The sequence below is a fragment of the Paenibacillus sp. 1182 genome, from assembly GCF_017833915.1.
GTDB lineage: Bacteria > Bacillota > Bacilli > Paenibacillales > Paenibacillaceae > Paenibacillus > Paenibacillus polymyxa_D.
Map to the genome: position 1 here is coordinate 115,343 of NZ_JAFICR010000005.1, position 57,671 is coordinate 173,013.

Consider the following 57,671-nt stretch of genomic DNA (forward strand, 5'->3'; position numbering starts at 1 on the left):
TTCCTTGATCACTGGCACAAGCCTAACCCCTCAAAAAGCCAAAAATTGTTCAAAAAACAGGACACCCCATAATCTCTTTCTTTGTTGTTGGGATGTCCTGTGATGGTATGTGATTTGCAGGGTGGATACGGGAATAGAATCCTGTGCCATTGGTGTTTAGGACCGGATATGTTCTTCTGCCAAAGAAGAGTCAGCCGTTTTATCTTTATCTGCTGCGTGTAAATCCTGATGTTGAGAAGCATCTGCCTTGATCAAGCCGGGATGACCAACATAAGGACGATCACTGCGCGAGCGGCCTCGGGTAAGTCGGAAGCCAATCAAGAACAGCACAAGCTGAACAGCCAGTATGTAGGGAGACGCTTCCGGTCCGATCCATTGAAACAGGGCGACAGCGGCGATTACCAAGCACAACAGGCTTGTTGGAAAATGGGATGCCGTCACGTCCAGATCATTTTGCCTGCGAAGGGTCATCAGTCGATATACATACAGTAGGGCGATCAGGCCTGAAACGAATCTCATCCATGCATACCCTTTGAGCCATGAGGCAGATTGTGCAATATCGGGCAGACTAACATCGACATGGCTGGAGGCTATCAGTTCCATAACCAGCCTTGTAAACAACCAGACGATTCCTGCCAGCGCCAACGGACCAGCTGCTGGGCGTAATAGCTTCCACAATGCTGTTCCCCAGCCCGGAGCATGAGATTCCAGCAGAACAAGACGCCGTTCCTCAATGAGTTTGTTCATTTCACGCTCCAGTGATTTGAGAAGCAATTCTCTGCGGAACGTATCACATTCCCGAAGGGATGCTTGAACCTGCTCTTGAAGGTGAGGGGTCAAATAGGGAGTAGCTTTGGCTTCCTGAAGAGCGTGGATGAGTCCGTTCTGGTACTGCCTTTCGCTGTTATTGAACCCGTTCTGGGTAGCGGTTTGGAGACAACCAGCTAATCGTCCATAGATACGCAGCGATTCCTGTAATTCTTCCAGCCGCTGCTGACGCGAATTTCGAAGCTGGGCTGCACTGTGAACATACAGCCATACCAGCAAAGACAACGCCAGCAGGAAGGCAATCAGACCGGGTGAGATATATGCGGCTAACGCCGCGAAGTCCGTCGGGGACACCCGCAATCCCTCCTTCCATTGTTCTTTCTACACTATTGCACAGACCACACAGGCATTTCAAGGGCTTGTATATCTCTGACCAGGATATATGAAGTATTTTCTGGTAAAATAGACAAGATTACAAGCAGGAAGAGGAGATTCGGCATGAATAAAAATATAGAAAATGCAACAGAACATCATGAGACATCGAATCACCTGTATGAGCTTCTTCGTGTAGATTACGCCATTCCATCCGTCGAGGAATATCGGGCTTTGCGCAAGGAAGCTGGTTTGTCGCAAATTACAGAAGAAGCGGCAGCCAAGGGCCTGCCGAATAGTTTATTTGCTGTGACATTGCGGCTAGGACAGGAATTGATCGGGATGGGCCGGGTGAGCGGTGATGGCGGTGTCTTTTTTCTGGTTACGGATATTGCAGTCAAGCCTTCCCATCAGGGGAAGGGTTATGGGCGTAAGCTTATGGAAGAGATTATGGAGTATTTAAGACGGGAGGTTCCGGCGGGCAGCTTTGCAACGCTGATTGCGGATAAACCAGCCGATCAATTGTATGCACAGTTCGGCTTCCAGTTGGTTAGCCCGAGGTCAGAAGGGATGTACTGGCGACAGCCGGGAGGACTGTAAACTGAAATCCTGTACGAGTTTGAGTTGAACATAAAACGGATAAATAACAGTAAGAAAATTATAGACAGGAAGAAGGCAGTGAATATGAAGGTTATTATTTTCGGGGCAACAGGGACAATCGGCAAAGCGTTAGTAAAGGAAGCTATTAAGCGTAAGTATCAGGTGACGGCGGCGGTGCGCGATCCGCAACGTATGACGGAGCAAAGTGAATATTTGACGGTAGTTCAAGCAGATATTCTAAATCCGAATTCCGTTACGGATGTTGCTAAAGGGCACGATGCTATCATTAGCGCGTACGGTCCCAAGTTTGGAGAAGAGGAAGAACTGCTCGAAGCGACTCGTTCTTTGCTGGAAGGAACCCGGCGTTCCGGCGTGCAGCGCATACTTGTTGTGGGCGGAGCGGGAAGCTTGAAAACAGAAAACGGTGAACGACTCATGGATACCGCCGAGTTTCCAGAGGAAGTGAAGCCACTGGCGGCTGCCCATGCAGATGCACTAGAGCTGTACCGCGTTGCGGATGTAGACTGGACCTATTGTAGTCCTGCCGGAATAATTGAATCGGGAAAACGTACAGGACAGTTCCGTATTGGTTTGGATCATTTGGTGGTTGACGAATTAGGCCATAGCCGTATCTCAGTCGAAGATTATGCGGTAGCCCTGATTGATGAGTTAGTAGAAGGGGAATTTGTCAATTCCCGTTTTACGGTTGGATATTAATAAGCAGGGATAGCCATACGGGAGGCGAAAAGCATGTATATGGTGACCGCCGAAGAAATGCGAGAATTGGATCGCTATACAATTGACAAGCTGGGTATTCCGGCCCTTACCTTGATGGAAAATGCCGGGCGCGCGGTAGCTGACGAGGTGTTGAAGCTATGTGCCGAAAGAAGTGGGAAAAGCCATGGCGACGGCTTCTCAGTAGGCACTGCTGATCTAACACGTGAAAATGATCGTGCTGAAGTGTTGGGGTCGCAGTGGATAGAAGAGATTACACAGACAGGTCCGGGGGATATACCGGGACATGGCGGTGTTATACGGACAGAGACGTGGAATCAAGGACGACATGACTTACGGGAACGAGAACACTGGTATATCCTCATAGGCAAAGGCAACAACGGTGGTGACGGACTGGTGGCAGCCCGTCATCTGACCGATGCAGGGCTGCGCGTCACCGTTGTGTACGTCGAGCCGCCAGACACGCTACGCGGTGAAGCGGCTGCGCAACGCGATATCATCGCGGCTCTGGGTATCCCGGTGATCCTCTATGGCCGGGATACCCTCGACCTGCGCGGTGCCTCCGGCATCGTCGATGCCCTGCTAGGTACGGGCACGCAAGGCCCGCCGCGCGAACCCTACGCCTCGCTGATCCGCGAGGCCAATGCCAGCGGCGTGCCGCTCGTGTCGGTAGACGTGCCTAGCGGCCTCGACGCCGACACAGGTGCGCTGCACGAGCCATGCATTCGTGCGCGCGTCACCGTATGCCTCGCCTACTTGAAGCGTGGGCTCGTCCAATATCCGGGCGCCGGGACCACAGGCGATGTGGTGGTACGCTACATCGGTATTCCACCCGGCCTTGCCCGTGAGTGCGGCGTGCAGCTGCGGCTCTTGACCCGTGACACGCTGCGCGCTGCACTGGACGTGGATGTAAGCCGCAGCCGCGTGCCGGACGGGCACAAGGGCACCTACGGCCATGTTCTCGTCGCGGCCGGAAGCCTGCGCATGAGCGGGGCGGGCTTGCTGGCCGCACGTGCCGCCCTGCGCATCGGCAGCGGCCTTGTCACGTGGGCAGTGCCCGAGGCGTTGTTGCCGCGCGTCATTGGAGCCGCGCCGGAACTGATGCTCGCTGCCGCAGCAGCAGGCGGAGACGGCGAATGGAATGCCGACTCCGCAGACGAGTTGCTACAGCTCGCGCAGGCACGTGATGTGCTGGCCGTCGGCCCCGGCCTCGGTCGCTTTGCAGGGGACACTGGCTGGCTGCGCCGCCTGTGGGAGGAATACGGCGGTCCGCTTGTGCTTGATGCGGACGCCTTGAACATCCTCGCCTCGGCGGGGCCTGAGCTGGAGGCTTGGAAGCCGAGAAGTGCGGCGGTCGTACTAACGCCGCACCCCGGTGAAATGGCTCGTCTGCTGGGCATACCGACAGCAGAGGTGCAGCGTGACCGCATCACCCATGCCCGGGAGTACTCCCGAACACGTGGGGTCACGCTGGTGCTCAAAGGAGCGCGCACTGTCATCGCTTGTCCTGACGGAACAGCCTACGTCAATACCACAGGCCATGCTGGGATGGCGACAGGCGGTGCGGGCGATGTGCTGACAGGCATCATCGCAGGTTTGCTGGCCCAGGGCTTGAATGCTTCGCAGGCAGCAGCCTTTGGCGTGTATTTGCATGGTGCGGCTGGAGAAACAGCCGCACGTCATCGCCAGCATCCTGCCTCTGTGATAGCTGGTGACATTATTGAAGCCCTATAGGCCATAGCAGCAGTGGCAGGAGGAAGGCCAGCATGATCTGTAATCCATATTCACGGTTCAGCCAGTACCTTCCTCCATAATACAGCAGTGTAATCCCTGCACCTGCTATGCCGTTGCTCCATGCAATGCCCGTTCCGGCAGGCGACATCAAAGAACCTAGCAGGAGAAAGACGCTGAATCCTGCAGCGAGGTATAGGGTGAGCTGCTCGGGCTTGCGAAGCCAGGGTAAAAGATCGCGTAGCGCATCAGCGGCAAGAGCGGCAGGAAGGGCAAAACCATAGGCCCACAGCTGCGCGGTCAGTTCACCACTATTGCCTGCTATAGTCAGAGGAATCCCTGTTATTTCCTCTGTCAGATAGCAGTAGATCCATAAGAGACCAAAAACTAATCCTCCACAGGCCAGTTTATTCAGCGCATAACAACCAAGCTCCATCCGCCAAGGCATTTTGGAATTAAATTCATTCCAAGGCTGTCTCATGTTGCGACTCCTCCTCTTATCACACTCGGTATTCACAACCAATCAAGGAATTTATTTTCAATTACAATCCGCTTACCGTTTACGACATTTCAGTTTACGTTAGCTGTGTATCATGTTCCTAAGCAAAATAAAGATTGCGGATAGCCGCGGTACGGAAAGGCGGGGATTGCATGATACAGGCGGTTATTTTTAATCTCGAAAGTACATTGTTAGACCCCGGAGGACGAGGCTTAACCCAGGGAATGCGTGACATTTTCAGATGGAAAGGTATACAGGTAACTGAAGAACAGGTATCTCATGGGCGAGGAATGCCGATCCGGGATCATATTGCGAATGTGCTGGGACTTTCAGAGGTTCGGAAAAAATGGCTGGAGTGCTTTGGTGCGCATCCTGGCAGAGCGGATATTGAGCATATTTATCTTGAGCTTGTCCCTGTTCTCCGCTCCTTGATCCAAGGGGCTGAGCCTGCTATCGGTATAGACAGGGCGCTGCAGGAGTTGCAGGATCGTCGCATTCAGTCAGGCGCCACTGCATCCTGTCCGATGGAAATGCTCAGTCACAAGTTTACGCCTGCACAGTCACCCTATACGTTGGATTGTATGGTAGCCCCTTGTGAAGTTTCGCAGGGGAGGCCTTATCCGTGGATGATCTATGAAATTGCACATCGCTTGCAGGTATTCCCACTTAGCGATATTGTGAAAGTAGGAGATACAGTAGCCGATATGCAAGAGGGACGGAACGCCGGTGTATGGACGATTGGTGTGTTGAACCATAACGAAAGCGTGACGACCGCAGCTCAAACGACCAGCCATGAAGCGGATGACAGAGTGGCTGAGGAACGGCGCAGACAGAGTGTATATGGTTTGAAAAGGGCAGGAGCCCACATCGTGATGAACTCGGTCGCTGACTTGCCGCGTATTTTGCGTGAAATCGAAATGCTCCAGCATACGGGAGGCTATCCTTCTTATACGAAACAGGTGAAAACAGCCGCGCTACCTCCATCATAAGAACAGGTATGAGTCTGGAGTGCTTGAATACACACTTCTAGGTTATATGTATGCACCTACTCGGATAAAGGTGAACTCTGCTTGGCTTTCAAAACATAAAAATGGAGCACTCGCTACGTTTGCGAATGCTCCATTTTAGTTTACTCCTTTTTGTCTGTTGAACTGAAGAATTTATGCGATCTGAATAACTTGAACACCCCAGGCTAATCCTGCGCCGAAGCCAGCCAGGACGACAATATCACCAGCTTGAATTCGCTGCTGTTCCATAGCTTCCGCGAGCGCAATGGGAATAGAAGCAGCTGACGTATTTCCGTATTTTTCGATATTTATAAAGAACTTATCCAGTGGAATTTTCAACTTAACTGCCGCATGTTCAATGATTCGGATATTGGCCTGATGCGGAATGATCAAAGCAATATCATCTATGCTTAATCTTAATTCCTCCATAACTTTAGTCAGCATAGATTCCAGAATGCGCACCCCAAACTTGAAAACCTCTCGTCCATGCATTGTAATAGGCCCTGTGACGGGGGAGATCAGCATGTCTGCTCCACGTTCTTCCGAGCCAAGCAAGGAAAAAGACGAGAAAGCACCGGGATGAGATTGAAGGACAACAGCACCTGCTCCATCTCCAAATAAAACGGCGGTATTACGGTCCTGCCAATCTACGATTTTGGAGAACTTGTCTGCTCCAATCACCAGGACGTTGTGGTATGCACCCGCCTTCATCATGTCACTGCTGATCGAGAGGGCATATACAAAACCGGAGCAGGCTGCCGATAAGTCGAATGCAGGTGCGCGGCTTCCTAGCTTTTGCTTGACCAACATGGCCGTGGAAGGGAAAGCATAGTCAGGGGTGGACGTTGCCACTACAATAAGATCCACATCTTCCGATGATAATTGAGCACGGTGTAAAGCATGAGTTGCAGCCAGGACGGCAAGATCAGAGGTTTCTGCGGATGCTTCTGCGATATATCGCTGACGGATACCTGTTCGCTGAGTGATCCATTCATCGGATGTATCCAGAGATGCGGCTAATTCCAAATTGGTGAATAGTGATGCCGGTACATAGAATCCTGCACCCGTAATAGTAATGCCGTTGGGCTTGAGAGCTGATTGCATGAACGTTTCCCTCCAATAAAATAATCACACAAAAGACCGTAAAGACCAAAAAAACCAAAAAACGATATGGATAAAAATATAACACAAGCCAATTAAAAAGGAAATATGTAAAAGAGCAGCCCGCTGTGTGAGAATCAATAATCATTATGAGGCTTGCTTATATGGGTATTCAGTGCTAATATTTAGACACAAAAAACCCAAAAACGAATTCATAGAGAATTACACAGGGAGGTTACAACGCTATCGTGTCACTTACTAAACGCCGACTGCAATTTTTGCATACATTAGTGGAACTGTACCAAAAAACAAAACTACCTATTCATTATGAGGCCTTGGCTAAATCATTAGGGGTTAGTAAGTGGACGGCCTATGACATGCTGAAAGAAATTGAAAAGCTCGGGTTTATTACGCGCAGCTATGAGGTGAATACCAAGGTAACCGGACGTTCACAGGTTGTATTTGTACCTACAGATAAAGCTTCGGATTTGTTCAACCAGTCCCGGAATGAATTAGTGGATCTGGTGGATTGGAAAAATACCGTCGAGAATATCTCGGGACTGCTCAAGGATTTGAACAATACAGGTCCCAATGAGGCGGTCCGAAAAATTTGGGCTGAAATTCCTGAAGCCAGTGTCAGAATCAATTTTTGCGCCTATATTATAGGGCTGCTTTTGATGTACTTGAAGAAGCTGGGAGGTAAAAGAGGTCCCTGGATTCAGCGGATTGTCCTTACAGCGCCAAGCAAGGAAATGGGCATGACCATGTTTGTTGGCACTGTGTTGGGTATGGCCTTACAAACGATGAACGATGAACTAGGCCTTGAAATTACGGAGCTGGTTTCCCGTTTTCTGCAATCCATTTCGGATCTTTCTGACGAGGAAAAAGGGTTGCTTTCCGATTTTCTAAGCGAGGCTTTTCATTTTTGAATATGACAGGAATGAGTCATTTGTGAGGAGAGGAAGCTGGCCTCCTTACGTTTAGTTTTTGGGTCTTTTGTGTGTTTGGACGCATGCAGTAAATACATGTAAAGGGGTTGCGTATATGCCGAAGGTAGGATTGGTTTTGGGTGGGGGAGCAGTCAGAGGACTTGCTCATTTGGGGGTACTGAGAGCGTTCGAAAGACACGGGATTCAGGTCGATTGTATCGTCGGTACGAGTATGGGCGGCATTGTTGGCGGACTTTATGCGGCGGGTGTTCCTACGGATGCTCTATTGGATTGTATTAAAAAGACACCTAAATACCGCCTGTTGGATATCGGCATACGCCATCGTGGTTTAATTGGCGGTAACAGCATGAATACGGTGGTGAATGAGCTACTGCAGCAGTATGGACAGCATACGCAGAAGATTGAGGATCTTCTTATCCGTTTTGAAGCTGTTTCTGTCGATTTACTGGAAGGCAAGCAATTCATTTTTGAACAAGGTGATTTGGTGACAGCACTACGGGCTACGATGGCGTTTCCTGGCTTATTCGCTCCTGTGATGCATGAAGGCAAGATGCTGGTCGACGGAGGGGTATTAAACAATTTGCCTGTAGAAGAGATGAGTCGGGAAGCAGATTGTTTAGTAATTGCTGTTGATGTGGCACGGGGACATGAAAAGAAGCCGCCGCGAAATATGGTGGAAGTTGTATACCGCTCTTACAGCTTGATGACCGCCGAACGAAAGCATAATAGTCTCCGGCTAGCAGACGTTGTTATTCGCCCTGAAGTCGGACATATTGCGGCGTTTGATTTTACAAAATGGCCTGAATGCGTCGAGGCTGGCGAGGAAGCGGCTGAATGCATCATGGATGAACTGAAGCCGCAAATAGCCAATCATGGGCAATCAGCACAGATGCATGTTTAGTATGTAAAGAAAAGAAGTGCCTCTTAGTCGACACGCACGCATAGATCATCTGCCACTGATCCGCTCCAGACACATCTTGTATTCATCTGTTGAAAATGCAAATGACCCGTAAAAGAAACGCTTTTTCAAAGGTTCATCTTACGAGTCACAATTCATCATGCATGGGTAATCCCTTTTTTACTATTCAGCGTTTTTCACCCGGAACTGGTCAGCATGTCGCTGCAGATTGTTTGATAGTGTGGTCAGATTGCGGGCTACTTCGGATAGTTCTTTTACCGCTAGGGCCTGCTTCTGAGCGCTTGCTGATACATCTTCTGTCATTCCGGCAGTCTGCTGTGCCGCGCTGGCTGTGTGATTTAAATGTTGATCTACGCTGTGACGTACCTCTTGCATCTCTGCCGTCAACTGAGCCAGATGTGCAGCTAACTCCTCAACTTCCCGTGAAACCTGGGTGACTTTGTCAACAGACTGTAGACATGCTGAAATTTGGGTTTCTTGTTCATTGACGGTCTTTATGTTTTCATCAAATTGATCACCCATTTGCTCAATTTGCTCAACAAAGCTGCTTAAGATTTCATCGATTTCACGAATCGATATGGCGGATTGTTGGGCAAGTTGTCCCATTTCATGAGCGACTACAGAAAAACCCTTGCCAGCTTCGCCTGCACGTGAGGCTTCAATAGATGCATTAAAGGACAAAATCTGCGTCTGCTTTACGATGCCCTGTACCTGCTGACCGATGTTAGCCGCCTCGCGGGATTTTTCGGTTAACGCGTGGGACATGCGTTGCATCTGCTTGATACGCAGGGCGCTTTCTCGTCCTTTTTCTAATAACAGTTCATGCTCACTGGCTACCTGATTGCGAACCTCATTGAGATGATGGGCTGTATCCGTGAATTGCTGCACATGGCTTCCGACTTCATCCAGCGTTTGTCCTAATCGGTCAGATTGTTGAACTGATTCCACCGCTTGTTCTGCTTGGTTAATAGAGACATCGGCAATTTGCTGGAGCGTACGGGACAGTTCCTCAGTCTGATGGAGTGTCCCCTCCGTTGTCACGACGATATTCTTCGAAGCATGCTGGAGTGTACTTGAACTGCTTTGAATATCCACAATCATATTCGACATGGCTTCCACCATTTTGTTCGTCAATCCGCTGATTTCGCCTAACTGATCATATGTTACTTGCGACGATGTAACCGTAAGGTTGCCGTCGGCTACTTGCTCCAGTGTATTTTTAATAAATCTCACCTGACGCAGTATCCGCCGGGTTACCAGCATCATAGCCGTAATGGAGATGATCAGAATGATGGAGACAACAGGAATAACTAATCGGTAGGCCTCGGGCAAGGTATGTTCGTATACTTCAGTCACAGAGGACAGGGATCTATCGATTCCCAAATAACTAATGATGGTTCCATCTGTATCCTTAATGGGAGTAAAGGAGGAAAACATCGTCCCCCACTCAGGGTCCGTTGTAATATCTGTAGTCACTATTTCCCCTTGTTTCAATTTCTCTTCCGTTTCTTTAAGGGTAAAACTTACAGGAGTTCCGAATGGACTGTAGTCTTTGTCGTCCCATGCGGCTCCATCTACCGTAATTTTCCACTCATTGCCCACACGGTTGTACATATAGATGTACAGGATTCCAGTTTGCAGCCTGAGCGTATTTAACTCGTTACGAAGTTGTTTATACTCGCTACTTTGCTCCGATGAATCCGTATTTAAGCTCTTGACTGCGGATTTGTCCAATAACTGGGCCGTGTTCTTTGCCAGCGTTTCATTATTTAGCTGCATGGTTGATAGAGAAGCATTCTGGATAGATTGATTGGTCGTCCACAGAACAATGACGCCAATCACTATTAAAGGAATGAGCAAGATGAAGTAGAGTTTGGATTGTAATCCCATTCTTTTTTTAACGCTTCTTTTCATAATATGCTCCTTACTATGTTTTTTTTACCTTCATATATATCGTGTACAAATAGGAAAATATGAATAGTTATTCAGATGTTTCATGATTTTTTTTGCGTATTTGCGTAAATTCTCATGAAAAAAGCCTTAGCCCGGTAAGTACCGAGCTAAGGCTGTATCTTATGACTTACAAATCGTCAAATCCGTTGTCATCTCCGACCTTGCCATAATTGCGTGATTTTGCTTCAAAGAAGTCCGTTTTTGTCGCATTCAGCGCTTCATCTGAGAATGGTTTAATCCAAGGCATACAGTTTACATCTACGCCTTCGTACGCTTTGTCCATACCAAGCAATCTCAGGCGCATATTTGCCATGTATTTGATGTAATCGCTCAGCTCGTTCAGGTCGATGCCGCGAACCTCTTTGAGCGTATAATGCGCCCAATTCGTTTCCAGCTCCACAGCGCGGTCAATCATACGATAGACATAGTCCGTATTTTCCTTGGTATTCAGCTCAGGGAAATCAGACAACAGCTGCTTAAACACTTCGGCAAAGAAGTAGCAATGCTGATTTTCATCACGCTGAATATACGAGATCATTTGGCTGGTTGCCATCATTTTCTGATCACGGGCCAAATTGTAGAAGAAAGCAAACGTACTATAAAAGAAAATGCCTTCCAGAATCAAATCGGCTACCATCGCTTGGAAAAAGGTTTGCGGGTTCTGCTCATCGCGGAACTCCTGGTAAATGTCCGAGATGAATGTGTTACGCTCCAGCAGGACAGGATCGTTTTTCCAGTATTCAAAAATTTCCTTCTGTTCCTGATCTGACACCAAAGAAGACAGAACGTAGGAGTAGGACTGGTTATGCACCACTTCCTGCTGCCCGATAATCGCTGAAATAGCTTCCAGTGACGAGTCGGTAAAATAGCGTTTTACATCCCCGACAAACATCGTTTGCATCGAATCCAGTACAGCCAGCAGGCCGATGTTAATTTTAAAGGTGCGCTGTTCTTCGGCATCCAGCACAGGGAACTGGGACGCATCCTTGGACATCGGGATTTCATCTGGAATCCAGTGATTCAGCAGTAGCACTTTATACAATTTGTACATATGTGGCATCCGAATATCGTTCCAATTCAAAATACCGGAGCTTTCGCCTTCAATAATACGGGTAGAGCGATTTGGCGCTTCCGTGTTAAAAATCTTCTGTAACTGCATGAGAGCTTCTCTCCTTTAGTTTAGGATGCGCAGCTATCACATTCTTCAATCGTCAGTGCGCGGCTGCGTACATAATAGGTCGATTTCATACCTGATTTCCAGGCATGGATGTGCAGCTCTAAAAATTCAGTTGCTTTAATATCAGGCCGTACATACAGGTTAAAGCTTTGGCCCTGGTCAATATGACGCTGACGTGCAGAAGCCATGTTGATCGAAGCGTGTTGATCCAGCAAGAAAGCCGTCTTGTAGTACCAGATAGTTTTTTCGTTCAAGTCAGGTGCAGGGTTAGCAATCTTGTAAGTTGTTTTCTCTTCATAGGAAAGCAGCTCATACAATGGATCAATGCTGGCGGTAGAGCCTGCAATAATAGACGTGGAACCGTTAGGCGCGATGGCGAACAGCCATGCGTTGCGGACACCGTTTTGTTGGACTTCTTCTGCAAGCTCACTCCACTCGGAGGTAGTGACAAATTTGCCTTCGCGTGTACCATCTGTATAGCCACGGGAAGTGAAATAGTGCCCGGTAGACCAGTCAGAGCCCTCGAATTTGGCATAACGGCCTTTTTCTTTCGCTAGCTCCATGCTGGATTTGACGGCCAGGTAGTTAATTTTTTCATACAAATGATCGTTATAGGTTACCGCTTCATCGGATTCCCAACGGATACCTTCCAGTGCGAGTAGATGATGCAGTCCGAATGTACCCAGACCGACAGCGCGATATTGGCTGTTCGTATATTGTGCTTGCAGTACTTCAATGTTGTTGATATCAATAACATTATCCAGCATACGTACCTGAATCGGCACGAGGCGATCCAGCACACCTACCGGAACCGCACGAGCCAGATGGATGGAGTTCAGGTTGCACACCACAAAGTCGCCAGGAATTTTGGAAATAACGATGCGTGTTTGTCCGTCCTTGGTGACCAATTCTTCTTTTTCCACTACAGTTGCAGATTGGTTTTGCATAATTTCCGTACACAGGTTGGAGGAATACACCATACCATGGGCGCGGTTCGGGTTGGCCCGGTTTACCGTATCACGGTAGAACATGTAAGGCGTACCTGTTTCTAGTTGTGACTTCATCAGGCGCTTCATGATGTCGATAGCAGGCACCGTAATACGAGAGAGAATCGGATGCTGCGACGCCTCTTCGTATTTCTCGCGGAAGGTACCTGAACCGAAGGTTTCATCATAAAAATCTTCCAGTCCCAGTGGACGACCGTTGTCATCTTTCCAGCCCATTACTTTCTTCACTTCATGCGGACAGAACAGATTCCATTCGCCCCGTGCTTCGACCCGCTCCATGAACAGATCGGGCAGACATACGCCATGGAACACGTCATGTGCACGCATCCGCTCGTCACCGTTGTTCAGCTTCAGGTCAAGGAATGCGAGGATGTCCTTATGGAATACGTCCAGATATACGGCAATTGCACCTTTGCGAGTACCCAATTGGTCTACGCTAACAGCTGTATTGTTCAACTGGCGAATCCACGGAATGACGCCGGAACTTGTATTTTTATGTCCACGGATATCGGAGCCACGCGCCCGTACTTTACCAAGGTATACGCCGATGCCGCCGCCCATTTTGCTAAGACGGGCTACATCCGTATTGGAGTCGAAAATACCTTCCAATGAGTCGTCTACGGTGTCGATAAAGCAGCTGGAGAGCTGTCCGGCCACCTTTTTTCCGGCATTGGACATAGTTGGTGTAGCTGCTGTCATGTACATGTTGCTCATCGCCCAGTACGCTTCTTTGACCAGCTCCATCCGCTTGTCGGCAGGCTCTTGGTGCATCAGGTACATCGCGATGATCATGTAGCGTTCTTGAGGCAGTTCCATTACGCGTCCGTCAAAATCGTTGGCCAAATAGCGCTCAGACAGTGTTAACAGCCCGATATAATCGAACAACAGGTCATTTTTCGGCAAAATGGAATCGCCCAACTCATCAATCTGCTCCTTGGTATAGTAGTCGAGCAGTTCTTGACGGTAAATTCCTTTTTGGACCAAATCAGTGATCAGTGGATAAAAAGCGCCGTAAGGCTCGTCCGCATAGGATTTGTAACGGCGGTGAGTAGCCGCTTTTTTATACAAGGAAGTGAGCAAAGCACGTGCAGCGGCAAATTTCCAGTCCGGTTCTTCCTTACTAACCAATTCAAGGGCAGCCATTGCAAACGCGTTGCTAATGTCATCCCCCGTGACTTCGTCCCGGCGCAGCTTGCTAGTTACACCGCGAATGAGTCGATCCTTATCCAGCTTGTCCAGTCCGCTGAGTACACGGTCGGCATATACGGAGATGCGTATTTCGTCAAAAGCCAACTGGCGATTGTTTGGTTTGGTTACGAGTTGTGGCATAGGATTAATTCCTCGCTTTCCTGATTTGGAATCATACTTGGGAATAGGCATGAAAATGATCATGATGAGAAGATAATGGCGAAAAAAGCGATGGTCAGACAGCATTTGGGGGCTGTATGTAATCCAATAACATAGAAATAGCGATGTACCTGCCAATGAAGGGGGAAAAGATGGTTCCCGTACGATTTATCGGCTACATCACTATATTTAGACGTGTTATGAATATTTAACCCAACATATTGTGTGTAAAAACTTAAAATTTCAAATAAGTGCAAGGAGTATTATAGCAACATTCGAAGCCATACGTAAAGGAAAAGGAATGGAAAATCAAAATATACAGAGAAGTCGCGGGCTGTATTTGAATTGAGACAGTTTGAACGGTACAATGAATGATAAAGATGTTTCCTACAGAAACAAGCAGCATACATATGAACTTTTTTTGTGAAATAAGGCTGCTCGCTCTATCGGACTGAAATTTTAGATTTTTAAAGAAGCGACGATTTTAATTTTAGGGAGGAACCTGGCGATGGCTATTGCAGAAGTGACAGTGATCCCGATTGGAACGGGGAGTACAAGCCTGAGCGACTACGTTGCTCAGATGCAAAAAGTGTTGAAGACGCAAAAAGGAATTACCTATGAGCTTACCTCCATGAGTACGATTATTGAAGGTTCGTTGGACGATGTATTCACCGCCATTGCTGCGCTGCACGAAGCACCATTCCTGTCAGGAGCGAAGCGTGTTTCCACCTCGGTCAAAATTGATGATCGCCGTGACAAACCTTCCTCCAGTCACCAAAAGCTCCGTTCCGTCGCAGAGAAACTATCTGGCACCGCGACAGGAAATGTTACCGAACTAAATCCAAATCCTAGTTGAAAAAGTTGATGTAAGTGATTGATTTTTATGTAACTAAGAGTATAATAGTTTTTGTTGTCAGTTACACTGACCTGCTGGTGTAGCTCAGGGGTAGAGCAACGCACTCGTAATGCGTAGGCCGGGGGTTCAATTCCCTTCACCAGCATTCTATAAAACTCAAGCACAGCGCGGCTTCCAAGCTTTTTGGAGGTCGCGCTTTTTTATTGAACTGAGGATTCTTCTACCATTTTTCTACCCTTTAGTCTAATAAAGTGGGTTCTTCGGTGCTAATGCTCTCTCCTGTGATTGAATCGCCAATGTTTTTTAACACCGCTTCTTGGAGATTCGGAAGAACATGTGAATAGGTATCCAGAGTTACATTGATAGACGAATGTCCAAGTCGCTCTTGAACGATCTTCGGATGATTACCAGCTTTGAGAAGTAAGGTTGGTTATTTTTACACTTTCAGGATTATGCGGTTTCAGAAATTAAAGCAGCATTTTTAAATCTTATTGTTAATGTGCCGGATAAGCTTTTAACCACCATCATAGCATTCACCCTCAAGTTACCATTGGAGGATTTTAAAGCACAAGCTCTGCTAACCTTATGGTTGGCAGAGCTTGTTCGTTATCGGAACTCCGTATTTGTTTTCGCAGCTCCTATCGTTAGATACGCTTAATTTATTTCATTATATCGTTCGACTGCCTTGCTTAGCTTATAATTGAAATTCTCAGGTGTGCCATCCGTAGTGTTCAGGAACTGGCCGTTCAGGTCAGAATCAGATACAGGTTCCTTCTTATTGATGCGTTCAATAATTTTTGAAGCAGCCGCTTTTGCCTCAGTGGCTGAGTCAACATAGTTCCTGATACTGAAGCTGTTAATCCCTTCTTTTTGAACTCGATTCTTGTCTTTTGAGATTGTCATGAGCGCACTTAGATCTGCGGTCATAATGTCGTATTTGGCTTTAAACTTCGTCATATCAAGCTGCAGCACATTGTCGGCGGTGATACCCTGCTCATCCATTTCAATGGCCGTAGCCTCGGCATCTATCATGAACTTCAAGGCATTATACCTGATCTGCTGGTCTGAATCCTTGAGTTTTTGCAGTTCAGCCAGACGCTGCTCGTTACCCAATTTTTGCATAGCCGTGAAGTATTGTTTGGAGACAGTCTCGTAAGCGAGATTGGCACTTACCAGCTTGGTATGCAGCTGTTTTCCTTTTGCGAAGTCATCATCCACGTAGCCTTTTGTATCATAGTAGGCTTTCATCTCGTCCAGGACGGACAACAGATCATTGATGACCGGTGTCAGTTTGATCACTACGGGATCTGCGTTCGCAAAAGCAGGTTGGCTTGCGGTATAGCCGTTCGCTTTATCAATAACTTCCCGCTCAGTTTCAGCAACGCCGAGCATGATGAAGCTGAAGTTCTTCTCGATTACAGGCTGTGTATCCACTCCGAACTTCTCGAAATAATGAACCAGAACCTCATTGATTCTGCCTGTCATCAAGTTATTCAGCCTCACATACGCATTGTATTTTTCGATTTCTTTGCTCTCGCCGGACGTAACGCCTGCAGTCGCTTGATCCACGGTGGATGTAATGGCAGAACAAGCGGACAACATTGCACCCAACATAATAATGGAAATAAAGAATGATAGCTTTCTCAAAATAGTGATTCCCCCGACTGAGTAATTTAACGTGCTCTTCTTTTGTAAGATGTCTGAATAGGAGAGAGAACAACTGACCTTTTCCGGGCGATTAAATTCCCTCTTCGCCGCATACCAATGTTAATTGTAAAACAATCTATTCAATTTTAAATTTATTTGGTGAATAGGTCTTGAGACTTGAGTAGCATAATTTTATAAATTTCTTTGTTGTTGACGATTGCTCTGCCAACTTTCTAAATGCTTATATTCCTCTGGTCTCAGTTATAAACTGTTGTCAGGAGATATAAGTGTGCTTCAAGATTATGTTGAATATATTGCAGCAACATCCGCCACTAACGAGAATGAGAAAATCTCAAAACTGTTGAATGTTATAATTTCAGCAAACCAATATAGTATAGATGTAGAAGGTATACTTCAGCAATTTGAAGCCGAAATAAATGCTTTTGCACAACAGCAACTATCATCAGATGATATGTATACCCAACAAGTGATACCGGATTATATCGCGTGGTTTGGTTACGAGTTATCTTATTATTATTTACATCGAGGTTCTTACATTGATGGTTTTAAACATTTGATGTATTCATTAGTAAGTTATCATACACTAAATAATGAGACTTGTTTTATAAACTGTTTGGGTTTGTTTTTACATTTTCGGGATTATGCGGCTCCTGAAACCAAAGCAGCATTTTTTAATTTTATGGAAAAGGTGTGGATGTAGCTTTTTGTTTATTGTTACTGTGCCGGATCAAGCCCTTAACCAACACAATAGTATTCAGCCTTACGTTACCATCGGAGGTGCTTAAACGTAACAAAACCAATCCCCGCTAACCTTAACTGGTCGGCGGGGATTTTTGTTGAACAATCTAAGGGGAACAGTGTGTTGAGGAATCGTACTGGAAATTTAGGCTTTAACTGGTTCAGGTCTTTTTAATTGAAGAGGGGGGGGGATTAGCCAACCCTTTTCTTTATTCATTTTTAAAATACGAACTCCCAAAGCAGTCTTAGTTAGATGATATTTCGCAAATAAAGCCCCGATGTCTTCTCTAATGGATTGACCCATAGCTTGGCTGCAAGATGTCAATCCTACAGTGGTATCTAATGCGATTTTAGCTGCGATTTCGGGATCAGTAAACCTTGCACCAACCGGGATATCCTCAAGTTTCACAGGGGGTCTTTCAGGCAAAATAGGAGCTGGGGCAATCCCATTATCAGTAAGCATTGCGTCGCATTCTTGGATTTCCAGTTTAGCTTGATCAATAAGATCATCCAGTATTTTTTTGAGTTCTTTGTCTCCTGCGTGGTTTAAACATGCTTGGTAAAATGAAACGCTGCCTTTCGCTAACGCTGAAAACTGCCATACACTATAAACTTCTCCGTAATGCATGGGCTCGTCTTTTGGATTCCCGCTTAGGATACCCATTATAAACACCACTCCTTTTTTAATTTTAATGATGTACAAATTTATGATTCCCAGTAGTGAAGATTTAATGTGTGTATAAGAAATAAGTTCAATTGGCATGCTAAATACATTAAAAAATTGATTGCAAACACAAATTTAAAGGAGTGGTTTAGGTATGTTGAAAAAAATGAAGATAATGGCTGTTGTTGCATTAATGATTTCAAGCTTTGGAGCGGCAGTAGCATTTGCTGAAAACAGTCAAAACAATATGGGCACAAACGACAATGGTAGAACACAAATGCTAACTACTACTAATGATAACGATAATAATAATAATTGGGGGTGGCTTGGTTTGTTGGGATTAATTGGATTGGCAGGTTTAAAACGTCGCGAGCCTGAAAACCACAGTAAAAGATAATCGTAAACAACAACTCAAAACAACCAAACAATCCCCGCTAACCATACTTGGTCAGCGGGGATTGTTTACTTTTAGATTCAACACACCGATCACCGAATAGCTATTAAGATTAACTAATCTTATTTTTCCGTGATCAATGTGAATTTAGAGTAAATGAAAGGACTCCGCTAATATATTGCCATAAGAGTCTTTATTTGATTACTCACTTACTTAAAACGTCAGAGTATCTTTACTGTTTTATGGAGTAGTGGGTAATGCAGTTTCCTTCTCTTCGTTATTTTTAACTTTTCTTGTTACTTTCTTAGTTCTCCGTCTAAGAATGACGAACATATAAACTATAGCAATCAAAAATGACTTTATATAGAAAATGTCATCTAATTGTTGATAATAGAAAGACAAAACCAAAATAAAAGTAAAGACAGAGACAATAATCCTTACCGCCAGATGATGAATAAATTTTATAAATTTACTATGTTCATTACTTTTTTGAAGATCAATTATTAAGTATAGTACAAAAACAGGTATGGCAATCGAAGCTCCTTTTAATATATCCTCTATTGATTGTGATCTAACTGTAATAAATATTAGATACGACAATGCAAGCGTGCCAAAAGTAATAAAGGAAGTGACGACATTTTTAAAATTTAAGAATCCTAATAACCATCGTACCAGTACTTTGAAAGGATATAATATAAGAATTAGTGCAAACAAGCCCATGAATACTTCTATCATATATTCCATTCTAACTCTCCTTATGTTATTTAGAACTTAATTCTATACACTTACTATTTTCATTTATTAAATGTTCTCATATATCCACATCGGTTGTGGTATTTGCTTTTTATCTGCCATACATATTATCGGTATTTCCTGTTATTTTCTTTGATTATTTGTTCCATTGAAACAATTTTCTAACTAATGTGATAATGCATATCTTGAGAGTTTTTAGCAGCAATTAGAATTCTTAAGAGTGGAACCAAGTCAAAGATCATCATTCTGCTAGATACAAAGATAAGTATTTTAGAAACCATTAAGGCAACGGTCTCGTCTTGTTACTACTTGAGCGCGCATGGCTCCCACAATGATGGAAAGCTGTAGATAATCACTAATCCTCTGTATAAAATTTCGGATATTTCAACCATAATAAGACAGCCTGTTTTATTCCAAACGTACAGAGGAGTAGATAAAATTGAAAAACAAATGGCTGTTGCCGTTAACCTTGGCGCTCGTTTTTAGCATAACTCCGTTAGTATCGCGCAAGCGAAGGTAGGGGAGGAGAAGGGATCTGCTTGCCTAAGTTCCAAAATGGTGCAACTGAAAGGCGATATGCAGAAGGTATGGATCGACCATACGATATGGACGAGGAACTATATTGTCAGCGCCATATCTAATCTTCAAGATCAGAAGGACGTATTGGACCGGCTTTTACGGAACCAGCAGGATATAGGCAATCTGATCAAGCCTTATTATGGGGAAGCCGCTGGTAATAAGCTGGCTGATCTCCTGAGGGAGCATATTCTGATCGCAGGCAAAATTGTAGTGGCTGCCAAAGCGGGCAATCAGGCGGATGTGAAAATGCTAGAGGCGGATTGGCATACAAACGCCGACGATATCGCCAAATTTTTAAGTGATACGAATCCGAACTGGCAGTTTAAAACGTTACAAGATATGCTGTATACGCACCTTCAGTTGATTACGGAATTAGTCCTTGACTATATCAAAGGAGATTGGAGAGCGGAGATTGCAGCAACCGACAAAAACGAGATCCATATGAATCATTTAGCGGACATTCTGACAGAAGGCATTGTCAAACAGTTTCCTGAAAAATTTTAAGTGAGCGCTATAGACGCTACTAAGCAGATTAGCTTTCTATAATTACCCCAAAGGGTTGTTATGGAAAGCTTTTTTTACCGAGAAGCCGCCTCAAAATATATTTCAATACATATACTTGGAGCATGAACATTCGAAGAAATAGTTTTCGAGAAAAATAGGGAAGTTGGCTTTTATGCAAAATAATATTTTCTAATTTTAAAATGTAGAATGGAGGGAACTTCTTGTGCCACGAGCTTCAGTTATACTTCCAGTTTATAACACTGTGTCCTTTGTTTGGGAAGCGATCCACAGTATATTAGCTCAAACCTATTCCGATTTTGAATTGATTATTATTGATGATGGCTCAACAGATGGATCCGCTTTTGTTATTTCACAGATAACAGATCCTAGAGTAGTTAAAATATTCCATAGTACCAATCAAGGTTTGGTTGCTACTTTAAACGAGGGATTCAATAGGGCAACTGGTGAATATATCGTTCGTATGGATAGCGATGATATTTCTACGCCAGATCGACTGGATGTGCAAATATCATTCATGGATCAAAATCCCTTAATTGATGTATGTGGTGCTGCTTTTACTACTTCTAGTGGAGGGGCACTTAAGGTGAATCCGGCTAGTCATGAAGAAATTAGAACATGGTTGTTATTTCATTGCTGTATCTGCCATCCTGCTACAATATTACGCAATAGCATGATACATCGGCTAAACATTCAATATGATAGTAGTTATCCTCATGCCGAAGACTACGAACTGTGGAACCGATTAGCCTCTCAGGTACAAATAGCAAACCTCCCTATAAGCTTATTGTATTATCGTCAACATAAAGGACAAGTGTCCATTCAGCACAGAGCCATACAAGACGACACCGCTCGGAGAATTCGACAAAGACAGTTTAGCCAGTTGGGCTTGGAATTATCAGATGAAGAGAACCAGATGATGCTGAATATTCTTGAGTTTAAAATTAATCCCTATGATTATAATTGCTACACTAAAGCTGTTGGATTTGCAAATTGGGTGTTGGATCAAAACCGTAAGTATCAGATTTACAATCAGGAACTATTAAGCATGGCTTTTTCGCGGTGTATATCTCATCTTCCATATTAACAAAGCTATCAGCACGCGATCGGAAAGTATCCTAATATTCCGCTGGCATGCGTAAATGGAGTGCTTTTTATGTTTACCTGAATGCCCGGTCATAAAACATATTTACACATATATTAAGATGAAGACAAATAAAGGAGGGCTAAAGCTATGAGCGGATGTGCAGGTGCAGCTGTTTGCGGTGTGTGGACTTCTACAGCGGCTATTTTGGTGCTCTATATCCTCTTGGTTATCATCCTTAAATCATGTTGGGTTTAATTTTGCGAAAAGAATTGTATGATAATGACCCATCAATCAAGTTGAACGACCTTCTTTCATTCTGTCCGAAATTAGATTAGATAAAAAGCTCTGCTAACCTTAAGGGTCGGCAGAGCTTTTTGCATTTGAACAATTTCCTAATCACTTTATTTAGCCGGATAGAGTCCCTCTCGTTGTGTATTTAGTTGAATACTCGCTTAAGGGCTTGCATGATTAAAATTTATTGATTTTCTTTCGTGAGAAAAGAAGCTGCTAACAGTGTAGTATTCGTATAGCCACCTGAAATATTTTCATATGAAAAATTAGCGATAGGAACTCCAATAACTGTAGCAACGTCTCCTTCAAAAATTTCCCCACTTGCTCCCGGATAAACTGCCATTACTGTATTATCATTTTCATCACTAATATAAACGATAGCCGTTGTTCCTATAGGAATGTTATCTTCTTCTATATCTATTACATCGCCGCTTATTTTTACAAATTTGTTTAAGTATAAGTTCAAATTTTTATTTAAGTGTTTTGTTGTTACGGATTTGTCTACTAGATTAATGACTTTGCTTTTATCTGTGGAAGGAAATAAGTCACTGTTTTTAGCAATGAAGTCATAAGACGTTTGTTCCATAGAAGCTTGATCTTCTGTTAACATGGGGGTTCCATCTTTCATGAATTCAGCAAATAAATATTGTTTATCTGTGACCTGATTTGTAGAAGCTTGCTGAGCAGTATTTTCATTGCTTGCTGTTTGTTCAGTAGCAAAGGATGTACTTGAAGACCCAGACCTTGTCGTTGCTTCTTTGAAATTGCTTCCACAAGCTGTTAGAGCTACAGAAAGTAGAGCAATGAATAGAGCTTTTTTTAACATGACGAATTCTCCTGTGAGTATCCTCATCGGTTGAGGTAGTTGCTCATTTTATCTTGTTACCTTTATTATCGAATATTAATGTTGAATAAATAAGCAAAGCACAGCTTCCAGGTTTTTTGGAAGCCGTGCTTTTTTTGTTTAAAGAACGATTTGCAAACTTTTAGTCTAGAAAAAATGTATCGTCCAGTTATAGCAGTTTAGGCGTGATTTCGAGATTAAGTAAATATAAAGAAGGACTTCATCGGCATGTTAGCCGACATGAAGCCCTTCATATGTTTATTTAGTTGAATATTCGCTTACTTCAAATGTGAGAATTTTGTTGAAGATTACGTAGTCTTTGCGATTGCTGAATGGACCTTTGTTGTTATTGTGCTTGTCAATGGCAAAGAAAGAAGCACCTCTACCAGCATCTTTAGCGTCATACCAAGCGATGAAGGCATTCAGTTCTTTTTTACTCAAATCGAATTCTTTATCAAACCCATTGTCCATGGTTACAGTGAGAATGGCACGATCACCAGTTGGTTGGGAGGCCCCATCTGTATCCGACGGATCGGGCTTAGTGGACGGATCCGGTGTAGTAGACGGATCGGGCTTAGTGGATGGATCCGGTGTAGTAGACGGATCGGGCTTAGTGGATGGATCCGGTGTAGTAGACGGATCGGGCTTAGTGGATGGATCCGGTGTAGTAGACGGGTCAGGCTTTGTAGATGGATCAGGTGTTGTAGATGTATCCGAATCTTGATAAGGTAAAAAACCTTCTGGTACAGAATATTTAAAAGCGCTTGCTCCAAAATTAGCAGTAAGTTTTTTTTCTGATGCATTGCCATTGTAGATTAGTGGGAACACTTGTGATCCAGCAAGCTCTGAAGGTTTTGCAATGCTTGTTCCTTGGGAAACCCCATTTTTGTACCATGTGACTTTGTCGTTGTCCAAATCTAAAGCTACACCAATCACGTCATTGCTGCCAAACATACTACCATAAGGAGTTCTTTGAATATTGTTTGATGTGTTTTTTGTTCTAATTAACAGTTGACCATCCAAGCCATATTTAGCCATCATTTCCCATGACGATGTGGGTAGTGTACCTGTTTCCCCAGTAATTCCTATTAAAGTTATAGAATCGTACCTATTATCATTTACGCTTACTTCCCAGAACCATTTGCCTGAAGCTTTCCCAATAGTTGCTTTGTCGGCATCACCGTTACTCCCAAGAATCCTTACTAAAGATCCATTTGTCCAAGTCACATTTGTAGTCTCTGCGTTTGTAACGGTAGGGAACAATGAGAACACCGAAGCTCCAATGAGAAGGGCTAACACTATTGTTCCTAGTTTTTTGAATATAATATTGTTCATGACTTCCTCCTAAATATATGTAATAACAAGTGAATTATAGAACTAGATTGGGAGAAATGTCCAAACATTAAATGATATAAATTCAAATATGAGTATTATTATGGAATTTAATTTGTTTCAGGGGAACCTAGGTCGTCGAAAGTATGAAAAGGAGAAAACTCTAAAAGATCTAATAACTTTGACGGTCATTAGCCAGTATGAAGAAATATTTCAGGTACATAAATAAGGCAACAGAGTTACGAGTCACAATAGCTCAACTTCAAAATTAGATTTGTATGAGATTTGGAACTTCATCATTCATAATGACCTGGCATATCCCATATGACTAAGTAAGTGCTTTTTGCTCACATAGAGGAGGGATATGATTGGATGCATTCGTAGCGCGCTCATTAGATGAAATACGATTTTGGTCGAGGATTATGAAGGAGCATTCCTTTTTTCTGGGGTTAGGTTTTAGAGCGGAAGATACTCAACTTAAAACAGAAGCCAATCAGTTTTACGCTATTTTCGAGGATATCGAGAAAAGGTCGCATGAATTTAATAACAAGACAGATCCTTATACAATCAAAGAGTTTAATACGGAAGTTCAGAATGCGGCGACGAATATTTGGGCATTTAAGAGGATGGTACTGGGCCTTATATTACAATGCAAGCTTCCTGGACAAACCAATTTTCCTTTACTGGTAGATCACGTAAGTCGGGAAGCAAATTATTTCAGAAACCGTTTAGGAGAACTGAATTCAGGAACACTTGAACCCTTACCTGATGCTATTATTGACGAAAATGTATTTTTCTTAAAAATCATGGCCGATCACGCAAAATTTATAGGCCATTTGCTTGATCCATCCGAACGTAAACTGGTTGAACAAGCTAGGGAGTTTAGTAATGATTTTGATATGCTAATGTTTCAAGCGATTGACCTAAGTCATATGCGACCACAGTCACAAACCGTTCCACTCCTGAGTCAATTTGTTGATGAGAACCGTGTCTCTGTGAAGTCCTTGCGTGATTTTAAGAAAACAGCGCGTGATTTAATCGACGAGTGCCGAATAAAAAGCATTATCCATCCTTTATTAGCCGATCATGTATTTCGTGAAGCTGAGAGGTTCCTTTTTATTCTCGATATGTTTGATCAATCCTTATCAGGTGTTAAGGTGAATAAGAGAGAAATCATGCACTGAGAGAGCCCAGCCAAAAGAACACAGTTTCTGTAAAATATCCAGTGGAAATAAAGCTTTAGACTGAACAAAAAATCAAACAGCGGCGGACCAAGACTTGAAAGATAAAGTCTTAGACAGCCGCTGTTGTCATCCAACTAACGTGTATGAGCATATAGAAAATCCAATATGTCAGCATTAAGTCCCCTATGGAAATGTTCGCGATCAAAGCCGGGAGGGTCTTGCGATGGGAGAAAGGCTGGAGTCCTCATCGATTTCGGGAAAGGACTCAGAAAGGAGAAATGTCCGGCGTTTTTTACTGTTTTGTATTGTACCTTCTTAGGGTCCAGCACGCCATCCAATATTATACGCGCGTGTAAAGAAGGAGTGTACTGATCCTTCTCTGCATCCATCATTAAGATAGGTAGATTAACCGTACGCAAGCTATCTTCAGCTCGAAACCAGACCGACGCTGGCGCTAGTAAAACGAGGCATTTTACTCGGTAATCTGGTGTAACCTCTATAAGCTGGGGCTTTCCGTCCGAGGTCTCGTGAGGAAAAGAAGTCGGCACGCCACCTGCCGCTGCTAATACCGTATAACCACCCATGGAATGTCCAATGAGCGACACAGCATTCTGTATCAAATTGTCCTTGAACAGCATACTATCGAAAAACCAATCGGTGGCCATATTAAGATGTCTAGGTCTATAGATAAGATTCTGGGCAGTCCCTTCCAGACTATTATCATTTCGATTGTTAAATGGATGCTCTGGAATGCCGACAATAAAACCATTACGTGCTAAATACTGCGCCAAAATCCGATACACAAGCGGTGTACTGCCAGTACCGTGAGAGATGATAACCAAAGGGAACCTTCCTTCCGATGGCCCTGCCTCTCTCGCCAACTCTAACTGGTATGGACCCAATCGCTCTATTTGTTCGGGTTCGTCCGTTGGATACATTACCATCATGGGAAATGTAATGCCTAGAGAGGAATCCTTTATTTCTACTTCTCGCCATCCTGCATAACTATTCTTAAATTCTGCGTTTCTTATCATCCACTATACTCTTCCTTTCTCGAAATTTTTGTTTAACTATCCCCCCTGCCCGTTGCTTAGTGCAATAATAGACAGCTACGGAGTGCATACGCCCCATCTCCGATCAGCTTCAATTTTTCTTGTTCACTTCTAATTATTGCTATATATTCAAATCCAAGTATCATTGGCTGCCGTTAATTCTGACTCTGCTCCTCCAGTATTTACCACTCCCCTCGGCTCTACTAGCATGATATGGCACTCCTCATGGGCGAAAGGTTTATGTTCGACCCCCTTAGGTACAATAAACATCTCTCCCTGAGAAACTTGTACCCGTCCATCTCTAAAATCAATGAACATCTCACCTTCAAGTACAATAAAGACCTCGTCGGTATCCTGATGATCATGCCATACAAAATCCCCAACTATTTTCACCAATTTAAATTGATAGTCATTCATTTCACCAATAACTTTCGGAGACCAATGATCACTAAACTTAGATAACTTTTCATTCAGTTTGATGGATTGATACTTCATAATAACCTCCTTTTAAACTAGATATCCTCTGACGGATTTATAATCGCCAAAACCTGGTGATCCTCCCATTTTCCGTTGATCTTTACGTTGCTTCGAGAGATGCCTTCTTTGTGAAAGCCAGCCTTCTCAAGCACACGTATGGATCCTGGATTCTGGGGAGAGGCTTCCCCGAAGATCCGGTGAAACTTTAGCTTATCGAAAGCATAGCGAACCACCTGCTTCACCGCCTCCGTCATATAGCCCTTGCCGTTATATGCTTGATCTAGGCTGTATCCGATCATACAGCTCTGAAGCGGTCCTCTCACCACAAAAGATAGGCTTATGCTGCCTATAATCCGGTCGTCCTCCTTGTGGCATACCACGAAGGAATATTTCCGGTCTTCCATCATGTCGGCCTTGCTTTTAATAATCGTCTGGAGCTGGTGCTCCTCCGTATAGTACTTCTCTTGGCTGTTTGGCGAAAACTTCTCAAAGAATTCTCGATTGCGCTTGTACATTGCTGCCAACTCTGCGGCGTCCGTCTCCTCAGAGAACCGGATGTATACTCGCTGCTCCGACATCTGCACCATCCTTCCAAACTGTAATATTGAAAGAATTATATCACAGGATGAAGATTGGGAAATTGATTTGATGAATGGTGTATATCAGGCAGCATTCCTTTGAATGTTAACTAAAAATATATACCGTAATTATTGGATTGGATATAATGTTTTCTAAAAAAGGAGGATATATTGTAATGAATAATGCTTACGAAGTGCTTGAGGAGCGTATATCCGAATGGGGAATCTCTAATAAGGAAATTATTGCGGTTTATATCGTTGGGTCCCGGGCAAGAGAGGACAAGCCTTTTGATGAGTTTTCTGACTTGGATGTAGTCGTCTTTTCAACGAATCCAGATTACTATCTTCAAAATGATCAATGGTTACTAAACATCGGCAAAGTTTGGACCAGCTTTATGTTTCGAACGGCAAAAGGGGATCCGGAAAAACTCGTTCTCTTTGACCAAGGGGCTGAGGTTGATTTTCTATTCCGTCATATTTCTGATCTGGATCATATAATCAAAAATGGGCGTATTCCTGAAGGGTTTCAGCGGGGGGTTAGGATGCTGTTCGATAAGATGGGAAATGGAAACCAAATCATCCCTCAAACCACTACGATCCCGGGTACTCCTCCGATATCTGAAGGTGCTTATCTACAGGTTGTTAATATGTATTGCTTCGCCTCTCTATATGTGGCTAAACAAATTTTGCGTAATGATCTGTGGGTAGCTAAGCAAAGAGATATGGACTGTAAACAATTATTGCTGCAAAAATACGCGTATCCGGATGAATTATTTTCCCATATTCAAAACTGGTTAGGGGGACAATATGATAAGCATAGATAAAAAGTCGAGCACCCTAATTGTTGTACTGCATGAGATTTATGGGATTAACAAGCATATACAAAATTTTTGTAGCCTATTATCAGATCAGGGTTATGATGTCATTTGTCCAAATTTACTAGGCAAAGAAACGCCTTATGACTATTCGCAAGAGGAAAGTGCCTATACCAATTTTATAAAAAATATAGGATTTGAACGCTCTTTCTATCATATCGAAAGTTTATTATTAAGTATTCGAGCTCGCTATAAAAAGGTATTTATCGTCGGCTTTAGCATAGGGGCAACGGTTGCCTGGCTGTGTAGTAAAGAAAAGTATGTTGATGGAATTGTAGGATACTATGGCTCTCGTATTAGGAATTATTTAGAAATAACTCCACATTGTCCAACACTGCTTTTTTTCCCACAGGAAGAACCATCATTTAATGTGGATGAGCTCATTTCAATTTTAGATAACCGTAATATCCGGGTACATAAATTCAGCGGACAGCACGGATTCAGTGATCCGTACTCTCCCCGATATAACGTACATTCGGCTCAGCAATCATTTAACGAAACGGTAGAGTTCTTCAAGAGAGGTTGATCAATGAACAGCTTCATCCAGCCCACACCTGTTTCATTACTCTGGGGAAACGCACAGTCTTGATATGCGGATTAGTCATATGTATACACATCATTGACTATGAAAAGGAGACGTATGTGGCTGTGGCTACCTTTTTTTCATAATACCATTCAACCTTCTCCGGCAGATGGGGCAAAAGCGGCGGATCAGAGCGGGAAAGCTTCTTAATTTATCCTGCTTACTACGACAGGAGTTAACTTTCAGGACTCCGCCATTGCTATTGCCCAATTCAAACAGTCTGCTTGATTTGAGGTAATGCGAAAAATAAAAGGGCTCTGATGATCTAGTCGACCTCTATCGAAAATATCTCTTTAAAACCTCTTTTACCCTCGGCTGTAATACGTATCGCTCGGGTTGTAGGCAGACGCTCGATCCAATGTAATTCGAATAATCTGTCCAGAATAGCACTTCCTAAAGCACCGGCAAGGTGATGGCGTCGTTCACTCCAATCCAGGCATTTATGTGAGAAGGAGCGGCGCTTTTGTCTTGTTTTTGTAAGGTCAATCTGAAAGTCAGTGAAGAAAGTCTCTCCTTGGTCCGTAATATGAAGCCCGTCCTGATCCTCGGAAAGAATCCCCTTTTGCATGAAAAAATTCATGAGCTGTACGCCTAATTGACCCGCAACATGATCGTAGCAAGTTCTTGCCAACCGTATGGCCTCGTTTTCGGAGGCTTGTTTGAATGACTTGATTGGAACAGGTGGAGCTATGGATAAAAATGACTCCATCACCCGGGCAACTTCGGGGTCTTGAATGCCATAGTAACGGTGACGCCCTTGTTTTTCCACAGTAACGACGTGTGCCTCGGTCATTTTAGCCAGATGGAAGCTGGCCGTTTGCGGTTTGATGCCTGCCATATGGGCCAATTCACTTGCCGTGTGGAACCTGCCGTCTAATAAAGCGGTGAGTATAGCTGCACGAGAAGGCTCGCTAACAAGAGAAGCAATCATAGCTACATTTGACTTGGTGCTCATGGCACGGTTATCCCCCTTTGTAATCCATACTTCGATGAAGGTTGAAATATTTATATTTTACAATAGGGAGGCAGATCTGAATAGAAGGAGAAGAGATAATGAACCCAATAAATCAGATGAATGGAATGAATCATAGCCCAGACGTTAAAACGATTAACCCTAGCATTTTATATTACGGAACCCCTGTGATTTTACTCAATACGGTGAATGAGGATGGAACGACCAATATTAGCCCGATTTCCTCCTCGTGGGCATTAGGAGATTGTGTGGTACTAGGCATTGGAACAGGTGGCAAAGCATTAGAAAATATGGAGCGGCATCCCGAATGTGTAATCAATGTTCCGGGACCTTCCATGTGGGAAAATGTAGAACGTTTGGCTCCTTATACAGGTAAGAATCCTGTTCCAGCGGAAAAAAAGGGACATGGATTTATGTACCATAAAGATAAGTATGAGATCAGCGGACTCACTTCGATTGAGTCGAATAGGGTCAAGCCTGCCCGAATTAGGGAGTGCCCTATTCAAATTGAAGCCAAGGTGAGGGATGTAAGAATTCCTGACCATTCTCCTTATTTTGCTATCGTCGAAACTCAAGCCATACAGGTGCATGTTCATCAGGATATCATCCTCGGCGAGAACCATATTGATCCGACAAAGTGGAGTCCGCTCATCTATAATTTCCGCCATTATTTTGGTCTGGGTGAGCATTTGGGCAAAACCTTTCGATCCGAAACCTGATGCTTTAAATAAAATGATAATATCCTACCTGAATAATGAGAATTTTCTTCCCAAATCGTTCTTTTTGTGCGAGAATAATTGAAAAATCATCCATGACTACGCATACAGGAAGAGACGATTCATACAGCACGTATAACAAGGGAGGAAATAATCATGTCAGAAGAACGCAAGCTGTCATTCGAAACTCTCGCTGTCCATGCCGGACAAGAGATTGATCCTACTACCTTTTCCCGCGCCGTTCCGTTGTACCAAACCACTTCATATGGATTTCGGGATGCCGAGCATGCGGCTGATTTGTTCTCGCTGAAAGAATTCGGCAACATTTATACGCGTCTGATGAATCCGACCACGGATGTGTTCGAGCAACGGATTGCAGCACTGGAAGGCGGGGCTGGCGCGTTGGCCACAGCTTCGGGAATGGCGGCGATTTCCTTCTCCATTCTGAACATTGCGGGAGCTGGAGATGAAATTGTATCAGCCTCCAGCCTGTATGGCGGTACATATAATCTGTTTTCTACCACACTGCCCAAGTTGGGTATTAAGGTGCATTTTGTCGATTCGGATGATCCAGAGAATTTCCGCCATGCCATTACGGATAAAACGAAGGCCATCTTTGCCGAAACGATTGGCAATCCACAGGGCAATGTGCTGGATGTGGAAGCAGTAGCGGCGATTGCGCACGAATATGGTATTCCGCTGATTGTGGATAACACGTTCCCAAGTCCTTACTTATTGCGTCCTATTGAATACGGAGCGGACATTGTCGTGCATTCGGCAACGAAGTTTATTGGCGGACACGGTACGTCTATTGGTGGGGTGATCGTGGACAGCGGCAAGTTTGACTGGAAAGCGAGTGGTCGTTTCCCGGGGCTGACTGAGCCGGACCCGAGCTACCACGGAGTTGTTTACACCGAGGCGGTGGGACCTATCGCATATATTATCAAGGCACGGGTGCAATTGCTACGGGACTTGGGAGCTGCCATTTCTCCGTTCAATTCATGGCTGCTGCTTCAAGGCTTGGAGACACTTCATCTGCGGCTGGAAAGACATAGTCAAAATGCCTTGAAGGTAGCGCAATATCTCGAAGGCCACAAGGATGTGGAGTGGGTCAGCTACACCGGGTTGCCGAGCCACCCGTCCTACGCATTAGCTCAAAAGTATTTGCCGAAAGGACAAGGAGCAATCCTGACCTTTGGTATTAAAGGTGGAAGCCAGGCGGGAAGCAAGCTAATTGCGAATGTAAAGCTATTTTCTCATTTGGCGAATGTAGGTGATTCCAAGTCTTTGATTATTCATCCGGCAAGCACAACGCACCAGCAGTTGAATGAGGAAGAACAGGTTGCTGCCGGAGTCAAACCGGAGCTGTTACGCCTATCTGTCGGGACAGAAGCAATAGACGATATATTGTATGATCTGGAGCAGGCGATCGCGGCCAGCCAGCAGTAGTAGCAGTAGACTCTTCTTAGACTAAGTGTGACAGAGCATTCGTGTAGCATCGCAAGTGATTTTTCGACCCAGATCGGTATTCGTTCAGGGTTGATCAGGCGGGGGGCAACCTCCGTCTTTTTTTGCGTGTTGACAACATACCCCCATAGGTATATATTATACCCCATAGGGTATATAAGGAGGGGAAGAAGTGGGTAGAAAAATAGTTATTATTGGCGGGGTAGCAGGTGGAGCTTCTGCTGCTGCGAGATTGCGTAGATGGAATGAGGAAGACGAGATTACTCTGTTTGAACGCGGAGAGCATGTTTCTTTTGCGAACTGTGGCCTTCCCTACTATATTGGCGGGACAATCCATGCGCGGGAGAAGCTGTTTCTCCAGACACCTCAAGGGATAAGAGACCGTTTTAATATAGATGTAAGGGTACTGAAAGAAGTGATACAAATAGACCGCGAGCAGAAGCTCGTCCATTTCCGCGATATGGTTACAGGGGAAACAGATGAGCAGCCATACGATATTGTAGTATTGTCGCCGGGAGCCAAACCGATGATACCGGACATTCCCGGATTACATGAAGCTGTGAATGTATTTACATTAAGAAACATTCATGACACGGACGTCATTAAAGCATATGTAGATGAAGGACATCCCCAGCATGTCACGGTGATCGGGGCCGGATTTATTGGGCTGGAGATGGCCGAGAATTTGCGGGAGCGTGGACTTGCAGTAACTATTATTGATATGGGACAACAATTATTGAATCCGCTGGACCCTGAAATGGCCAAATGGGTAGAACAGCATATGAGACTGAACGGGGTGGAGGTGCGTTTAGAGGAAGGAGTCACGGCTTTTGAAGAGCAGGGTGCACAACTTCGTTTGACCTCCGGGGGTGTACTTCAGACGGACATGGTTATTCTGGCGATCGGTGTTGTTCCTGAAAATGAGTTGGCCAAGCAAAGCGGATTGGAACTTGGTTTTCGCGGCGCCATCCTGGTCAACGCCCAACTGCAAACCAGCGATCCGGCCATTTATGCGGTGGGGGATGCCATCCAGGTCAAGGACCGCAATCATGGGTTTGCAACGATGGTATCGCTAGCTTGGGGAGCCAATCGTCAGGGGCGCTTGGCAGCAGATCATATTAACGGTCAGACAATTTCTTATGATGGGGCGCTCGGAACATCCGTCATTAAGACCTTTGCATTGACTTCAGCATCTACAGGTAATAATGAAAAAACATTACAGCGGCTGGGTGTTCCTTATCAGGCTGTTCATATTCATCCCGGTTCGCATGCTGGTTATTATCCTGGCGCATCACCCATCGCTATGAAGCTGCTCTTTAATCCCGAGAATGGGATGATCTATGGGGCGCAGGCTGTTGGAGCTGATGGAGCAGACAAAAGAATTGATGTCATTGCGACGGCTATTCGTGGTCATTTGAACGTCCGAGAACTGGCTGATATTGAACTTGCTTACGCACCTCCCTATTCTTCAGCAAAAGACCCTGTGAATATGGCGGGCTACGTGGCTTCGAATATCATGGATGGGCTGGTCCAAACGATACAGTGGCATGAAGTTGATGATTTTCACCGAAAGGGTGGTCTTATTATTGATGTTAGGGATGCAGTGGAGCTACAGGCAGGAGCCATTCCAGGTTCGATTCATATTCCTCTGGCCGAGATTAGAGAGCGGATGGCGGAAATCCCTAGTGATCTGGAGATCGCGGTATCCTGCCAAGTTGGTCTGCGAGGCTATATTGCGGCCCGAATTTTGATCCAATACGGTTATCGGGTGAGGAACGTTGATGGTGGCTATAAGACGTATTCGGTTATGGCTGAACGTGATCATCTCTTAAAATAGTTCATCACCCATCCAATCTGGTTGAGGTGATCTGTTACTTCGCAGTGCAGCGCACCAAAGAAAGTATCTTGTAGCTCCACGGTAACGGTACCTTTTTCTGCTAGTGCGTGGTAAGCCTGCTTAAGCTCGTCCTCACTTTCACAGTCGAGAATGATTTGTACATGCTGTGCTTTCAGCGGCTTACCGTAGGAATCCGAAAAATGGATATGACTGCTACCCAGGTGAAGTTCAGCGTGCAAGAGTCTGCCTTCCTGCTTGTTTAGCACTTTGATTTTTCCGCCTAAAACCGATTGGTAATAGTCAATTGACTGCTGCACGTCGTTTACAATGACAAAAGGGCTTGCACTTCTCATGGAATCATTTCCTTTCCTGTCTTTAATGTAGGATTGCTACTGTACATTATTTACGTTATTCGCAGAGTTTACCCCTTTTCTGATCAAATTATGGCTTGGTTCACTGTGTGACGTCTGTTACAATAGAAGAGGCATATACGAATGGATAGAAAAGAGGTTGAACAGTGGGCACTTCAGTGATTTGGGAAGCAGTTATATATTGGGTAATCTTGGTGATTTCCGCTCTGTGCGTGATCGCAGTATCTGGTAGTCGGAAGACGGCAAGCACGATTATTTTGGCGCCCGTTGTTTTATTCTGTACCATATTTATGATGCAGGGCTCGGTGTTTACTGCCATGCAGCACCCGACGATGGGGTCTAATGTGGGTTTGGGTATGGCATTTCTGACAACATGGGTAGTCAGCGGAATATTGTTTGCTGTTGCGCTTGTAATTGCTTTTATTAAATATAGCAAGAAGAACAAGGCGTAATTTAGCCCTAACCTCATATGAATAAAGGCTTTCGGTGATGTGCCGAAAGCCCTTTTTGTATTCCTTTTTAACCATGCAGGATGTCTCCGCTTATCTGCGTCTTCTCATAAGCAACACAACGATCAGCACGACGATGATCACGATCAATAGGAATTTCATATTCGATAACCTCCTTGGTCTGTCTCATATTTGGTATTAACCATTTTTAGTTAGTATGCACCGATGGATCTCAAGCAAGTATCTATTGTCGAGTTCTTGGGGAAATTTAGAATGTGGGATCAAAAAGAGGTTTACAGGCTTAGCTGGAAAGTGTATACATAAAGTAAGGGAGGCGATTGCCATGAGTGATCGTGCATTTCATTTGTTCTATATTATTTTCTTAACGGTTCTGGCACTTGGAAGTGTTGGTGGAGTCGCTTGGTGGCTGCGCTCTGTCGGTCGTCAAGAGAAGGAAAAAAACTGAATTCAACATGGGAATACAAGCCCAGTGCATCTTCCAGTAGGAGGGTGCATTTTTATGTGTTATAATGGGAACATATGTTCTTTGTAGGAGGGAAGACGATGTTGCCAGATTTGGAACGAAAGCTGCTACGTATTTTGTATAATTATTTCGCCCAGCATCGCCACATGCCTACAATGGCGGAATTGACCGTAAAAACGGGCAAGCGAGACGCTGAAATTACAGTCGCCTTGCGACATATGGAACAGGAGCGCTACATCACTTGGGAAAACAATTCGGGTACCCAACATGTTGTTTTACTGGAAGGATGGGAGCGTCCCTCGACCCAAAGGCGCACTCAAGCCGAAACAAGACGTTCCACTACGCAAACGATGCCGACCGATGGTACAGAATATTGGACGAATTATTAGAAGGTATATAAAACTGGAGAATTAATGAGTTTTTAAGGTGCATATCATTTAGTTTTAAGAAAGCGAGACTATAATGACCCTATTAACCCCTTTTTGATCAAGCTATAGGCCCTGTCGATGTATCGACGGGGTCATTTTTTTGTTCATGATACGGTTTCCGTAAAATGAAAAATCCCCCGGGGATCATCCGGAGGATGGGTGCAGTTTGCATGTACTGCACAGCTTGCCCAAACTTCATCGTTTGATGGCATAATATATATTCAACCCCTGCTACCTTGCAATATATGGTCAGCATGTTCATAAGGGGCAGTGTGATTCCACTGTTCATTTTCCAAACGACAAAAGCCCTACCTCTCTTTCGTCCTTGCGGCTCCGATGACCGCGCCAGTGTGAATGTGAAAATCTTCGGCAAAAGCTCAAAATTCTACATTAGGGTTATACATAAAATTTGGAGAAGCTCCATACGGTGATTAGGAGTAATAGCTTGTTGCGTGGAATCTTATGGGGTTAATACATACTTTAATAGTATAGCAGGAATATATCTAAAACACAAGGTGTGTTTGGTTTCTTAATTAAGAATAGTATGATTTCCCATCTATAAATTGCAGACTAAAAGTCGTCTTCGTATTGTAAAATGCTCAAGCAAGAAGGTAAACTTTTGATGGTTGGACTCCGATATTGAATACACAAGATATTTTAGAGTGTACGGATGAAAAGAGGGGTAGCAATTTGCCGACCTATAAGCGCTTTATTCAGCATGTTATCCTGAACTATATTATAGGTTCGTTTATCACTGTATTGTTGGTAGGTATGATTTTTGTATTTTCCACGTTAAATGTAGCCCACTATGAAATTTGGGGTCTTGTTAAAATTATTGCATTTTCCAGCGTCATTATGATTGCTTGTGAAACCATAGTGTTTCGAATCCATTTGAGACCAGTTCATCGTTTTTTTCTAGGTAACCAGGAAACACTCAAGGATGTAGAAGCGGTGTATATCCGGGTTCATCATCTGCCTAATTTGTCAGTTTTACGTATTGTAGGACCGCATTTGTTAGGCTTCTCTATCCCGGCAACCGTCATTGCGTTATGGATGATACATACTGGACAACTTACTTTTCCCTTTTATTATGTAGGAATCGCCTGTATAGGAGCTTGTCTGGTTGCTTCCATGCACGCACTGGTTGAATTTTTCCTGACCATGAGAGCAATCAAACCACTGCTGGAGGAAATTCGGGATCGAACCTACCAGCAATATGGATTGAGCCTGTCCCTGCGAGGACGAGTCCTGCTATCGCTTCGGCATAAATTTCAGTTAAGTGCGACGCTCATTGGTGCTTTTCCTTTATTTTTATTTTGTTTAGCTACACAGATTCGCTTGGAACGTTTGGAGGCGGCGAATTCTAGTTCCTATTGGGCATGGGCGGGTGCGATTTTAATCTTTGGTGTAGCCTTTGCTTATCTGGGAGGCAGGTTGCTGACCCGTGAGATCGAACAGCCGATCCACCACCTGCTGGAAAAAATGAATGAAGTGAAGGAAGGCCGCCTGAACAGTAATGCCAGCGATTTGTATTCGGACGAATTTGCGGAGCTGGTCGAAGGATTTAACATGATGATTGAGGGCCTAAAGGAACGGGAAGAAAAGAACGGTCAGCTATTGGACAGTTACTTCGCCACCTTGGCGGCAGCACTGGATGCACGAGATGCCTATACCGCAGGACATTCTTTGCGTGTAGCTGAATACTCTGTACTCATTGGGCGCAAGGGAGGTTTGAATGAGGCGGACATCGATTTGCTGCGCAAAACAGCCTTGCTGCATGATATCGGTAAAATCGGCGTGGCTGACGCTGTGCTACTCAAGGACGGCAAGCTGACGGACGAGGAGTTTGATCAGATTAAAATGCACCCGGTTATGGGGGAGAGCATTCTCCGGCAAGTTGAACCGGCTTATGCTATGGCCCCTTATTTGCCTGGCGTGCGCTCGCACCATGAACGTTATGATGGCAAAGGATATCCTGACCAGCTCGCTGGGGAAGATATCCCCTTATTTGGACGAATCATTGCTGTAGCGGATGCTTATGATGCAATGACGTCTAATCGCCCCTATCGGCAAGGTATGAAGGAAGAGAAGGCGGTTATGATATTGGAAGAGGGAAAGGGAACCCAATGGGATCCTTATTTTGCCGAATTATTTGTCAAGGAGTGGCGCCAGAACAAAGGCATCACAAGCTGACTCTATAGGTATCAGCACATTAGGGCGAGCCATTGAGGTTCGCTTTTTTATATAGGGAGGTAAGCATCTTTTGACATGTCGAAAGATGGGGCTTCATGTTATGATGTACAAGAAAGGCAGACGAGGTTAACATAGGCCTGGCATCCAATTTTTTGCGCTATGGGAGTGTGAGTCCATGCAATTTTCAATGATGTTTTTAATGAATTTAGGGATGCTGATTGCCGTTGCCTATGTGGCGAACGTGATTTATAAATATGGTTTGAGTCGTACCTCTTCGCGGTTCAAATATGTCAGCTCGGTGCTGCTAGTGATATTTGGCGGATGGGTCAGCTCTTGCTTTGGTTTTAACTTTAGTGAAACGGTTATTTTTGATCTGCGTTTTGTGCCGCTGATTATCGCGGCATTGGTGTATCCCCGCTCCTATACGCTTATTATTATTGGGGTCGCAATCGGACTTACGAGATTTACCTTTGGTCTGCATATGGCGGCGTGGGTCGGCTTTTTGAATATGAGTATCCTGGGCGTCCTGTGCGCCGGATTGAACTACTGGATGCGGCGTTCCACCTGGCGTCTGATTATTAAGGCATCGGTGACTATTTTAGCGGTTAATATCGTAAATACGTTAAATATTGCCTGCCTGGGCGTCATTCCCTGGCGCTATTATGTAGCGGAGGTTGTTCCTCTGACACTGCCAATTGGCATCGTCCTCAGTTTTCTATTTGCTCTGATTTTACGGGACTTTCAGATGGAGCAACAGCGGAATCATCAGATTAAGCAGGCGAATGAGTTGTTATCAGAGCAGCGAGATGAGTTGCAGAAGGCAAAGGTCATTCTAGAGGAACGTGCCAAGCAACTGATGATGGCTTCCCAATATAAATCGGATTTTATGGCAACGATGTCGCATGAGTTACGTACACCTCTTAATAGCATCATTAATCTGGCGCAGATTATCAACGAGCAGGGAAAGGAACTGGATGAAGACGAGTTATACCAGTACAGCGATCTCATCTATGCCTCGGGGCATGATTTGCTCCAACTGATCAACGACATTCTGGACTTGTCCAAGGTCGAGGCTGGACACATGGAAATCGTAAGTGAGCCGGTCAATGTGCGTGAGATTGCGCAGGTGATGATGATGCAGTTTGAAGTCACTGCGAAGGATAAAAACCTGGAATTCAGCTTAAAGGAGCATGAGCCTATACCGAATGAAATTCGGTCCGATTCCAAACGAGTACAGCAAATTTTGCGTAATCTGTTGTCCAATGCCTTTAAGTTCACTCATGAAGGACGTGTATTGCTAGAAATGAGTACACAGCATCTGGATCAAAAGGGGCAAGAGGGAGATTGGGTTGTATTTGCTGTAAAAGATACGGGCATCGGTATTTCCAAGCTTCAGCAACACGTTATTTTTGAGGCATTCCAGCAGGCGAACGGTTCCATTAATCGTAAATATGGAGGAACTGGGTTGGGATTGTCCATCAGCCGTGATTTTTCCCGCTTGTTGGGCGGGTTTATCCGTCTGGAGAGTGAGGAGGGCAATGGAAGTACATTTTCCCTGTACCTACCGATGTGTCCGTCCAAAAGCAAGGAGGCGGACGAACAACCCTTTAAATTAACCTAATCGCAATTGTAGGAGCAGGAGCGTTATGGCACAAAGGAGGTCTATCATGGAACGTAAAGCGGTCGTTGTGGGTGCAACAGGGCTTGTCGGGGGTTATGTTGTACGAGAGCTGCTGGTGCAAAAGGAATACAACCGCGTCATGGTTATGGGCAGACGTCCGTTGGACATCAAGCATCCCAAGCTGGAGCAGGTGCTCATCGATTGGGAACAGCCGCAGAAAGCGGCGTTCGCCTTCGAGGGGGTGGATGATGTTTTTTGTTGCCTTGGGACAACGATGAAAAAGGCTGGCTCCAAGGAGCAGTTCCGTCAGGTGGATGTGGACTATCCAGTGCTAGCTGCCCAGTTGGGCAAAGAGGCTGGTGCTGTACAGATGCTAGCTATCTCAGCGATGGGGGCCGATCCAGATTCACGCGTGTTTTATAATCGCACCAAGGGTGAGGCTGAAGAGGCGCTTGCCGCTATCGGGCTGTCTGCGCTGCATTTGTTCCGTCCGTCGCTGATCTTGGGAGCGAGACCTGAACGACGTTTGGGCGAAGCCGCTGCCGCTGTTGTCATGAAAGCGCTGGACGGTCTGATGACGGGCAAGCTGGCTTCCTACCGTGCCATCCCGGCTTCGGTCATCGCACGAGCCATGGTACGAATCGCTCTTGCGCAGGCGAGCGGCGTACATATTTATCCGAACGACATCATTCGGGTCATCGGTGCGGAGCTAACATCCGATGTTGAGGAAACTGGTTCAGGAACGGGTGCGGATGCGGATGTAAACGTGTAAAACCACGTTTAGGATTAAAAATGATAATAACGCCGCTGTTGCCCGATGATTCGGGCAGCAGCGGCGTTATTTGTGTTTTATGGGTGGTCTGTATGTTGCGGCACATCGATCGTAATCTCTAATTCATCAAGTGCGTTAATCCGTCGCACGGAATAGTGGCTTTGGGCTTCACATGCTATAATACGGTGAACCAGTATCAGGAAGGAGAATCCAACCCATATGAAAAAAACAATTGCGACTGAAAAAGCACCCGGTGCTATCGGCCCTTATAGCCAAGCGGTAGAGGCAGGCGGGTTTGTTTACACTTCGGGACAGCTTGGACTGAATCCGGCAACAGGTGAGTTTGGTAAGGATGTACAGGAGCAGGCACGCCTGTCCTTGAGCAACGTACAAGCCATTCTGGAAGCGGCAGGCAGCAACATGAACCAGGTTGTGAAAGCGACTGTATTCCTGAAGGACATGAACGATTTTGTCAGCGTCAATGAGGTGTACAGTTCTTTCTTTGAGCAACCCTATCCAGCACGCAGTGCGGTGGAGGTAGCCCGTCTGCCTAAGGATGCACTGGTGGAGATTGAAGTCATTGCATTGAAGGGCGAATAGTCTGAAAGGTCCGTTCATAAAATAAAAAGTTTGCATGGCAACCGGGTGTCCCTATTAAATAGAGGCACCCGGTTGCTCAAATTTAATGTGTTTTGTTTTGTTGAATACAGAGTGGAGGTGGAGATGATTAATAAAAAAATAATTTTCACTGGTGGAGGTTCTTCAGGACATGTAGCAGTAAACTTAGCTTTGATTCCTCACTTACTGGAACAACAATGGAGTGTCCAATACATAGGCTCTGAACAAGGGATTGAAAGAAAATTGATTTCCGGACTAGAAAATGTGTGTTATTTCAGCATCTCAACTGGGAAATTGCGCAGATATTTTGATTGGGATAATTTTAAGGACCCTTTTAAAGTGCTGAAGGGGATTTCTCAAGCGTACCGGATTATAAGAAAAGAAAAACCGGATATTATTTTTTCAAAAGGCGGGTTTGTTTCGGTTCCTGTGGTACTGGCTGGGTGGTTAAATAAAGTCCCTGTAATCATTCATGAATCAGATATTACCCCTGGATTAGCTAATAAAATTTCCAGCACATTTGCTACAGAAATTTGTACTACCTTTCCTGAAACCACTCAGTACTTTCGCTCTAAGCATACCCGGTATGTAGGGGCTATTGTGAGAGATGAACTAAAAGATGGGGTGGCAGCTAAAGGTTTGGCCTATTGCGGTTTTACTCGAAATAAGCCGATCATTCTGATCATGGGTGGGAGTTTAGGTTCCAAGAAGATCAATGAGATGGTCTGTATGAATTTAGAGGCTTTGCTCGTTTATTTTCAAATCGTGCATATTTGTGGTAAAGATCAAGTGAATCATTCCATTCATATGCATGGCTACAAGCAATTTGAATACATAAACGATGAACTGGCGGATGTTATGACGATGGCAGATATGGTTGTTTCTAGGGCGGGTTCAAATTCCATTTTTGAATTCTTGACGTTGCGGAAGCCTATGCTATTGATTCCTCTTTCAAAGGCGGTTAGCCGGGGAGATCAAATTCTAAATGCAAAATCATTTAAGGCGCAAGGCTTTTGTGAATTTTTAGAAGAGGAAGAGTTGGAATCTGAACGGTTTGTCGACATGATTCTTCGTTTGTATGAAAAAAGGTCGGATTACATTATCAATATGAAGAAGATAAATGCAGATCACTCGACAAGCAAGCTTATAGATTTGATCAAAGTCTATACCTAACCATATTGGATAAAATGAATAAACAAAGCAAGCGAGCTTGGGCTAGATGATTCAGACCCGAACTCGCTTGTTTTTGCTAGTAGATATCAATAGTTTCTTTAATCCCGGTCTCGATTACGGGCAAAGAATAGCCATAGGGCGTACACCAGAATGATTGCTGCCAAGATCAATGCAGCCAGCCGTACATTTTCATGGTTCGGATGCTCGACGGCGATGGCGACATAGGCCCATACAAATACGAGAGGATAAATGCTGTCACGATAAGGAAAGCTGACCATGATCGCCAATATGGTGCCGATGAGCAGGATAATGATCGCCCATGTCGTATCACTGAGTCCCCAGCCACTCCATTCATTCTTTTCCAGTGCCACTGCAATATTGATAATAGTAGCAACGGATACCCAACCGAGGTTGAGGCTGAACGGTAGCTTGACGAACCACATTTCTCCGCGGGTTGGCTGAGGTGTGCGGGTACGTACATACACGACGCCCAAGGAAAGCAAGTATAAAATAATAACGATGACGCACAGTTCTACGTATACATACTGCCAGAGGAAAATCCAGATGATATTGAAAAGACAGCCTAGAATAAAAAAAATACCGATGGATTGAACGCTTGTCTTGGCTTGCCCTGTAGGTGTAGCTTGATACACAACAAAGCAGGCGAGCAGCACGTAGATGACCGACCAGATGGAAAAAGCGTAACCCGCTGGGGTGATCAAGGTAGGGTACATGTTGGATACAGCAGCAGTACTTCTGCCACCGATAGGAAGTGTAGAAGCCAGAAAGTTAATGAAAACGACAGCAATAAATACAATAATATTCCACCATTTATACGGATGGCTTCGTGACATTGGGATATCTCCTCCTCAACGAATGATGATCCAAAATGACTGACTGGTCACAATCTTCTACTATGAATATACCCACTTTACTTTCGAATATGTCGGAACGGTAAAAGTTTCTTGATCCCGGCATAATCATAAAAAGTGGTATGTATATGCAGTCATATGTAGTACAATGATAAAAATTTTAAGCACTATATAAGCTGTATTTCCTCAAATTCAACTTATATAGAAGTAAGGAGATAAGTTGAATGAATAGATTGGAGAAAGTAGGGAAATTTGTAGGAGGGACCTTTTCCATCTGGGTACTTTTATTTGCATGCTTGGGATTTTTCTTTCCTGCGGCGTTTACAGGGTTGAAAGGATACATACAGTTATTTCTGGGCATTGTCATGTTCGGGATGGGGCTAACTTTATCTGCGGCTGACTTTCGCGAAGTATTCCGGCGTCCAGTGGATGTGGCTATTGGTGTGGTCGGGCATTATCTGATTATGCCGTTTCTGGCCTTTGGATTGGCATTAGTATTGCAGCTGCCACCGGATATTGCGGTAGGTGTCATTTTGGTAGGCTGTTGCCCGAGTGGAACTGCGTCCAACGTAATGACGCTTTTATCCAAAGGCGACGTGGCGTTGGGGGTATCGATTGCTTCGGTGTCGACGCTGATTGCTCCACTGGCTACCCCAGCCATGATTAACCTGCTTGCTGGACGTTGGATGAATATTGATGCGAAGTCCCTGATCATGGACATTCTCATCGTAGTTATTGTCCCCATTGTGCTGGGTGTTATCATCAAATCGCTATTTCGCAAACAGGCAGAAGCCAGTGTCCAGGCGCTGCCGCTCATATCAACACTGGTGATTATGCTCATCGTGGCTATTGTGATTGCAGGTAGCAAAGGCAAGATTTTGGAGACAGGTCCGATTATTTTTGGTGTGATTATTTTGCATAACGGAATCGGGTTCCTGCTTGGATATTGGTTTGCCAAGCTGTTCGGCATGGATCTTTCCAAGCGTAAAGCTGTTACGCTGGAAACGGGAATGCAGAATTCCGGACTGGGTGCTGCGCTGGCAGCAGCTCATTTTAACCCGATTGCTGCTGTACCGAGTGCGATTTTTAGCGTGTGGCATAATATTTCCGGCTCGTTGCTCGCGACTTGGTTTTCCCGCCGGGAGGAGAAGAAAAGCACAACCGGGAAGCATTAAGCTTTGTTAGTGGCTTGTGCCAAGTGGCTACGGTTCAGCTTTTTCGAACAGTTTAGGGATGGTCAGAAAGGATAGATTTGACTTTATAGTTGCGGATCATTATACTGTGGTTATTATAACCACTGTATTTAAGTAAGCAACAGTAGTTTGAGTCGTTATGGAGGAAAACTACATCGAATTCGTATTTGGCTTCATGCTCAACAGCCTTATATTATCTGATCTGATTTAACTGAAGGAGAGAGAAAGAATGAACCCAAAATATAATTCTCTATTTGAAGCTTTTACCCTGCCATCCGGTGTTACGTTGAAGAACCGTATTACCATGGCACCTATGACTAACTTTGCTTCCCACGAAAATGGTGAAGTGAGTGACGAGGAACTGGCATACTACCGTGAACGCTCAGGGGGTGTGGGCGCAGTTATTACCGCTTGTGTGTATGTAACTCCAGATGGTAAAGGATTTGTTAATGAGTTTGGTGCGGACAAGGATGAAATGATTCCTAGCCTGCGCCGTCTGGCGGATACGATTCATCAGGAGGGCGCGAAAGCGATCCTGCAAATTTATCATGGTGGCCGCCTGTGTCCACCGGATCAGATTCCAGACGGACAACCGATTAGTGCAAGCGCAGTAGCTGAGGAAAAAGAAGGCGCACCTGTGCCGCGTGAAATGACATCCGACGATATCCATCGCGTCATTCGCGCCTATGGCGAAGCAACTCGCCGCGCGATTGAAGCAGGCTATGATGGTGTGGAGCTGCACGGAGCGAATGGTTACCTGGTGCAGCAGTTCTTCTCCCCGCACTCCAACCTTCGTACCGATGAATGGGGAGGAAGTGTTGAAAAACGAATGACCTTCCCGCTGGCGATTGTTCACGAAGTGAAGAAAGTGATCGCAGAACATGCAAAGGGGCCATTCATTTTCGGATACCGCTTGTCTCCTGAGGAAGGACACACGCCAGGCATCACGCTGGATGATACGATGGTGCTTGTAGACCGTCTGGCGGATCAAGGGCTGGATTACCTGCACATTTCCGTAAATCATTTCTTCGGTGGTTCGTTCCGTGACCGTAGTGACGAACGGTCACGTACCGTTCTCATCCATGAGAAGGTAGGTAACCGTGTGCCGATTATGGGAGTCGGATCGCTGAATACACCGGACGAGGCGCTTGCAGCACTGGAGACAGGTGTACCGCTTGTATCGCTGGGACGTCCACTTTTGATGGAGCCGCAATGGGTTCAGAAGGTGCAAAACGGCACAGAAGATACCATTCGCACGACCTTATCCAAGCAAGCCCAGCAGGAGCTAGTCATTCCTGACTACCTGTGGGGTGCGTTGACGACCCTTCCAGGCTGGATGCCTGTTACGGACTAAATTTTGAATGACGGAGATACCCTAGGCTGCTCTCATGCACCTGGGGTATTTTCCTGTCTTGTGACCGTGAACACAATAATATAGGAATAACTGAGAAAGAAGGAAACTGACAATGTTACATGGAGCTAATGGCGCGATTTTGATGGAGTCAACCCATCCGGGGCTACAGATTCGACTGTTGCAAGTAAATGATGCAGAACGTTTATTAGAGATCAGACGTGAAAATTTTGATTTTTTCAAACCGTTCGAGCCAGAACGGCCTGAAGTTTACTTTACCCTGGAAGAACAGGCGCGTCTGATTTCCAACGGTTTGGAAGCGGCACAAGCCGGACAGGGATATACGTTTGGACTTTTTTTGCCGGAAAATAATAAGCTGATTGGCAGAATAGAGCTGTCGGGTGTCGCTAGAGGCCCCTTTCAAAACGCCAATCTGGGCTACTTTGTAGATCCTGCTTACCACGGACAAGGCTATGCTACTTCCGCAGTGAAGGATATTGTACGCTACGCCCTGAATGAGTTGGAATTACACCGTATTCAAGCTGGAGTGATGCCAAGAAATACGCCTTCCAATCGAGTGATGGAAAAGGCAGGATTTCGCCGCGAAGGGCTAGCTCTCAACTACTTGAAGATTAATGGTGTGTGGGAAGATCACGTGCTGTATGCGATAACGGCTGAGGATTTGCAGAATGGCGTCTTCTGAACTCGCCAGGCGTGACACCCTCCAGTTTTTTGAACACCTTGCCAAAATATTTTTCATCCTGATAACCAACCATACCGGCAATATGATGAAGGCGCAGCTTGTCATTCAGCAGTAATAGCTTTGCCTTGCCCATCCTGATCTGGCACAAATAGTCCGACAGATTAACCCCGTACTCCTGCTTGAATTTACGAGAAATATATTCCCGACTGAGGTAAAAGCGGCTCGCCATATCCTGTAGAGAAATGTCTTCATCGTAGTGTGCATCCAGATAGCGGGCAATATCACGGATGGTCGGGTTGTTTGGACTATGGCTTGGTGTAAGTGCCTGACCGGCTGCCAGCAGTCGGTTTTCGACCTGTCTTTGCCATAAGGGCAACGAAAGCATGCCGCGGTTGTCGATCGGCAATGCATGAATGGAGCCGGACTCATCTGCCATCTCCTCGCCATCGGTATCTCCGGGTCTGTCATTCAACCAGCGGGCCAGCATCCAGTCCAGCTCTTGATTCCAACTGGCTAGCTGTTCTGCTGTAACCGAAGGCAACTCGGCTACGGCTGCTATCCAGCGGCCTACCGCTATAGACACACGACTGGCATTACAGCTGAGCGCACTAAGCCGTAGTTCCTCTTCCATGTCAGGTAACTGGGGAAGACGAATGCTCTGCCGTGTCTGGGTACTCTGGTGCATCCAGTCGGCTTGCAACACATCCCGTTTCCACAACGCTTGCCTTGCCTCTTGGTAGGCAGTGGCTGCCGCTATGGGAAAGGCACCAAAAGAGCCAACCCCGATGTGCATGTAGCACCGCAAAGCGGTTTTGATTCCTGTATGAATATCCTGCAAGAGCTTTGACCAACGAGATGGATCGCCCCAATATAGCAGAATAATTTCGTCCATACGCTCCAGATGGCGGAATGCAACTCCGGTTTGAGAAGTTTCGAGAAATTCGTTGCAGATGTTAGTGAGGGAAAAGCTCAAAAGCGCACGCCGCGTTTTATATTTGTCCAGTATATCGGCATCCAGCTGAGTAGTACTCATCACAGCTGCATTACATATCTGAATAGCTGCGGGAAGACGTAGCTCCTCGCGTAAGGGCGTAATGGAAAGAGGGGTATTCGCTATCCCGGAAACGATTTCAGTCAGGAGCTTATCAGCATAGTGTGGCCTCATCCGATTGACTTCCATGGCCTGCATCGTCTGCCTGTTCCGGTCTTGCTCTGCTGTCCGCCAGGCTTGAGTGGCTTTTTTTACAGCCTCGTTAATCTCCACTGGATCCACGGGCTTAAGAATATAGTCCATGCCTCCCCGGCGGATGACCTGTCGAACCAAGTCAAAATCATCATAGCCACTGACCACCACGACTCTGGTTGCTGGGGAATTGACTTGAATCCACTCCATCAGTGCTATCCCATCCTTGCCGGGCATCCGCATATCCGTGAGTACAACGGGTGGGGAAAGGGCGGTAATGACCTCAATCGCCTGATCGCCCGACTCGGCTTCAATCACCTCGCTCACACCGCAAGCTTCCCAATGTACGAGCATCCGTATGGCATGGCGCACATGCTTCTCATCATCCACAATCAGGACTTTCATTGACAGATCACTCTCCCTTAATATGAATCTCCGTATGGGTTTCCGTGCGAATTTCGAGTGTGTACCGGACACCATGAGGCAGAATGTTGTCTACGCACAGGGTGTTAGAACCATCCTCCGAGTGAAGCTGAATACGCAATAGAACATTACGAAGGCCAATGGAGTCCTGCTCGCTAGTGTCTGGCTCCTCGTAGGCTTTTAGCGGACGTTTTAACATATGCTGGAGTTGCTCCAACTCGGCTTGTGGAATGTTAGTTCCGTTATTTTCCACTGTTATTTTCACAATACCTTCCCGGATTCGGCTACCTGTAATGCGAATTTCACCGGGCCCCAGCCGGGGATCGGCACCGTGTTTAAAGTAGTTTTCCACCAGCGGTTGGAGAATCATTTTAGGCACCCGATCATTCAGGACTTCATCTTCCCACTGGTAAGTGACCTCTAATTGCTCACCGAAGCGTTCCTTTTGTAAATCAAGATATTGTTTTACATGTTCGGCTTCTTCCTTAAGAGTAACGACCGTATGGTCCCTCATATTATAGCGCAGCATTTTGGCAAGGGAAGAGAGCAACGAATAAATTCGCGGCACCTCATGCTGTAGAGCCAGGGTTCCAATAGACTGTAGCGTATTATATAAAAAGTGAGGATTAATCTGTGCCTGGAGCGCTTTCAATTGATGTGTCTTGTTAGCCAGCTCCAGCTTGTATTCCCGCAAAATGAGGTTATTGATGGTATCCATCATCTGTCTGAAACGGCGCGACAGTACTCCGATTTCATCGTTACTCATGGCCCGAATGTCTACATCCAGTTGACCGGACTGAATCTGGTTTATGTAGCGAGTCAGTCGCTTAATAGGTGCCGTGATTTTTATCGAAATCCATAACGTGGCAACAATGGCAAGTAGCAATGCTGCGCCTGTAATGACCGCATTGATCTGAGTCAGGCGGGTAGCCCGTAAATACAGCGTACGATGTGGAATTTTCTTGACGAGCGTCCAGCCTGACAAATTGGCATCCAGCTTGCCGTACACGTGCAATGCTGTATCATCCTCAATCACTCCGTGCTCGTCTTCTTTAGAAATTCGATTGAGCAGGTCAGATTCCTTCCAGTGTGTTCCAATTAATGCTTCTTTTCCGCTATATATGATCGTTCCGTTTCGATCAATTAAAAACAGCTCCTCTGTATCCGCATCATACAATTGACGGCAAATACTGCGCAGCGGCTCCAGATCAACATCTATAGCCAGTACCCCAAGCGTCTCTGAGGCAGGAATGTTCCGAATCGCCCGATGAAGTGTAAATACTTGCTGCTCTGTGCTGTGCTCCGCATAGGAAACCGCCGAAAAGCCGTACAAATGCTTCATATGCGTGGGCTGTATGAACAGTCCGGAAGGGCCATAATGAATAAAACCGGTAAAGGGCTCCAGCCGGAATTCCCGTAGAGGAACCGTGCTGGTAATCAGCGTAGATTGCCCAGCCTCAAAAGAATGCAAATACACCTGGTCAATGCCTGACGTAGCATTCATCATCGTTTGCAGAGTGGTGTAAATTTCAGCGACGGCCCGGTAATCATCCGGAATTTTGGCCAGATTACGCAGAAAATGAGGGTCATTATAGACTCCGATGGACGCGCGATTCAAACCCTGTAAATAGTTATCCAAATTCGTAATTCCCTGAAAAATAAGCCGCTCATTTTCTTGTGTGGCCTGCTCCCGCAAGGAGTGCTTGGTGAGAACGAAGGTCATGGTCATCGACAGCAGTAGCGGCAGGGTGACCGCAATGAGCAAAAACCAGATTAGGCGAGAACGAATACTGTAAAATTTCATGCAGTGAGCTCCTTTCACAATTCAAGGCGAGCCAGAGGTCAATATTTTCCCCCTTAATGGTTCACGATCCTACGTGTTCTCGAGAGCGCTTATTCGACATAATGAACATGTGAATCGCTTATCCTTACGGCCCAAACATCATACTGCTGAAAGAAAGCCGTAAAGGAGCGTTCCAGACACCAATAGACAACATAAGGGGGGATCGGTTTGAATCGCGCCAAGTCGTCGCAATGGCTACAGCAATGGATTTTTGTAGGGCCGTCGACGTTATTTTTCGTTATCATTATTGTAATCCCTTTCATGCTCGGAATGTACTATTCTTTTACAGAGTGGAATGGAGTAGCCAATCAGGCAAAGTGGGTCGGGCTGGATAATTTCAGTCACATTTTATGGAATGATGACAAATTTGGGACAGCGTTCTGGTTTACGGTCCGTTTTACGGTGGTAGGAGTGGTGGCTGCGAATATTTTTGGCTTTCTGCTGGCGTATTTTCTAACCAAACCGTTGAAAACAAAAAATGTACTAAGGACCATCTTTTTTATGCCCAATGTGATCGGAGGTCTGTTGCTGGGCTTTATCTGGCAGTTTATTTTCGTCAAGGGATTTGCAGCAATCGGAGAGAGCACGAACTTGTCCTTCTTCAATCTGTCCTGGTTGGGAGATGAGATCACGGCCTTCTGGGGCATTGTAATCGTGTTTATCTGGCAAACTGCCGGTTATTTGATGGTGATTTATATCTCTTCCCTAACCAATGTGCCCCGCGATATGCTAGAAGCAGCCGAAATTGACGGAGCTAGTCGGATGCAAATTTTGCGGTCGATTATACTTCCTTTAATCATGCCTGCCGTTACGGTTTGTCTTTTCCTGGCGATATCATGGTCATTCAAAATGTTCGATCTTAATTTGTCACTGACCAAAGGCGGTCCCTTCGGGTCCACAGAGTCGGTTGCACTCAATATTTACAATGAAGCGTTTGTGAATAATCGTTATGGGCTGGGAACAGCTAAAGCACTCATTTTCTTTATCATTGTTGCTCTGGTTACGAGCCTTCAGGTACGACTGACGAAAAGTCGGGAGGTGGAAGCGTAAATGGAAACAAGCAAGCGCTACCGCTTTGGAACATGGGCGACCGAGATAGTGATGATCCTCGTCGCATTGTTATTCCTCGTCCCGTTTTACTTTTTATTCGTGAATTCGGTCAAAAGCTTTGGTGACCTGCTCACCGATTCTGCGGCCTGGCCACAAACCTTTGTATGGAGCAACTACGCTAGAGCGTGGAGCATCACGCGTTTTCCCGAAGCTTTATGGAATTCATTCGTGGTTACGGTAGTTAGTAATCTGCTGCTCGTACTGATCAGCTCAATGGCAGCTTACCGAATGGTCCGGCGTCCGACGCGTTATAATCGAGTGTTGTTCAGCCTGTTCGTAGCTGCTATGGTTATTCCTTTTCAATCGGTGATGATTCCTTTGGTCAAGGTTGTAAGTACACTGGATTTAATGAACAGTATAAGTGGTCTGGTCATCTGTTATCTGGGATTCGGAGCTCCAATGTCGATCTTTCTCTTTCATGGATTCGTCAAAGGTGTGCCAGTCGAGGTGGAAGAAGCAGCTACGGTGGACGGCTGTACGCCTTACGGAGTGTTTTTCCGAATTGTGTATCCGTTGATGCTGCCGATGATGGTAACTGTTATTATTTTAAATACGCTCTGGATTTGGAATGATTATCTCCTGCCTTCTCTGGTACTGCAAAAGGCTGAGCTGCGCACGATTCCGATTGCGACCTATGCCTTTTTCGGACAATACACAAAGCAGTGGGATTTGGCTTTGCCTGCTCTGGTGCTGGGCATCTTGCCAGTCATCGCATTCTTTCTGGCTATGCAAAAATATATTATACAAGGTATTATGGCGGGTTCGGTCAAGGGTTGAGTGTGGGATGAGCTGAAAATGTACACGGTGTGCCACTCCGCAAACGGAGGGTGCTTACCATCGCTGTTGCCTCCAGATTTCCCTGAATAAACGAGTAAAGGTGGAAATCTAGAGACAAAGGCGAGCGCTATCGCTTGTTCAGTACCATTCCCTTTGCCCCGTCGCCACATGAATTTTTCGAGTTCATCTGATATGAATTTAAAATAGAAAGGAACATCAACATGAAAACGCATACCTTTAAAAAGAAAGCTCAAGCATTAATCTTGCTTCTCGCGGCCTTTGCCCTGGTTTTGGCAGGTTGTAACAGCAGTGGCGGACAAAACGCAGGCCAAGAGGAAGTGAAGGAAAAAACCATTCACATTTTTCAGTTCAAGGTAGAGATTGCAGAAGCGCTGAACCGCATGAAGGCGGAATACGAAGCGTCTCATCCAGGGATCAAGCTCGATATTCAGACCGTGGGCGGGGGCAGTGATTACGGAGCGGCTTTAAAGGCGAAGTTTGCTTCCGGGGAGCAGCCGGATATTTTTAACGTCGGCGGTTACCGCGAGCTGGATACGTGGCTGGAATATTTGGAGGACCTGTCTGACCAGCCTTGGGTTGGGGATGTGGTCGATGTCGCCAAAGAGCCGATGACCAAAGACGGCAAGCTGTATGGTCAGCCGATGAATCTGGAAGGGTACGGCTTTATTTATAACAAGGATTTGTTCAAGAAGGCGGGGATTACGGAGACCCCTAAAACATTGTCCGAACTGGAGGGAGCTGCACAAAAGCTCCAAGCCGCTGGGATTACTCCATTTTCTAATGGATATCAGGAGTTTTGGGTGCTGGGCAATCATTTGCTGAACGTGGCATTTGCCAATCAGCCAGACCCTTCGGCCTTCGTTAAGGGACTGAATGATGGAACTGCAAAGATTCCGGGCAACGCTGTATTTGCCGAGTGGGTTAAGTTGTTCGATCTGACACTGAAGTATGGGAATACGAAGCCGCTCACGACTGATTACAACACGCAGGTAACGAACTTCGCCACTGGAAAGGCTGCCATGATGCAGCAGGGGAACTGGACTCAAGTCCAAATTGATGGAATTAATCCGAAGCTGAATCTGGGTATTTTGCCTATGCCGATTGGTGAAGACGCAACAGCCGGAGATAAGCTGTTTGTAGGTGTCGCCAACAACTGGGTGGTTAATAAAAATTCGTCTGTCAAACCCGAGGCGAAAGAGTTCTTAAACTGGATGGTAACATCCGAGCAGGGTAAAAAGTATATCACCAAGGAATTCAAGTTTATTCCAGCGTTCAAGAGCATCGAAGGGGCAGAGGCTGATATGGGCCAATTGGGTGCTGAAGTGGTGAAGTACAGTAAGGAAAACAAACTGCTGGGCTGGTTCTTTAGCCGCTATCCTGAAGGAGCACAGCAAGAATTCGGAAGTCAGATGCAAGCCTATGTGGCAGGTAAATCGGATGCTGGGAAGCTATTCGATGATTTCCAGAAAACATGGGAAAATTTGAAGACTAAATAAGAACAAAAGCACGCGATAAAGCCTTCGTATGTCAGGGAAATTGCATGATCCTGAACATACGAAGGCTTTTTTGCAAAATTAATTATATATGGTAATGGAGAAGAACAATATCCCCGCGGCGTTCTATTTCTTGGAGTTCAAACGTACTTGGTAGTGTTCCCTCTGGAAATAACGGTATTCCTTGTCCAAGCACTTTGGGAATGATCGCAATGATAGCTTTCTCCAGCAGTCCAGCTTGTAAGAAGGCCTGGACTAACTGGCCTCCACCGACTAGCCATACCGCACCTTCCGATTGTCCTTGTAGACGTGGAACCAGTTCAGTCAGAGCTTCGTCCGTAAATGTAATATGTGGCGCCTGCTGTTGCTCCGTTAATGCTCGTGTGAGCACATAGCATGGCTTTCCAGCATAAGGGAAATCATCTGAGAGCTTCAATACTTCCTCATACGTCAGTCTGCCCATCAGCACCGTACCAACGGTATCGTAAAAGTCGGCATATCCATTGTCCCCACCATCCCCTTTAACATCATACAGCCAGTCCACCGAACCGTCCGGCAAAGCGATATACCCGTCGAGACTCATGGCAATATACAGCACAACTGCGTTTGATTTCAAATCCTTCATAGTGTTCATTCACTCCTTTCTATATCCTAATGTTACAATGTATTTATGACATCGTATGTCGTAGTTAAACGGTCATTTTAAATTAATTTTTGATTAGAGGGGTACCTTATGAACGAACGCAGAATTGCTCTTATGAGGATACTGGATTCCCGAAAAAAATATACGGCGCGTGAGCTGGCTGAACGTTTTGGTGTCTCCGTCAGGACGATACAGAGAGATCTCGACTATTTGCAGCAGACCGGATTACCCCTTTATACCGAAATGGGTCCTCATGGCGGGTATCGGGCACTTCCCAATCGGCTTCTTCCTCCCCTTCATCTTGCTCGTGACGAGGCCTTGGGTCTTTTTCTCATGCTGCAACTGTTGGAGAACATTCCAGATATCCCTTTTGGCTCAGTTCGTGAGCATTTATCCGAGCACTATTATGCCGAACTTCCACAGGATGTGCAGGACAGTATCGATCAATTAAAGGAGTACATTTCTTTTCGTATGCTACCCACTCACGCAGAGTCACCCTACACCTCAATCATTTTGGAGGCTGCGCTGAATAAGCGCCGGGTGAACATGCATTACCGCTCCGCTTCCGGGGCAAAGTGGACTCAGGTATATCCGATTGGACTGTATTTTGATCACGGATATTGGTACATGCCAGCACATAGCAGAGACCGCATCATTTTGTATCGTTCAGATCGGGTGATCACAATAACGATGCTGGACGACACCTTGGACACCCTTCCTACACTTCAGGAATGGTTGGCTTCGGAGGATTCCCGTATAGGAATTCCGTCCAAAATAAAATTTACCGCATTGGGTGTCAGGCTGGCCGGATCAGATGCCCTCTTCCAAAATGTTTCCCATCAGGAAGGGCAGGCTCAGGAATGGCAGGGATATATTCCGGTCGAAGAGTTTAGATATGTATCCCGACTTTTGCTAAAATACGGGCCAGAGGCCGAGGTCGTATTTCCCAAAGAACTGCGTGTACAGGTCAAGCAACTGTTGCAAGACAGCCTGAACCCTTATCTGAAGGATGCAAAAGCGGATGATGAAGAAAAAGACAATTAATCCTGTAAATTGATTCTCTTATTTATAGTTAACCACATGAATATTTAAGGTTATTGACTTATGACTTTCCATTTATTTTTGTGATAAAGTTTTGAAAAGAGCCCGTTTTCGTATATGATGAAGAGTAATAATTCAAAAGGCTGGACGGGAGACAGATATGAATCAACCGCTTTATGGGATATGGCTCGGAGATGTGTTTTTTTGCTTTTCTGGTGAGACGTCGGAACCACGTATCGATGCGTGGAGCAGTGTAATTCGCAGGCTGACGCTAAAGGGAGACCTTCGGCCGTTTCGGCAGGCTGCGTTGCGCCTTGCCGAGGTACGAATACCGAACACTGCTCGTGTGGAAACCGCGGGCAGAGGTGGCAAAAGACGTTCCATGCTGGGGCGTACATTGGAGGGCTTGGCGCTGGAACCGCGCGAGACGATGGCACTGCTGACCCGCATGGACGAGAAGGGCTGTGCGGCATCGGGCATTACGCTGGGCGAGGAAATGCAATATTGGCAAAAAGCCGCTTATTTTGCGCTAGAGCTGATGCAGCGGGGCGAAATTACGCCATCGCTTACAGAGGCGCGTCCATCGGGACCGCGTCGTCGCGGTCCGGAAGCGGCTGTCGGGGTGTGGATTCCTCGTCTGTATCAAGAGGAGGACATACGCCGCTTTCATGAGCTGGCTGCTGCAATGCCGGCTGTTTGTATGGCGGCTCCTGCCGTGTTCGCGGGTAAGGAGCCTGAAACACGCGAGGATGCAGCCGGAATCGTGCTGTACTCCTTCTTGTGTGCGGTCATCCATGCGGAAACGACCGCGGTGTTGGCAGCATCAGACCGTGAGCTGGGACGATATCGTGCAGAGTATCGGCGCGGAGGATCGCCGCTGACAGAGCTATGGTGGAACAGTCTGCTGACAGGTTCCCGCCCGGTGGCGATTCAGGGAACGCCCGCGGAGATGGAGGAGCTGGTTCTCCAAGCGTCCTCTCTTAAGGGAAGCGCAATGCCTGTCACGGAGCGGGAAGACAAGGAGCCGATAGAAGGGCAACTGCGGTTGTGCCTTCGTTTGGAGCCTTCGCTGGAAGAGAGTGTGAAGGAATGGCGCATTACCTTTTGGGCAGAAAGCGATGCTGAGCCGGGGTTGCGACTGCCTGCTCTGGCACTGTGGGCGCATCCTGAACGCGATCTGGTTCGCGGCGGAATTGTATATCGTCAAGTGCAGGCGCAACTGCTAATGAGGCTCGGACAGGCTGCTGAAGCGGCACCTATATTGCAAGAAGCGTTGAACCGCCCTTATCCCGAAGGGCTGACACTGGAGCCGGAGATGTTCTTCCGCTTCCTGACGGAAGCCGTTCCCGCATTACAAAAGAACGGTATTACCGTGCAAATGCCTTCACGCTGGAGCCGGGAGGGCCGAAGACGTGCAGGCTTACGGCTCAAAATGCGTTCGACAGAGCAGGGTGCCAAGCCGGATGGTGTGATTGCCGATACATCGACTGTCGGCATTAACCGCATGATTTCGTTTGATGCCGAGGCTGTGCTGGGTGATACAACTTTGACGATGGAGGAACTGGAAAGCATTGTCGCCGCTAATTTGCCGTATGTACGTCTCGGAGGGGAATGGATCGAGGTCGATCCTAAGGAAATTCGTCAGGTGCTGCGCTTTATCAAGCGCGGTGAGAACGGTGAGATGAGCTTGTCCGAATGGATGCATCTGGCCGCAGAAAATGAAAGTGCAGGCGAGGCCTCATGGAAAGGCTTGTCCATCTTTGGCGCGGAATCCGCCGGATTGCTTGCGTCTTTGGCTGAGGGCGGCGTACTTCGTTCGGTAGAGCCGCGACCTGTGCCAGAGACGCTGCACGGCGCATTACGGCCCTATCAAGAGCGCGGCTTTCAATGGCTGGCCGCGATGCGTGGATTAGGTTTTGGCGTCTGCCTTGCGGACGATATGGGGCTTGGTAAAACGATTCAGGTCATCACCTGCCTACTCGACGGTGGCATCGGCGCAGATGATCAACGTCCGGCGTTGATCATCTGTCCAACGTCCTTGCTCGGCAACTGGCAGCGCGAGTTGAAACGCTTTTCACCGGATTTGTCACTGTATATTCACCATGGAAACCAGCGACTCCACGGCGAGCTGTTTCAGGAAAGTGTACGTGAGTATGATATCGTCCTCACTACCTATCATTTGGCGGGACGGGACGGTAGCGATTTATCTGCGGTATACTGGTCCTCCATCGTGTTGGATGAAGCGCAATATATAAAAAATGCACGAACAAAGCAAGCACAAAGCGTCATGAAGCTGTCTGCTCCACATCGGATTGCCATGACGGGTACCCCGGTAGAGAATCGGCTGAGCGAGCTGTGGTCTATTTTTCAATTCCTGAACCCAGGTTACCTCGGTACGGCGTCTTCATTCCGCCAACGGTACAGTCTGGCGGGAGAGGAGCGGGGGTCTGCGTTGCGTGAGCTTCATCGCCTCGTCTCCCCGTTCATGCTGCGTCGACTCAAAAGCGACCCAGATATACGCAAGGATTTGCCGGAGAAGCTGGAGTTGAAATCCTACTGTGTACTGACACCAGAGCAGGCCGGATTGTATCGGGGCGTAGTGGATCAATTATTGGGAACACTGGATGGGCAGATCGGTATAGCTCGCAAAGGGCTTGTTCTGTCTTCACTGACCAAGTTGAAGCAGATTTGTGACCATCCGGGTCTGATCATTCCGGGTCGGGCTGATAGTGGTAAAACGCAAAACTCGGGCAAAATGGAGCGACTGCTGGAATTGGTAGAGACGATTCGCGAGAACGGCGAATCGGCGCTGATATTCACCCAATATGTGTCGATGGGAGAATTGCTGGTCTCCCGTTTGGCCAAAATCTTCGGGGAAGAGCCGTATTTTCTACATGGAGGACTGGCGAAAACCAGACGGGATGAAATGGTTCACAACTTCCAGCAGGGAGAAGGGCCGAATATATTCGTACTTTCCCTGCGTGCAGGTGGTGTGGGCCTGAACCTGACACGTGCCAGCCATGTCATTCACTATGACCGCTGGTGGAATCCTGCAGTGGAAAATCAGGCGACAGACCGCGTATTCCGTATTGGTCAAAGCCGCAATGTACAAGTGCACAAGCTGATTTGTCAAGGTACACTGGAGGAGCGAATCGACGAGCTGATCGAGAGCAAAAAGGCACTTTCCGAGCAGGTTGTCGGCTCCGGTGAACATTGGCTCACCGAAATGTCTGATGATGAATTGCGCGGTCTGATAGCGTTGCAAAATGATGT

The 57,671-nt window shown here is 45.8% G+C and carries 52 protein-coding genes, 1 tRNA gene and 3 pseudogenes (1 of these 56 cut by a window edge); 35 read left to right on the forward strand and 21 right to left on the reverse strand.

Annotation, left to right across the window (positions count from 1 at the left end):
* Positions 1–156: 156 nt before the first annotated feature.
* The gene (locus JOD82_RS11950) at positions 157–1,122 is read right to left on the reverse strand and encodes a hypothetical protein (protein ID WP_209949287.1); all 966 of its coding nucleotides are present in this window, start codon (positions 1,120–1,122) and stop codon (positions 157–159) included.
* Between the two features lie 144 nt (positions 1,123–1,266).
* Here JOD82_RS11950 and JOD82_RS11955 point away from each other — a divergent pair, with 144 nt between their 5' ends.
* The 3 genes from JOD82_RS11955 (at position 1,267) to JOD82_RS11965 (ending at position 4,209) form a co-directional block, all read left to right on the forward strand.
* A complete protein-coding gene (locus JOD82_RS11955; protein ID WP_209949289.1) occupies positions 1,267–1,740 on the forward strand; it encodes a GNAT family N-acetyltransferase in 474 nt (157 codons plus the stop codon).
* An 84-nt stretch (positions 1,741–1,824) separates the two neighbouring features.
* On the forward strand, positions 1,825–2,457 hold the full coding sequence (locus tag JOD82_RS11960) for an NAD(P)-dependent oxidoreductase (protein ID WP_209949291.1): 633 nt from the start codon (positions 1,825–1,827) through the stop codon (positions 2,455–2,457).
* A 33-nt stretch (positions 2,458–2,490) separates the two neighbouring features.
* A complete protein-coding gene (locus JOD82_RS11965; protein ID WP_209949293.1) occupies positions 2,491–4,209 on the forward strand; it encodes an NAD(P)H-hydrate dehydratase in 1,719 nt (572 codons plus the stop codon).
* Here JOD82_RS11965 and JOD82_RS11970 read toward each other — a convergent pair.
* Entirely contained in the window at positions 4,193–4,687 is a 495-nt protein-coding gene (locus tag JOD82_RS11970) for a hypothetical protein (protein WP_209949295.1), read from the reverse strand. The two genes, JOD82_RS11965 and JOD82_RS11970, sit on opposite strands and share 17 nt — an antisense overlap.
* A gap of 170 nt (positions 4,688–4,857) precedes the next feature.
* Between JOD82_RS11970 and JOD82_RS11975 the strand changes: the two genes are divergently transcribed.
* Complete coding sequence (locus tag JOD82_RS11975) at positions 4,858–5,694, forward strand: HAD hydrolase-like protein (RefSeq protein ID WP_023986748.1); 837 nt, start codon at positions 4,858–4,860, stop codon at positions 5,692–5,694.
* A gap of 171 nt (positions 5,695–5,865) precedes the next feature.
* Here the strand turns inward: JOD82_RS11975 and JOD82_RS11980 are convergent, their stop codons facing one another.
* Entirely contained in the window at positions 5,866–6,816 is a 951-nt protein-coding gene (locus tag JOD82_RS11980) for a beta-ketoacyl-ACP synthase III (protein WP_025723691.1), read from the reverse strand.
* 245 nt (positions 6,817–7,061) lie between these two features.
* On the opposite strand from JOD82_RS11980, the gene JOD82_RS11985 reads away from it, so the two are divergent.
* Together JOD82_RS11985 and JOD82_RS11990 are read left to right on the forward strand one after the other, a co-directional pair.
* Positions 7,062–7,742, forward strand: a complete 681-nt coding sequence (locus tag JOD82_RS11985; RefSeq protein ID WP_209949297.1) for a LexA family transcriptional regulator — start codon at positions 7,062–7,064, stop codon at positions 7,740–7,742.
* Between the two features lie 115 nt (positions 7,743–7,857).
* A complete protein-coding gene (locus tag JOD82_RS11990; protein ID WP_025723693.1) occupies positions 7,858–8,664 on the forward strand; it encodes a patatin-like phospholipase family protein in 807 nt (268 codons plus the stop codon).
* Between the two features lie 180 nt (positions 8,665–8,844).
* Here the strand turns inward: JOD82_RS11990 and JOD82_RS11995 are convergent, their stop codons facing one another.
* The 3 genes from JOD82_RS11995 to JOD82_RS12005 form a co-directional block, all read right to left on the reverse strand.
* Positions 8,845–10,596 carry a methyl-accepting chemotaxis protein gene (locus JOD82_RS11995; RefSeq protein WP_209949298.1) on the reverse strand — a complete coding sequence of 584 codons (1,752 nt, stop codon included), beginning with the start codon at positions 10,594–10,596 and terminating at the stop codon, positions 8,845–8,847.
* 166 nt (positions 10,597–10,762) lie between these two features.
* Positions 10,763–11,794 carry a ribonucleotide-diphosphate reductase subunit beta gene (locus tag JOD82_RS12000; protein ID WP_029517885.1) on the reverse strand — a complete coding sequence of 344 codons (1,032 nt, stop codon included), beginning with the start codon at positions 11,792–11,794 and terminating at the stop codon, positions 10,763–10,765.
* A 20-nt stretch (positions 11,795–11,814) separates the two neighbouring features.
* Entirely contained in the window at positions 11,815–14,148 is a 2,334-nt protein-coding gene (locus JOD82_RS12005) for a ribonucleoside-diphosphate reductase subunit alpha (RefSeq protein ID WP_209949300.1), read from the reverse strand.
* 526 nt (positions 14,149–14,674) lie between these two features.
* Here JOD82_RS12005 and JOD82_RS12010 point away from each other — a divergent pair.
* Both JOD82_RS12010 and JOD82_RS12015 read left to right on the forward strand, forming a co-directional pair.
* Positions 14,675–15,022 (forward strand): MTH1187 family thiamine-binding protein, encoded by a 348-nt coding sequence (locus JOD82_RS12010; RefSeq protein WP_013308518.1) that lies wholly within the window; start codon positions 14,675–14,677, stop codon positions 15,020–15,022.
* Between the two features lie 73 nt (positions 15,023–15,095).
* Positions 15,096–15,167, forward strand: a tRNA-Thr gene (locus tag JOD82_RS12015).
* Positions 15,168–15,260: 93 nt separating this feature from the next.
* Here JOD82_RS12015 and JOD82_RS29145 read toward each other — a convergent pair.
* Positions 15,261–15,449: pseudogene (locus JOD82_RS29145) on the reverse strand (tyrosine-type recombinase/integrase); the annotation flags it as partial.
* A 227-nt stretch (positions 15,450–15,676) separates the two neighbouring features.
* Positions 15,677–16,669 (reverse strand): YiiG family protein, encoded by a 993-nt coding sequence (locus JOD82_RS12020; protein ID WP_029516023.1) that lies wholly within the window; start codon positions 16,667–16,669, stop codon positions 15,677–15,679.
* A 262-nt stretch (positions 16,670–16,931) separates the two neighbouring features.
* Here JOD82_RS12020 and JOD82_RS12025 point away from each other — a divergent pair.
* Positions 16,932–17,390, forward strand: a pseudogene (locus tag JOD82_RS12025) (transcriptional regulator); the annotation flags it as partial.
* A 183-nt stretch (positions 17,391–17,573) separates the two neighbouring features.
* Here JOD82_RS12025 and JOD82_RS12030 read toward each other — a convergent pair.
* Positions 17,574–18,092: a DUF3231 family protein gene (locus JOD82_RS12030; RefSeq protein WP_069010789.1), complete on the reverse strand. Its 519-nt coding sequence runs from the start codon at positions 18,090–18,092 to the stop codon at positions 17,574–17,576.
* 154 nt (positions 18,093–18,246) lie between these two features.
* Here JOD82_RS12030 and JOD82_RS12035 point away from each other — a divergent pair, with 154 nt between their 5' ends.
* Positions 18,247–18,489, forward strand: a complete 243-nt coding sequence (locus JOD82_RS12035) for a WGxxGxxG family protein (protein WP_069010790.1) — start codon at positions 18,247–18,249, stop codon at positions 18,487–18,489.
* 237 nt (positions 18,490–18,726) lie between these two features.
* Here the strand turns inward: JOD82_RS12035 and JOD82_RS12040 are convergent, their stop codons facing one another.
* A complete protein-coding gene (locus JOD82_RS12040) occupies positions 18,727–19,230 on the reverse strand; it encodes a hypothetical protein (protein ID WP_069010791.1) in 504 nt (167 codons plus the stop codon).
* Between the two features lie 448 nt (positions 19,231–19,678).
* Between JOD82_RS12040 and JOD82_RS12045 the strand changes: the two are divergent.
* From JOD82_RS12045 to JOD82_RS12055, 3 genes and pseudogenes are all read left to right on the forward strand, one after another.
* Positions 19,679–20,322 (forward strand): annotated as a pseudogene (locus tag JOD82_RS12045) (glycosyltransferase).
* Positions 20,323–20,545: 223 nt separating this feature from the next.
* Positions 20,546–21,427: a glycosyltransferase family 2 protein gene (locus JOD82_RS12050; RefSeq protein WP_029516018.1), complete on the forward strand. Its 882-nt coding sequence runs from the start codon at positions 20,546–20,548 to the stop codon at positions 21,425–21,427.
* 147 nt (positions 21,428–21,574) lie between these two features.
* On the forward strand, positions 21,575–21,682 hold the full coding sequence (locus JOD82_RS12055; protein ID WP_023986758.1) for a hypothetical protein: 108 nt from the start codon (positions 21,575–21,577) through the stop codon (positions 21,680–21,682).
* A gap of 220 nt (positions 21,683–21,902) precedes the next feature.
* Here the strand turns inward: JOD82_RS12055 and JOD82_RS12060 are convergent, their stop codons facing one another.
* Both JOD82_RS12060 and JOD82_RS12065 read right to left on the reverse strand, forming a co-directional pair.
* Positions 21,903–22,544: a hypothetical protein gene (locus JOD82_RS12060; protein WP_069010792.1), complete on the reverse strand. Its 642-nt coding sequence runs from the start codon at positions 22,542–22,544 to the stop codon at positions 21,903–21,905.
* 276 nt (positions 22,545–22,820) lie between these two features.
* Positions 22,821–23,897, reverse strand: coding sequence for an SPRY domain-containing protein (locus JOD82_RS12065; RefSeq protein WP_209949302.1), 1,077 nt, complete (start codon positions 23,895–23,897; stop codon positions 22,821–22,823).
* A 365-nt stretch (positions 23,898–24,262) separates the two neighbouring features.
* Here JOD82_RS12065 and JOD82_RS12070 point away from each other — a divergent pair, with 365 nt between their 5' ends.
* Complete coding sequence (locus JOD82_RS12070) at positions 24,263–25,078, forward strand: DUF2935 domain-containing protein (protein ID WP_039270320.1); 816 nt, start codon at positions 24,263–24,265, stop codon at positions 25,076–25,078.
* 134 nt (positions 25,079–25,212) lie between these two features.
* On the opposite strand, the gene JOD82_RS12075 is transcribed toward JOD82_RS12070, so the two are convergent.
* From JOD82_RS12075 to JOD82_RS12085, 3 genes are all read right to left on the reverse strand, one after another.
* Positions 25,213–26,112: an alpha/beta hydrolase family protein gene (locus tag JOD82_RS12075; protein WP_069010794.1), complete on the reverse strand. Its 900-nt coding sequence runs from the start codon at positions 26,110–26,112 to the stop codon at positions 25,213–25,215.
* A 147-nt stretch (positions 26,113–26,259) separates the two neighbouring features.
* On the reverse strand, positions 26,260–26,625 hold the full coding sequence (locus JOD82_RS12080) for a cupin domain-containing protein (RefSeq protein WP_039270324.1): 366 nt from the start codon (positions 26,623–26,625) through the stop codon (positions 26,260–26,262).
* A 17-nt stretch (positions 26,626–26,642) separates the two neighbouring features.
* Positions 26,643–27,185: a GNAT family N-acetyltransferase gene (locus JOD82_RS12085; RefSeq protein ID WP_069010795.1), complete on the reverse strand. Its 543-nt coding sequence runs from the start codon at positions 27,183–27,185 to the stop codon at positions 26,643–26,645.
* Positions 27,186–27,361: 176 nt separating this feature from the next.
* Between JOD82_RS12085 and JOD82_RS12090 the strand changes: the two genes are divergently transcribed.
* Both JOD82_RS12090 and JOD82_RS12095 read left to right on the forward strand, forming a co-directional pair.
* On the forward strand, positions 27,362–28,009 hold the full coding sequence (locus JOD82_RS12090; protein WP_069010796.1) for an aminoglycoside 6-adenylyltransferase: 648 nt from the start codon (positions 27,362–27,364) through the stop codon (positions 28,007–28,009).
* Positions 27,993–28,586 (forward strand): dienelactone hydrolase family protein, encoded by a 594-nt coding sequence (locus tag JOD82_RS12095; RefSeq protein WP_069010797.1) that lies wholly within the window; start codon positions 27,993–27,995, stop codon positions 28,584–28,586. The genes JOD82_RS12090 and JOD82_RS12095 overlap by 17 nt, the downstream gene beginning before the upstream one ends.
* Before the next feature lie 322 nt (positions 28,587–28,908).
* On the opposite strand, the gene JOD82_RS12100 is transcribed toward JOD82_RS12095, so the two are convergent.
* A complete protein-coding gene (locus tag JOD82_RS12100; RefSeq protein WP_029516008.1) occupies positions 28,909–29,598 on the reverse strand; it encodes an ArsR/SmtB family transcription factor in 690 nt (229 codons plus the stop codon).
* A gap of 98 nt (positions 29,599–29,696) precedes the next feature.
* On the opposite strand from JOD82_RS12100, the gene JOD82_RS12105 reads away from it, so the two are divergent.
* From JOD82_RS12105 to JOD82_RS12115, 3 genes are all read left to right on the forward strand, one after another.
* Positions 29,697–30,335 (forward strand): flavin reductase family protein, encoded by a 639-nt coding sequence (locus tag JOD82_RS12105; protein WP_049816915.1) that lies wholly within the window; start codon positions 29,697–29,699, stop codon positions 30,333–30,335.
* A gap of 153 nt (positions 30,336–30,488) precedes the next feature.
* On the forward strand, positions 30,489–31,781 hold the full coding sequence (locus JOD82_RS12110; RefSeq protein WP_039270330.1) for a homocysteine synthase: 1,293 nt from the start codon (positions 30,489–30,491) through the stop codon (positions 31,779–31,781).
* A 190-nt stretch (positions 31,782–31,971) separates the two neighbouring features.
* Entirely contained in the window at positions 31,972–33,636 is a 1,665-nt protein-coding gene (locus JOD82_RS12115; RefSeq protein ID WP_069010798.1) for a CoA-disulfide reductase, read from the forward strand.
* Here JOD82_RS12115 and JOD82_RS12120 read toward each other — a convergent pair.
* Complete coding sequence (locus tag JOD82_RS12120) at positions 33,621–33,989, reverse strand: VOC family protein (protein WP_069010799.1); 369 nt, start codon at positions 33,987–33,989, stop codon at positions 33,621–33,623. The genes JOD82_RS12115 and JOD82_RS12120 overlap by 16 nt on opposite strands.
* Positions 33,990–34,153: 164 nt before the next feature.
* Here JOD82_RS12120 and JOD82_RS12125 point away from each other — a divergent pair, with 164 nt between their 5' ends.
* The 8 genes from JOD82_RS12125 (at position 34,154) to JOD82_RS12155 (ending at position 41,745) form a co-directional block, all read left to right on the forward strand.
* A complete protein-coding gene (locus tag JOD82_RS12125) occupies positions 34,154–34,459 on the forward strand; it encodes a hypothetical protein (RefSeq protein WP_238794843.1) in 306 nt (101 codons plus the stop codon).
* Positions 34,460–34,799: 340 nt separating this feature from the next.
* Positions 34,800–34,922, forward strand: a complete 123-nt coding sequence (locus JOD82_RS29500; protein ID WP_256026045.1) for a hypothetical protein — start codon at positions 34,800–34,802, stop codon at positions 34,920–34,922.
* A 98-nt stretch (positions 34,923–35,020) separates the two neighbouring features.
* On the forward strand, positions 35,021–35,329 hold the full coding sequence (locus JOD82_RS12130; protein ID WP_029516002.1) for a hypothetical protein: 309 nt from the start codon (positions 35,021–35,023) through the stop codon (positions 35,327–35,329).
* 729 nt (positions 35,330–36,058) lie between these two features.
* Complete coding sequence (locus tag JOD82_RS12135) at positions 36,059–37,561, forward strand: HD-GYP domain-containing protein (protein WP_069010801.1); 1,503 nt, start codon at positions 36,059–36,061, stop codon at positions 37,559–37,561.
* Between the two features lie 175 nt (positions 37,562–37,736).
* Complete coding sequence (locus JOD82_RS12140) at positions 37,737–39,182, forward strand: ATP-binding protein (RefSeq protein ID WP_069010802.1); 1,446 nt, start codon at positions 37,737–37,739, stop codon at positions 39,180–39,182.
* Positions 39,183–39,228: 46 nt separating this feature from the next.
* Positions 39,229–39,954, forward strand: a complete 726-nt coding sequence (locus JOD82_RS12145) for an NAD(P)H-binding protein (protein ID WP_069010803.1) — start codon at positions 39,229–39,231, stop codon at positions 39,952–39,954.
* Between the two features lie 219 nt (positions 39,955–40,173).
* The gene (locus JOD82_RS12150; protein WP_029515998.1) at positions 40,174–40,554 is read left to right on the forward strand and encodes a RidA family protein; all 381 of its coding nucleotides are present in this window, start codon (positions 40,174–40,176) and stop codon (positions 40,552–40,554) included.
* Between the two features lie 126 nt (positions 40,555–40,680).
* Positions 40,681–41,745 (forward strand): undecaprenyldiphospho-muramoylpentapeptide beta-N-acetylglucosaminyltransferase, encoded by a 1,065-nt coding sequence (locus tag JOD82_RS12155; protein WP_029515997.1) that lies wholly within the window; start codon positions 40,681–40,683, stop codon positions 41,743–41,745.
* A 98-nt stretch (positions 41,746–41,843) separates the two neighbouring features.
* On the opposite strand, the gene JOD82_RS12160 is transcribed toward JOD82_RS12155, so the two are convergent.
* Entirely contained in the window at positions 41,844–42,599 is a 756-nt protein-coding gene (locus JOD82_RS12160) for a TspO/MBR family protein (protein ID WP_029515996.1), read from the reverse strand.
* A gap of 242 nt (positions 42,600–42,841) precedes the next feature.
* Between JOD82_RS12160 and JOD82_RS12165 the strand changes: the two genes are divergently transcribed.
* From JOD82_RS12165 to JOD82_RS12175, 3 genes are all read left to right on the forward strand, one after another.
* Positions 42,842–43,792, forward strand: coding sequence for a bile acid:sodium symporter family protein (locus JOD82_RS12165; RefSeq protein ID WP_069010804.1), 951 nt, complete (start codon positions 42,842–42,844; stop codon positions 43,790–43,792).
* Positions 43,793–44,039: 247 nt separating this feature from the next.
* Positions 44,040–45,164, forward strand: a complete 1,125-nt coding sequence (locus JOD82_RS12170) for an NADH-dependent flavin oxidoreductase (protein WP_029515994.1) — start codon at positions 44,040–44,042, stop codon at positions 45,162–45,164.
* A gap of 112 nt (positions 45,165–45,276) precedes the next feature.
* Positions 45,277–45,864: a GNAT family N-acetyltransferase gene (locus tag JOD82_RS12175; RefSeq protein WP_029515993.1), complete on the forward strand. Its 588-nt coding sequence runs from the start codon at positions 45,277–45,279 to the stop codon at positions 45,862–45,864.
* Here the strand turns inward: JOD82_RS12175 and JOD82_RS12180 are convergent.
* Together JOD82_RS12180 and JOD82_RS12185 are read right to left on the reverse strand one after the other, a co-directional pair.
* Positions 45,794–47,452: a response regulator gene (locus JOD82_RS12180; RefSeq protein WP_069010805.1), complete on the reverse strand. Its 1,659-nt coding sequence runs from the start codon at positions 47,450–47,452 to the stop codon at positions 45,794–45,796. The two genes, JOD82_RS12175 and JOD82_RS12180, sit on opposite strands and share 71 nt — an antisense overlap.
* 7 nt (positions 47,453–47,459) lie before the next feature.
* Complete coding sequence (locus JOD82_RS12185; protein ID WP_069010806.1) at positions 47,460–49,274, reverse strand: sensor histidine kinase; 1,815 nt, start codon at positions 49,272–49,274, stop codon at positions 47,460–47,462.
* A gap of 207 nt (positions 49,275–49,481) precedes the next feature.
* On the opposite strand from JOD82_RS12185, the gene JOD82_RS12190 reads away from it, so the two are divergent.
* The 3 genes from JOD82_RS12190 (at position 49,482) to JOD82_RS12200 (ending at position 52,717) form a co-directional block, all read left to right on the forward strand.
* On the forward strand, positions 49,482–50,363 hold the full coding sequence (locus JOD82_RS12190) for a carbohydrate ABC transporter permease (RefSeq protein WP_029515990.1): 882 nt from the start codon (positions 49,482–49,484) through the stop codon (positions 50,361–50,363).
* Positions 50,364–51,200: a carbohydrate ABC transporter permease gene (locus JOD82_RS12195; RefSeq protein WP_029515989.1), complete on the forward strand. Its 837-nt coding sequence runs from the start codon at positions 50,364–50,366 to the stop codon at positions 51,198–51,200. It abuts the gene before it with no gap.
* Positions 51,201–51,421: 221 nt separating this feature from the next.
* A complete protein-coding gene (locus tag JOD82_RS12200) occupies positions 51,422–52,717 on the forward strand; it encodes an ABC transporter substrate-binding protein (RefSeq protein WP_069010807.1) in 1,296 nt (431 codons plus the stop codon).
* 82 nt (positions 52,718–52,799) lie between these two features.
* Here the strand turns inward: JOD82_RS12200 and JOD82_RS12205 are convergent, their stop codons facing one another.
* Entirely contained in the window at positions 52,800–53,339 is a 540-nt protein-coding gene (locus tag JOD82_RS12205; protein ID WP_029515987.1) for a dihydrofolate reductase family protein, read from the reverse strand.
* 108 nt (positions 53,340–53,447) lie between these two features.
* Here JOD82_RS12205 and JOD82_RS12210 point away from each other — a divergent pair, with 108 nt between their 5' ends.
* Together JOD82_RS12210 and JOD82_RS12215 are read left to right on the forward strand one after the other, a co-directional pair.
* A complete protein-coding gene (locus JOD82_RS12210; protein WP_069010808.1) occupies positions 53,448–54,401 on the forward strand; it encodes a helix-turn-helix transcriptional regulator in 954 nt (317 codons plus the stop codon).
* Positions 54,402–54,558: 157 nt separating this feature from the next.
* On the forward strand, positions 54,559–57,671 hold the 5' portion of the coding sequence (locus tag JOD82_RS12215; protein ID WP_069010809.1) for a DEAD/DEAH box helicase. It continues 13 nt past the right edge of the window; only the first 3,113 of its 3,126 coding nucleotides appear in the window; it begins with the start codon at positions 54,559–54,561; its stop codon lies beyond the right edge, outside the window.

Bases quoted from the DNA above. Each gene is read 5' to 3' on its own strand.
- JOD82_RS12055 (WP_023986758.1), top strand. From the start codon at position 21,575: ATGAGCGGATGTGCAGGTGCAGCTGTTTGCGGTGTGTGGACTTCTACA.
- JOD82_RS11975 (WP_023986748.1), top strand. From the start codon at position 4,858: ATGATACAGGCGGTTATTTTTAATCTCGAAAGTACATTGTTAGACCCC.
- JOD82_RS11965 (WP_209949293.1), top strand. From the start codon at position 2,491: ATGTATATGGTGACCGCCGAAGAAATGCGAGAATTGGATCGCTATACA.
- JOD82_RS11990 (WP_025723693.1), top strand. From the start codon at position 7,858: ATGCCGAAGGTAGGATTGGTTTTGGGTGGGGGAGCAGTCAGAGGACTT.
- JOD82_RS12195 (WP_029515989.1), top strand. From the start codon at position 50,364: ATGGAAACAAGCAAGCGCTACCGCTTTGGAACATGGGCGACCGAGATA.
- JOD82_RS12090 (WP_069010796.1), top strand. From the start codon at position 27,362: ATGAATAATGCTTACGAAGTGCTTGAGGAGCGTATATCCGAATGGGGA.
- JOD82_RS12210 (WP_069010808.1), top strand. From the start codon at position 53,448: ATGAACGAACGCAGAATTGCTCTTATGAGGATACTGGATTCCCGAAAA.
- JOD82_RS12140 (WP_069010802.1), top strand. From the start codon at position 37,737: ATGCAATTTTCAATGATGTTTTTAATGAATTTAGGGATGCTGATTGCC.
- JOD82_RS12120 (WP_069010799.1), bottom strand. From the start codon at position 33,989: ATGAGAAGTGCAAGCCCTTTTGTCATTGTAAACGACGTGCAGCAGTCA.
- JOD82_RS12095 (WP_069010797.1), top strand. From the start codon at position 27,993: ATGATAAGCATAGATAAAAAGTCGAGCACCCTAATTGTTGTACTGCAT.
- JOD82_RS12100 (WP_029516008.1), bottom strand. From the start codon at position 29,598: ATGAGCACCAAGTCAAATGTAGCTATGATTGCTTCTCTTGTTAGCGAG.
- JOD82_RS11980 (WP_025723691.1), bottom strand. From the start codon at position 6,816: ATGCAATCAGCTCTCAAGCCCAACGGCATTACTATTACGGGTGCAGGA.
- JOD82_RS12080 (WP_039270324.1), bottom strand. From the start codon at position 26,625: ATGAAGTATCAATCCATCAAACTGAATGAAAAGTTATCTAAGTTTAGT.
- JOD82_RS12010 (WP_013308518.1), top strand. From the start codon at position 14,675: ATGGCTATTGCAGAAGTGACAGTGATCCCGATTGGAACGGGGAGTACA.
- JOD82_RS12065 (WP_209949302.1), bottom strand. From the start codon at position 23,897: ATGAACAATATTATATTCAAAAAACTAGGAACAATAGTGTTAGCCCTT.
- JOD82_RS12030 (WP_069010789.1), bottom strand. From the start codon at position 18,092: ATGGGTATCCTAAGCGGGAATCCAAAAGACGAGCCCATGCATTACGGA.
- JOD82_RS11960 (WP_209949291.1), top strand. From the start codon at position 1,825: ATGAAGGTTATTATTTTCGGGGCAACAGGGACAATCGGCAAAGCGTTA.
- JOD82_RS12160 (WP_029515996.1), bottom strand. From the start codon at position 42,599: ATGTCACGAAGCCATCCGTATAAATGGTGGAATATTATTGTATTTATT.
- JOD82_RS12085 (WP_069010795.1), bottom strand. From the start codon at position 27,185: ATGTCGGAGCAGCGAGTATACATCCGGTTCTCTGAGGAGACGGACGCC.
- JOD82_RS12185 (WP_069010806.1), bottom strand. From the start codon at position 49,274: ATGAAATTTTACAGTATTCGTTCTCGCCTAATCTGGTTTTTGCTCATT.
- JOD82_RS12130 (WP_029516002.1), top strand. From the start codon at position 35,021: ATGTTGCCAGATTTGGAACGAAAGCTGCTACGTATTTTGTATAATTAT.
- JOD82_RS11995 (WP_209949298.1), bottom strand. From the start codon at position 10,596: ATGAAAAGAAGCGTTAAAAAAAGAATGGGATTACAATCCAAACTCTAC.
- JOD82_RS12200 (WP_069010807.1), top strand. From the start codon at position 51,422: ATGAAAACGCATACCTTTAAAAAGAAAGCTCAAGCATTAATCTTGCTT.
- JOD82_RS12040 (WP_069010791.1), bottom strand. From the start codon at position 19,230: ATGGAATATATGATAGAAGTATTCATGGGCTTGTTTGCACTAATTCTT.
- JOD82_RS12075 (WP_069010794.1), bottom strand. From the start codon at position 26,112: ATGATAAGAAACGCAGAATTTAAGAATAGTTATGCAGGATGGCGAGAA.
- JOD82_RS11970 (WP_209949295.1), bottom strand. From the start codon at position 4,687: ATGAGACAGCCTTGGAATGAATTTAATTCCAAAATGCCTTGGCGGATG.
- JOD82_RS12035 (WP_069010790.1), top strand. From the start codon at position 18,247: ATGTTGAAAAAAATGAAGATAATGGCTGTTGTTGCATTAATGATTTCA.
- JOD82_RS12110 (WP_039270330.1), top strand. From the start codon at position 30,489: ATGTCAGAAGAACGCAAGCTGTCATTCGAAACTCTCGCTGTCCATGCC.
- JOD82_RS12150 (WP_029515998.1), top strand. From the start codon at position 40,174: ATGAAAAAAACAATTGCGACTGAAAAAGCACCCGGTGCTATCGGCCCT.
- JOD82_RS12175 (WP_029515993.1), top strand. From the start codon at position 45,277: ATGTTACATGGAGCTAATGGCGCGATTTTGATGGAGTCAACCCATCCG.
- JOD82_RS12000 (WP_029517885.1), bottom strand. From the start codon at position 11,794: ATGCAGTTACAGAAGATTTTTAACACGGAAGCGCCAAATCGCTCTACC.
- JOD82_RS12105 (WP_049816915.1), top strand. From the start codon at position 29,697: ATGAACCCAATAAATCAGATGAATGGAATGAATCATAGCCCAGACGTT.
- JOD82_RS12145 (WP_069010803.1), top strand. From the start codon at position 39,229: ATGGAACGTAAAGCGGTCGTTGTGGGTGCAACAGGGCTTGTCGGGGGT.
- JOD82_RS12170 (WP_029515994.1), top strand. From the start codon at position 44,040: ATGAACCCAAAATATAATTCTCTATTTGAAGCTTTTACCCTGCCATCC.
- JOD82_RS12205 (WP_029515987.1), bottom strand. From the start codon at position 53,339: ATGAAGGATTTGAAATCAAACGCAGTTGTGCTGTATATTGCCATGAGT.
- JOD82_RS29500 (WP_256026045.1), top strand. From the start codon at position 34,800: ATGAGTGATCGTGCATTTCATTTGTTCTATATTATTTTCTTAACGGTT.
- JOD82_RS12005 (WP_209949300.1), bottom strand. From the start codon at position 14,148: ATGCCACAACTCGTAACCAAACCAAACAATCGCCAGTTGGCTTTTGAC.
- JOD82_RS12180 (WP_069010805.1), bottom strand. From the start codon at position 47,452: ATGAAAGTCCTGATTGTGGATGATGAGAAGCATGTGCGCCATGCCATA.
- JOD82_RS11955 (WP_209949289.1), top strand. From the start codon at position 1,267: ATGAATAAAAATATAGAAAATGCAACAGAACATCATGAGACATCGAAT.
- JOD82_RS12165 (WP_069010804.1), top strand. From the start codon at position 42,842: ATGAATAGATTGGAGAAAGTAGGGAAATTTGTAGGAGGGACCTTTTCC.
- JOD82_RS12060 (WP_069010792.1), bottom strand. From the start codon at position 22,544: ATGTTAAAAAAAGCTCTATTCATTGCTCTACTTTCTGTAGCTCTAACA.